A 57,671-nucleotide genomic window follows, 5' to 3' on the forward strand; every position below is an offset into this window, starting at 1 on the left:
GGTAAAATGCTCAAAATGAAAGCCTCACTACATAATAAAAACATTCTACTCGGCGTTTGTGGCGGTATAGCTGCATACAAAAGCGCTGAATTATTACGTCGCCTGCAGGATACAGGCGCTAATGTACGTGTTGTTATGACATCAGGCGCAACCAAATTCATCACCCCTCTGACTTTTCAGGCTCTGTCCGGGCACCCTGTTCACACGGATTTACTGGATACAGAAGCAGAAGCAGCAATGGGGCATATTGAACTGGCCCGATGGGCTGATTTAATACTTATCGCACCAGCAACAGCGAATAGCATTGCCCGTCTTGCTTCAGGCCGTGCAGATGATTTATTAACAGCAATATACCTTGCCAGTAACTCAAAAAAAGCTGTTGCACCGGCAATGAACCACGTCATGTGGACTGCCGAGACAACCCGGGAAAACATACAGAAATTACAGAAAAACGGCACTGAAATCTTCGGCCCCGCCTCAGGCGATCAGGCATGTGGTGAAACAGGACCCGGTCGACTGCTTGAAGCTGACAAATTGATCAGTTCATGCACACAGTTATTCGACACCGGTGAGTTACAGGGCATTAAAATCATGATTACTGCAGGGCCAACATATGAGCCCATAGACCCGGTGCGTTTTATTGGTAATCGCAGCTCAGGCAAGATGGGTTTTGCTATTGCACAGGCAGCTATTGAGCAGGGAGCTATCGTTTCTCTAATCGCAGGCCCCGTAAGCCTTAACACGCCTGAGCACAGTAAACGCACAGATGTAGAAACCGCACTACAAATGCATCAGGCTGTTATGAATAACATTGACGGGCAGGATATATTTATTGCTACAGCGGCAGTTGCAGACTATCGCCCGATTAAACCCCGGTCTCAGAAAATCAAAAAAACAGATGATGAGTTTTCCATTTCACTGACCCCGAATCCAGACATACTAAAAGAAGTTGCGGCTCTCGATAACCCGCCTTTTACTTTAGGTTTTGCCGCAGAGACACAAAACGTTAAAGACTACGCCTTGCTGAAACTGAAAAATAAAAAGCTGCAAATGATTGCAGCTAATCAGGTTTCCCATAGTGAAGATGAGCAAGACACGGGCTTCAATAGTGAATACAATGCTCTACAGATTCTGTGGAACGGTGGCGAAGCCAGGCTTGAGCGTTGTCGTAAAACACAACTAGCCAGACAACTTATTACCTTATTGGCAAAGAGATACCATGAAAAAACTACAACTTAAAATACTAGACTCACGCATAGGTTCAGAAATTCCTTTACCTGAATATGCCACTGACGGTTCTGCGGGCATGGATTTACGCGCCTGCATTGACGGCTCTATAACACTTAAACCCGGCGATACGGAATTAATCCCAACGGGTATCGCAATATATATATCAGATCCTGGTTACGCAGCGACTATTTTGCCTCGTTCAGGTTTAGGACATAAACACGGCATTGTTCTGGGAAACCTTGTAGGTCTAATCGATTCAGATTATCAAGGTCAATTATTTATTTCATGCTGGAATCGCGGCAATAAAGAATTCACTATTGATGCTGGCGATCGAATTGCTCAGCTTGTTATTCTGCCTGTACTTCAGGTTGAACTTGAAACTGTTGAAGAATTTAGTAACAGTGATCGTGGTGATGGCGGCTTTGGTTCATCCGGTCATAAATAACTTTAACTTAGCTACTCGCAGCAATAAAAGCAGATACAAAAGCAATCAAAATTAAAATCATATTGCATTTAATAACAAATATTTTCAGGAATGATTAATGACAAATATCAACCCAGCTATTTTTAAAATGTATGATATCCGTGGCATTGTCGCTACAGATTTAACACCCGACACTGTACGCCTTGTTGGTCAGGCATTTGCCACCGAGTGCTTAAAACAAAATGTAAATGAAGTTTGCATCGGAAGAGACGGTCGGTTACACAGTAAAGAGTTATCTATCGCTTTAACTGAAGGTTTAAATGCGGGTGGCTGTGATGTTATCGATGTAGGTATGGTGCCAACACCTGTTCTATATTTTTCTACCCATCACTTAAACACAGGTACCGGCATAATGGTTACCGGGAGTCACAACCCACCAGAGTACAATGGACTAAAAATGTCGATGGCGGGAAAAACGTTATACGGAGATGACATCACTGGACTTTATGATTTAATTCAATCGGGCAACTTTAATAAAGGTAGTGGAAGTTATCGTGAAGAAGCATTGCTCGACAAATATTTAGATCGAATCGTCACCGACATCAAACTGGCAAGACCAATGAAAATAGCGGTTGATTGCGGTAACGGCGTGGCTGGGGTAATTGCAACAGAATTATTTACAAAACTGGGCTGCGAAGTAACAGAGCTTTTTTGTGATGTTGATGGCACCTTCCCTAACCATCATCCCGACCCGAGTAAACTTGAGAACCTGAAGGATGTTTGCGCCGCGATAAAAGAACATGACCTGGAATTAGGCCTGGCATTCGATGGCGATGGCGACCGTGTTGGTGTTATTGATGACAACCAAAATGTCATCTGGCCTGATCGCCAAATGATTTTATATTCTGAAGATGTATTATCACGCGTACCAGGCGCGCTCATTATTTATGACATTAAATCCAGTTACAATCTGGGCAAAGAAATCACTAAAATGGGTGGTGAAGAATTAATGTGGAAAACAGGCCATTCTTTAATCAAAGCAAAAATGAAAGAAACCGGTGCAGCACTTGCTGGTGAAATGTCTGGTCACATTTTCTTTAAAGAGCGCTGGTATGGATTTGATGATGGTTTATATAGCGCTGCGCGAATGCTAGAAATTTTAAGCCATAAATCGGGCACTTCATCCGAGATATTTAATGCCCTACCAGATAGCTGCAATACACCAGAAATTCAAATCATGTTTAAAGAAGGTGAACATCACAACTTTATGGAAAAGTTTAAATCAACTGCCAGTTTTGAAAATGCTGACATCTCAACTATTGATGGCATGCGAGTAACATGGGCAAAAGGCTGGGGTTTAATTCGCCCATCAAACACAACACCATGCCTTGTATTACGATTTGAAGCTGAAGATGAAAACTCACTAACTGAAGTTCAAAATAATTTTCGAGAACAGATTTTAGCTACAGACAGTTCAATTAGTATAAATTTTTAATTATAAAATAACGTTGCTGCAGCCGAATCTATTTTTTTGGATGCAGTAACACTACTCAAACACAGTTATTAAGAAAACAATCATGGATAACACAAAAGCCAGTTCCGTAGTAAAAGTTCTCTCCGAAGCTTTACCTTACTTACAGAAACTAAACGGAAAAACCATCGTAATAAAATACGGCGGTAATGCAATGACCGACAAAGACCTGAAACTCGGTTTTGCGCGTGATATCGTTTTATTAAAACAGGTCGGCGTTAATCCGGTTGTTGTGCATGGCGGTGGCCCTCAAATAGCTGAGTTACTTGAGAGAGTAGGCAAAGAGTCAAAGTTTATTCAGGGCATGCGTGTTACCGACACAGAAACTATGGACATAGTTGAAATGGTTTTAGGCGGCCTCGTCAACAAAAGCATTGTAACCATGATTAACCAACAGGGCGGTCGTGCAGTTGGCCTTACCGGCAAAGACGGCAGCCTGATTCGCGCACATAAAATGCATTTACCCCCTGATGCCGACAAACCATCCGAACTCATCGACCTTGGTCATGTAGGTGAAGTAGATACTATTGATCCCTCAGTTGTTTCAATGCTGGATGATGATAATTTTATTCCGGTTATTGCACCAATTGGTGTGGGCGTAAATGGTGAGTCTTATAATATCAACGCTGATCTGGTTGCGGGTAAACTTGCAACGGTTCTTGGTGCTGAAAAATTATTGCTGTTAACTAATACTGTTGGCATTTTAGATAAGCAGGATAACTTACTCACAGGTTTGAGCACTAAAGAAGTTGACGGTTATATTTCTGACGGCACAATTCATGGTGGTATGCTGCCTAAAGTTAACTGCGCTCTGGATGCGGTTAAATCAGGCGTTAAAACTTCTCATATTATTGATGGACGGGTTGAGCATGCGGTGTTGCTTGAGTTATTGACGGATGAGGGTGTGGGTACTTTGTTGAAGGGGTAGTTTTAGCTCCCCTATAATTTATTATTCATCGCAAGTTTCTTAACTATATAGGAGCTTGAATTTTATGATTACAATCTGCCGGCATTCTGACTCGCTCTAATCTTCTGGGAATTAGAGCGAGCAAATACTCTGACAAACCGGAATCAATAAGCTCAAATAAGTACTAATTATTTATTAGCATGATCCTTATCAATCAAAGCCAGTGACAACTCTTCAATCGCTCGTTCAAAACCCGGCTTCTCCATCAGCACTCGATTACAACAAGCTTCAGCTTCAACAAAATCACCTTTTTCACGATAGATACGACACATACCAATTAAAGCAAACGCATCAAAACCTAAATCCAGACTCCGCTCATATAACTCACGCGCTTTATCTGATTCTTCCTTACTCATCCAGGCATCACCTAAACGACTTAAAATATTTTGATTATAAGGTTCTTTATCTAAAATCTGACCCCATAAATCAATTGCCTCATCTATATGACCAGCTCCACGCTGACAGTTGCCCAGACCATATAAAGCATAAGAGTTATCAGGCTCAAGTTCGGTAGCTTTACGATAATATTTCTCTGCATTCTGGTAATCACTTCTACGCTGATAAATATTTCCTACCATGGTTAACACGGCTACATAATTTTCATCTAACGATAACAATGTTTCAAAATAACCAAGCGCTTTATCATCTTCACGATTTTTGTAATATAAATTTCCTAAACCCATTAATGCATAACGGTCACGGGGCTGAATTTTAATAGACTCTAAATACAGTTTTTCAGACTTTTCTGGCATATCCATGCTTTTATAAGCATCCGCAAGGCGAACCATTACATGTACATCACCACGATTTATTTCAAGATATCGTGCCCAGAATTCCACTGCTTTATCTGACTGACGTAAACCACGGAAACAGTCGCCAATTCCACGTAATGCAAATACATTACTCTCATCAGACTTTAACAGCCTGGTGTAGAAACCTATGGCTTTATTAAAATCGTTGGACATCCTAAACAGATCACCAAGACCAACCAGCACATAACTGTTAGCGGGCTCGATATCGAGCGCTTGCATAAAAACTGTTTCAGCATCACGAAAGCGACGCTGTCTCATTAGTTTTTTGCCCGTTTTTGATAAATTTAAAACTTCACTATTTGGCTGTTGCACAATTATCTCTTAATGATCACATTTAATATTTTACATTTAACTACTGAGTATATACGAAGAAACGGGGTTTATTTTAGATCTTAACCCTCGATCAGTTTACATACTCGCTATTGTCTCTAATAATATGCACCTGATTGTCCTTAACCCGGACAATCAGATACTAACAGGACATTTATAACTCTTTGATACCCGTGATTAACTCACCGACAGCTTTCTGGCCATCACCATATAACATGCGAGTATTGTCTGCATAGAACAGGTGATTTTCGATGCCTGAGAAACCAGAGCCTTTTCCTCGTTTAATCACAATACAGTTTTTTGCTATATCAGCATCCAGTATAGGCATGCCATATATCGGGCTATCAGGATTAGAACGCGCAACTGGATTAACAACGTCATTCGCACCAATAACTAACGCCACATCTGCTGTTGGGAACTCCGGATTAACTTCATCCAGATCCAGTATTTTATCGTAATCTATACCTGCTTCTGCCAGCAGTACATTCATATGCCCCGGCATACGCCCCGCTACCGGATGTATTGCAAACATCACTTTCACACCACGAGCTTCAAGCAGCTTGGTTAATTCAGATACTTTATGCTGCGCCTGAGCAACTGCCATACCGTAACCCGGCACAATAATCACTTTTTCTGCAAATGCCATCATAATGGCTGCATCTGTACCCTGAATCTCTTTCATGCTGCCTTCGATATCTTCTTCAGCGGCATCACCACCATCAGACCCGAAACTGGCAAACAGAATATTACTGATTGGACGGTTCATGGCTTTTGACATTAACTGTGTCAGCAGTGTACCCGCAGAACCAACCACGGTACCGGCAATAATCATTGCAGCATTTTCCAGCACATAACCTTCAAAAGCGACAGCCAGACCCGTCAACGCATTAAACAGCGAAATGACAACAGGCATATCAGCACCACCGATAGGCGTAGTAAACATCACACCAAAAACCAGCGCCATGACAAAGAACAATAAAACCAGCTGAATGCTCACATCATCACTGAAACCAATAATCGCACCAGCCACCAGCGTGAGCGCAAACAGTATGAGGTTAATCATCATGTGCATAGGCAAACGAATGGTTTTCTTCATAATGCCCTGCAGTTTTGCAAAGGCAATGGCTGAGCCAGAGAATGAAATAGCACCGATTAACGCACCAATAACCGCTAGCACCTGAGCAGTTGCACTTAAATGATGCCCCATACCCGGCATATCAGAATTTCCTGCCATTTTCACCAGCTCAACCGCTGCAATCGCTGCTGCTGCACCACCGCCCATGCCGTTATAGATCGCAATCATCTGCGGCATGTCAGTCATCTGTACACGTTTAGCTGTGGTATATGCAACACCAGAACCAACGGCAATCGCAACAACAATTAGCACCACATTGCTCGTATGGTCAAATACACCCGGCTCAAAGAAAGCAACCAGAGAAGCTGCCACCATAGCGATACCTGCCCAGACAATACCGCCTGTAGCCGTTACCGGTGAGCTCATTTTTTTCAGGCCCATGATAAACAAAATGGCCGTAACGAAATAAACTACCTGAATAAATATATCCATTACGCTTCGCCCTTCTTATCTTTTGGATTAAACATTTCCAGCATACGCACCGTGGCCACATAACCACCTACTGCATTACCTGAAGCAAGCGCGACTGCAATAAAACCTATTACCTGTTCCAGTGTTGATTCCGCCCCACCCATTACAACGATGGCACCCACTAGTACAATACCGTGGATAAAGTTAGAACCGGACATCATAGGTGTATGTAATATAACCGGCACACGACTAATGACCTCATAACCTGTAAAGGCAGATAACATAAATATATAAAGCGCTGTAAAACCACCAATTTCAATCATGATGCTACCCCTTCTTTATAACGTTCTGCTTTAATTTCACCATCATGAGTCAGAGCAGTGTTTTTAATCACCTCATCTTCCCAGTCCAGCTCTAACTCACCTTCTTTGATAAAAGGAGAAAGCAGATTAAAACAATTTTTAGCGTACATTTCACTGGCATGTATAGGCACCTGAGATGCCACATTTAATGGCCCAAGAATGGTTACACGACCTTCAAAATCAACAGTTTCACCAGGTTTGGTTAACTCACAGTTGCCACCACCTTCAGAGGCCAGATCCACAACAACTGAACCCACTTTCATATTGGCAACCACTGCAGCGCTAATAATTTTAGGTGATGGTCGACCAGGAATAGCCGCTGTAGTCACTATCACATCAGACATAGCAATATGTTTATCTAATACATCCTGCTGCTGTTTTTTCTCATCATCTGTCAGCTCACGGGCATAACCACCCTCACCATCTGCACTCACACCGGTATCAACAAACTTGGCACCCAGAGATTCACACTGCTCTTTTGTGGCAGCGCGTACATCATAAGCCTCAACCACCGCTCCCAGACGTTTTGCTGTTGCAATAGCCTGAAGCCCGGCAACACCTGCACCAATAATTAACACTTTAGCCGGGCGAATAGTGCCTGCTGCGGTTGTTAACATAGGGAAGAAAACCGAGGCTTTATCAGCCCCCATAATCACGCCTTTATAACCCGCGATACCGGCCTGAGATGACAGGGCATCCATAGACTGTGCACGTGTAATACGAGGCACCAGCTCCATAGCCAGACTAGTCACCTTCTTATCACACATGGCTTTTGTCAGATCCTGATTTTTATGCGGTGCCATAAAACTGGTAATCACACAGCCATCTTTCATCATCTTAAGCTCATCCAGTGTAGGGGGCTGAACTTTAAAAATCACATCCGCATCCTTGTACAGTTCTTCCGCTGACTCAATAAGAGTCACACCTTCAAACTGCTCATCGGAAAAATGTGCAGACGCTGCAGCACCTTTCTGCATGCAAACCTCAACACCGATCTCTAATAATTTTTTAGCTACTACTGGATCACATGCGATGCGACGCTCACCCGGTACTATTTCGTTTGGTATTGCCAGACGTATTGGCATTCTTTAACTCCTGCTTTTGCAGTATAAATTCAGATTTTCAAACAGCTTTTTTATTCCTGTATTATAGTTAAGTCTGACAAAAGACAACTGAACTAATAGACAGTTTAGAAAAAAGCTAATCAAAACACTTGTAAGGTCGAAAATTAGCAAGCTATTATACAACCAGAAACGCAAGGCTTGAATGCTAAAAAACTAAAAATGAGCCAAAATATGCACAAATGTAACTATTTTATAAGTGGTAATGAATGTCACGCTATTTAAATCACACTAATTTCGCCCATGGCTCCCAGGAACGTCTAGGTGTTCTACTGGTAAATCTGGGTTCACCAGACGCCCCCACTGAAAAAGCAGTGCGAAAATATCTCGCTGAATTTCTCTGGGATCCAAGAGTAATTGAAACACCTCGACCACTCTGGTGGTTAATTCTCAATGGCATTATTCTACGATTCAGGCCACGTCATAGTGCTGCTATGTATAAAAAAATCTGGACAGATGAGGGATCCCCGCTGATCAGCATTTCTAAATTACAGGCCCAAAAAGTCGAGCAGAAGTTACAAAGTAAAATTAGAGGTGCTGTTATCGTTGATGCAGCTATGCGTTACGGTAAACCGTCAATAGCCGAAGGCTTGCGTGGGTTGCGTTCTGCAGGAGCCAAACGTTTCATCATTTTACCAATGTACCCGCAATATTCCGCTACAACCACCGCATCCGTTTTTGATGCAGTTACCACCGAGCTTCAAAAATGGCGCTGGTTACCCGATATGCGCTTTATAAACAGCTACCATGATCAACCAGCATACATAGACGCACTTGCGAAAACCATTATCAACCACTGGAGCACCCGGGACAGAAAACCGGATATGCTGGTGTTCTCTTTTCACGGCATCCCAAAAAGTTATGTCGACAACGGAGACCCTTATTTTTGCCATTGCCAGAAAACAGCTCGACTGGTTGCAGAAAAATTACTGCTTAAAGAGTCAAAATGGAAAGTTACCTTTCAGTCTCGCGTTGGCAGAGAAGAATGGTTACAGCCATATACAGATAACACCATGAAACAAATGGCACATCAGGGCATCAAATCAGTTGATGTAGTATGTCCCGGATTTTCAGCTGATTGTCTGGAAACACTGGAAGAAATAAACATGGAAAATCGCGAACTGTTTTTAGATCGCGGTGGTGTTCAATTTGATTACATTCCCTGCCTGAACGCCAATGATTTCCATATTAATGCACTGAGCGAATTAGTCATTCAGCACAGCTTTGGCTGGCCTGAAACAATGCCCGGCTGGGATGCTGGGCTACAGGCCGTTGAAGCAAACAAAACCAGGGAGCGCGCCACTAAAATGGGCTCAGGCCGATAACATCAAAACCACTTATTGCCGTCAGCCGCTGTTTACTCGGCGACAGAGTGCGTTACGATGCGACCATCAAAGAGTACCCCCTGTTGCTTAATTTCATTAAACAACACTTTAAGGTAATTTCCGTTTGCCCGGAAGTTGAGATTGGCTTAACTGTACCCCGGGCACCAGTTCAGCTTTGCGGCAGCACCGACAATATACATATTCTTGGCCGTGATGACCCGTCAATTGATATCACTGTTAACATGCAAAGTTACTGTCAACAACGCCCTCCTCAACTAGACTCTATTCATGGTTATATTTTTAAAAGCAAATCACCCAGTTGCGGAATAGAAAATATACCGGTTCATAACAATGGTGAGATTATCAGCATGACAAAAGGCGTTTTTGTAACAGCCATATTACAGCATTTCCCAAAGTTGCCGATAACAGATGAGTTAGACTTGATAAACCACGAACACTGCGAAATTTTTCTGCAGCTTGTGAAAAAACATCAACAAAACCAGACATGCTAAAAAAACTCTTAATAACGCTTTTATTCTATATCTTAAGTTGCCTGCCTGTAGCCAGTAATGCAAACGCAAGGGAAGAAGGACTGCAGGCATTTAAGCTTGGACAATATGAGCTCGCTTTAAGCTACTGGACACCTCTGGCAGAGTCTGGTGATCGTGAAATTCAGTATAACCTTGGTGTAATGTATAACGATGGCCGTGGCGTTGAAAAAAACATCAAGCTCGCGATTAAGTGGTTAACTAAGGCAGCGACACAAAATGATGCGGATGCACAATTTCGGCTGGGTAAATTATATACTGATGGCGCAAATATTGAGAAAGATCTTGTGCAGGCTGAACGCTGGTTAAGGCTTGCCGCACTCAAGGGCCATGGAAATGCCTGTTATTATATTGCACAGTTTTATGCACATGGAGAGGGCCTGCCAAGAGATAATGACCTTGCATTACGTTGGTACTATCGTGGCGCAGAAAATGACAATACCTCGGCCATGTTTAATCTCGGATACATACACGAAGTAGGACAGGGCGTACCTAAGAATTTACCCGAAGCATTTCGCTGGTATGAAAAAGCAGCTAAAAATGGTGCTGCAGATGCACAGGCAAATTTAGGTCGGCTTTATTTTAAAGGGCAGGGCACCAGTCAGGACAAAGTCATGGCTTTCGTCTGGTTTAAACTGGCTGCAAACCAGAACAGAAAAAATGCTGAAATAAATGCACGGTTCACTTTCAGGCAGCTAAAAGAAAACGATCAAAAACAGGCTATTTCTTTAACTGAAGAATACACAAAAAAGTTTATTAAATAATCAAACAACGGCCCTCCTTATCATGGGAAAAAAACCATATCTACAGTTTTTGATCAAAAAATAGTACAATCAAATCGTGACACAGGACTGGCCAATGGCCGCCCACCAAATGACAGGCCAATATATGATTCAATTCAAAGCAAACTACAGCCGCACTGTGCTGCTGCAACTTATTTTCATTCTTATAACCCTTTGCGCAATAATTCTATTCAATAGTGACTACTTAATAGATTTATATTTAAAAAATCAGGCCACAAAAACAGGCTACATTATAAATAGCATTATTGTCGGCCTGTTTGCACTAGGTCTGTTTCGCATTGTTATTATTTTACTACGTTATAGTATTGAAGAATCGGCACTGGCGAAATTCATTAAAAACGTTGAGTTAAATGAAAACAGCCCAATATCAAATATTCGTCCGAAATCACTTATTAGTCGACGTTACTCTTCCGTTATTGAAATTAGTAAACAAAATGTTTCAGTTAATCATAGTGCGCTTGCAGCCACATTACTTGCATCCGAAAGCACTCGCTTAAGCCTGCCTAAATTCATCAGTAACATACTTATACTAACCGGTGTATTTGGTACGATTGTTTCATTATCAATAGCATTGCTCGGCGCATCAAACATCATCGATTCTGCTGATGGAATGGGCAGTATGAGCATGGTCATTCATGGCATGTCTACCGCACTATCCACCACCACTACCGCTATAATCTGTTACCTTATTTTTGGTTACATGTATCTTAAACTTACCGATGTACAAACTCAGTTACTTAGTGGCATAGAACAAACCACTAACTTATATATTTTACCCAGATTCACCTATCAAACAGATTCAATGTTACATGAAGTTGGTAATCTGGTTAAAGCGCTTCATTCTGCAGCTGATAGCATGGCAAAAACCCAGCTTGATTATGCCGAGTTAGGCAATAGTCTTAATGCAATTACCAGCAATTACGCCCAATCTCATTCAAAACTAAGTTCTGATATCAATGAAATAAAACACCTGTTAAAACAGGGTTTCCGTTTACCGGAATAATGTAAAGGTATTGCTATTATGAACGACGGCTTTATTGACCTACGTAGCCCAGAACTTGGCAGTGAGAATTTCTGGCCTTCATTTACTGACATTATGACTGTGGTAGTCATGATTTTCCTGCTCACCACTACCGTATTAATGGTTCGCAACTGGGAGCTTATTGATCAGTTACGTAATAGCATTATTGCTGAACAACATGCATCAGAAGTTATTCTTTCTACCAATCAGGAAAATGCAACCCTGGAAGAACAACTGGCTCACGCCGAAAATGAAACCTCAATGTTACGCATGCAGTTAATGGACGCATCAGAACAGAATACTCGACTGGCCAGCACTGTAAACGATCGTGACCAGCAAATTGTTTTAATACTTTCTGAAAAACAACAATTGCAAACTGATTTAGCTGATAAAGAACAAAAAATTACATTGCTTGATAACAACATAATACAACGTGACGATGAACTCGCCAGCATCAAAACCAACCTGATAAAATCACGCAATGAACTTAAATCATCTCAGGATTTAATCGTAATATTGCAACAGGAAAAAGTAGCACAAACACAACAGCTATCCTCTCTTGAAGATAACTACGGTTCTTTAAAAATCAAATATGAAAAACTAATTCGCCCTGCAAGAAGTGCTAAGGGAAAATATGTTGTAAGCGTTAGTTACCAGATAAATAAAGGCAAAACCAGAATACGATTTAAGGAAGTCAGCCAGAAAAACCATAAAACCCTAACTATAAAACAGCTCCATAAAGAACTCGCCATTTTAAAGAAAAAGCATCCTAAAAGTTTGTATATAAAAATTGTAATACCCAAAAATAGCGGCCTGACTTACAGTGACGCCTGGACCTTCATGAAAGGCCTGCTTGAAAAATATGATTATTATTATCAGTAATTAATTTGTATATATGTCTGTAAGAAATAGCTTTAGCTGACTCCTACGAGCAAAACTAACCGTCATAAAAAAAGCCAGATATGAAATCTGGCTTTTTTTATTTCAGAATTATGGAACTGAAATCAAATAATCATTAAGCTACTTTTTCAGCTTTTGAATGATATTCTTCAACTTTTCTAACTTCAGCAGCTGAACCCAATACAACCGGCACACGCTGATGAAGACCGGTTGAATCAACTTCCATTATACGACCGTGTCCTGTTGATGCCATGCCGCCTGCCTGCTCAATAATGAAACCCATTGGATTTGCTTCATACATTAAACGTAATTTACCAGCTTTCGATGGATCACGATTATCATATGGGTACATGAAAATGCCACCACGAATCAAAATACGATAAACCTCAGCAACCATTGATGCAACCCAACGCATGTTGTAACGCTTGCCTAGTGGTCCATCTTCACCTAATTGACAGTCCTCAATGTACTGCTTCATTGGCTCTTCCCAGAAACGGCGATTTGCCATGTTAATAGCATACTCAGTTGTTTCTTCAGGAATAGATACGCCTTCAGTTGTTAATACAAACTCACCAATTGTGCTATCTAGTGTAAACATATGCACACCCTGACCTGTAGTCAGAACAAAAACGGTTGACGGGCCATAAACAACAAATCCAGCTGCTTTTTGCTCAATACCTTTTTGCAGGTAATCATCTAACTTGGGTGTTTCTTTACAACCTAATGGCGCTTTTAGAACTGAGAAAATAGTACCAACAGAAATGTTTACATCAATATTTGATGAACCGTCTAAAGGATCAAACATCAATAAATACTCACCTCGTTCTTTAGATGGAACATCGATTGGATCATCAATTTCTTCAGAACCCATGCCCGCAACCAGGCCGCTCACACTCAGGTGATCAGCCATAATGTCATTTGTAATGATATCCAGCTCTTTCTGAGTTTCACCCTGTACATTTTCTGAGCCAGCAACACCTAGCACACCTGACAACTCACCACGGCTAACCGTAGCTGCAATTTCTTTACATGTGATGCTAACTTCGTGGATCAGCTCAATAAGATCATAAGGCAGATCAACACCCGCGCGCTTTTCATGTAACAAAAACTGTTTTAATTTCATACCAGTGGTCATAGTTCGACTCCATAGATGTCTTGTAAATCAGACCAGAAAGCGCTCTTATGGTGTACACCCGGGGGGAGCAATAGACTGGCCAAGTAAAATTTGGTGGCGTATATTAACATATTCTAATTTTATGTATATGTAATTTTATCTTATACCTCTGATAACACTTCGATACAGAACCAGTGAAACGCATGAATATACGCTCAGAACCCCATTATAGCTGCATTTAATCAATATACTTTCACCTTTAATACCGTTTGGCTGAAAAGTTCACAGCCTTATATTCAAACATCAACACGTACTGATATGATTATTATTGACTGATAATTCATGAAATACTAATATACGAGCCACTGATCTGGGCATCAGCATATGTAACAAACTAAATGATAAAAGTAAGCGGGAGCAGCATGGCAAGGATAATACAAAGCGAGAATGGACAGTTAACACGACAGTATTTCTTAAAAGAAAATCATGTCAGTATCGGTCGCTCAACAACCAACCTGATACAACTAGATGACACTGTTATTAGCTCAAACCATGCAGAAATTTTTATCGAACGTGATCATCACGGTAACGATATATATTTTCTGATGGATCTTAATAGTAAAAATGGAAGTTTTATTAACAAGGACAAAGTTAGCTGTAAACAACTAAAACACAAAGATCGTATTCGGTTTGGTCATCAAACGTTTACGTTTATTGATGATAAAGAGTATTTAAAACAGAACAATAATGAAAAAATTTCTCAATAGTATACCTATGCCCGCACTGGCAATTGCTGCACTTTTTCTTGCTTTAGCCCCCTTTATGCAGGAGCCACATTTACTGGAAAAATCAAAAATGTTGCTTGATGGTAACTTAACTAAACCAATCGATATTTTTGATTTTTTTATGCATGGTACACCTTTAGCCCTGTTAGTTTTGAAGTTGTTTTTTATGTTTAGTGATAAAGAATCTAATTCCATCAATAAGGCTGATTAGCCTGTTTTTTAACCTCGTCAGTTCGTGTACTTTCAGACAGCGCTTCATCTAAATTTGATTATTTTGATACCGGCTTTTAGAGTTACTGCAAGTTAGTTTATATACAAACTAAACCCTAAAATTAAAACATATCCTGTTAAAACATATCCTGTGGATCAACATCAATCGACCACCTGACTTTATTCACTGTTTTTAATTTATTAATTCCTGGCACCCATTGACGCAAAACAGAATGTAAACTCTTTCTTTCTTTTGACAATATAATAAGTTGCCAACGATATCGCCCGGCACGTCTTTCCATCGGTGCAGGCAAAGGTCCAAACGTCTCAATTTCTTCATAATTTAAGGCCTGCCTACACTCATTTAAAAACTCAATACCATGCTCTTTCTGCATTGACTCACATCGCACAAGAACCATATAACTAAAGGGAGGAAAACTGGCCTGTTTGCGCTCTATTAATGCTGTTTTTGCGAAACCGGTATAACCACTATCTAAAAGAGTATGTAAAAGAGGGTGTTCAGGATGATGTGTTTGAATAATTACCTCACCTGGTTTATCTCCTCTTCCTGCACGTCCGGAGACCTGGATTATTAATTGCGCCATGTGCTCAGTACCACGAAAATCGGCACTAAATAATCCCTGGTCCGCATTTAGTATTCCTACCAGTGTTACATTCGGAAAGTCATGCCCTTTTGCTAACATCTGCGTACCAATAAGTATTCTTGCCTCACCTGTTCTTGCCTGATTTAATTTTTTATCTAACTCACCTTTACGTCGTGTTGTATCCCTGTCTATACGACTAATCACAACGGATGGAAATTTTTCTGTCAATGCAACTTCTATGCGCTCTGTACCAGCACCGGGAATATACAAACTTTCATGATCACATTCCGGACATTTTGTTGGTGCCGGTTTTTCATAACCACAATGATGACAACGAAGACGCTGGTTATGATGATGTAATGTCATATTAGCATCACATCTTTGACAGGCCGTAGTCCAGCCACACTCATGACACATTAATAATGGTGCATAACCGCGACGATTTAAAAAAAGTAATATCTGACCATCATTATTCAAATGCTCTTCTATTTTATTAAATAATTTATCCGAAATTCCGTCATCCATTGGTCGCCGGCAAACATCCAGCAAACTTACTTTTGGAGGGCGTGCACTTAACACTCCTCTTTTAGTTAATTTCAATAATGAATATTGCTCACGAGAAACATTTTCCAGACTTTCAAATGACGGAGTCGCAGACCCCAGAAGCACAGGAATATTTTTATTCTTAGCCCGCACCAACGCCAGGTCTCTAGCATGATAGCGAAAACCTTCCTGTTGCTTAAATGATGCGTCATGCTCCTCATCTAATATAATTAAACCTAAATCAGGCATCGGTGTAAATAAAGCAGACCGTGTGCCAATCACAACCCGTGCAACGCCCTTACTTGCCTGCACCCATGCACTGTGTCTTTGCGTATCATTTAAACCGGAATGTAAACTTGCAATAATCGTATTAAGGCGTTTTGTAAAACGTTGAGTTAACTGAGGAGTCAGACTAATTTCAGGTACCAGCACTAATACCTGAAGATTTTGCGCCAGAGCATGTTCAATAATTTCTAAATACACCTCTGTTTTTCCACTACCCGTAATACCCTGCAATAAAAATGTCTGATAAGAATTAAGTACACCTATAACTTCCCTGGCGGCATTCTCCTGCTCTGAATTTAATTCAGGTTTTTCAGGTAACCTGTCATTACTTACATTGGATAGCGGTGCAATCGCTGTTTGAACTTTTTCAATTATTTCTACTAGTGATTTGTCGACCAGAGACTGTAACGGTGATCTCCAGTTATCCCAGTCTTCATTTAACTGACTGGAAATCACTTCAGATTTTGCTGAATTTTTAAAATATGCCAATAAAGCAGCCTGTTTAGGCGCTCGTTTCAACTCATTTACATCTACTTTGTTACCTGATTCCGTTAACACCCAGTGATTTTCAGACTTTAGTTCTGCAGCCGCACCCTCCCTGAGGCGTTTAGGCAGTGCACTAAAAAGCACATCCCCCAAAGGGTGATGGTAATAACTGGCAGCCCATTTGAGTAACTTAATTATTTCCGCTGGCAATAATGGCTGGTCATCAACTATATCTAACACAGGTTTGAGTTTTGAAACCGGAAACATTGACTCACTCTCCAGCGAAACCACCATGCCTATTAACTGCTTCCGGCCGAACTGAACCCGTACTCGAGCCCCTGCCACCGGAGGATGACTAAATGTAACTGGAACCAGATAATCAAACAGGCTGTACAGAGGAACAGGAACGGCAATACGAGCAATAATGGAATGAGACATGTGTATATTGTGCCAGTGAAGCCTTATTAATTGGAGACTTGAAAATTAATTTCGAGTCAGTTTTTTTTATTTTTTCCACAGAAGCTGTGGATAACTCTGTGGAGAACTTATGTTTTAAGACAAAAACTCCTCATTCCAGCGCGCCCTCTATTAAATTGATCATTTTTTAATCACTCATAAAACCCATATAATACAGTAGGTTAGAGAACCAATACAGCTCAAACACTATAGATATAGTAGTTTTAACTTTATAACTTAAACTGTCATTGGCAATGTGTATAAGTATTTCCTTGAATGGATATTTTACTCTCAAATTTAATACATTTGAGCAGTAATACATCACGCTTACACTCTTTAATTAAAGTAACACTTTAACGTATCGAATATAACTCATTGAATTATATAGAATTAAACTTTTATCCACTAAACCTGTGGATAAGACTGTTGATAACAGTTGAATACAGGCTTAAATTCTCCTGTTTTATACCCTGTTTGACAGTTTGCTCACATTTTAACCAGCATATTAAACATATAAAAATCAATATGTTATAAAAAAAAGATCCTGCCTGGTTAAAAAACAACCAGATAGATACTGGGATAAATCCCTTATGTGTATAACACACATAAGGCCTGGTTTATTCATTTAATGACGTACTTGCTTTTACTGTCCCTGAATTTGCCTTTTTAAATAAACAGGCACATTGAAATTTCCTTGAAAAACAAATCAATTATCCTGTATCTGTAAACCCATTGCCTGATTATCTATAACAATCTGCTTCAACCTTGCCGCAATTACCATTACTTTATCCATCCAGAAAAGAGCCTTACTTTCTTCTAAATTTTGCCCCAGTGTTTCGCTAAATAGAGCCAGCCAGGTTTCCAGATCCTGCTGTTTTATCCCCAATGGAAAATGCTTACCTATCATATCTATTTTAGGGGGATCATCCAGCCTGCCCCCCATACTCACCCACCAAAAACCGGTAATACGTTTTTCATGCTCTGCAAAGTCATCAATATGCTGGAAAAAATGGCCTAATTCAGGACTCAGTATCACTTTTTCATAAAATGCATGCACTACCTTTTCAATTTCTTCATATGAGGGTGTATTTGACATATAAACTTCTGTAAATTATCTAAAATAAACGCTACAGCCTAACACCGAACAAGAGTAAGTCACATGAACTTGTGGAAACACCTGTCTGATCAAATTAGCCAGCATACACAACAAAAATTTGAAATCAGCTCTCAAACAGCTACGGGAGGAGGCTGTATCAATGAAACTTACCGCATCAGTGATGGCAACACTCATTACTTTGTAAAACTCAATAGTGCTAAGTATGGCGATATGTTTGAAACCGAAGCTTTATCATTACTAGAGCTGTCTAATCGGAGCACCATTCGCATTCCACAACCAGTGTGTTTTGGGCAAACCGATTCACAGGCCTATCTTGTTCTTGAATTTTTATCTCTCACAGGTCGCCCTGATGCCACTCTATGCGGCCAACAGATAGCCGCTATGCATCGCACTAGTGCCAGTCAATATGGCTGGGATAGAGACAACACCATTGGCTCAACGCCACAACAGAACAGGCCGAACAGTAACTGGGTTAAGTTCTGGCGAGAACAACGTTTGCTACCCCAGTTAAAGCTGGCTGCAGCTAATGGTTACGGCAAGGCATTGTCACCTGTCACTGATCGATTATTAAGCGATTTTGACTGCTTATTCGAAAATTACACCCCTCTACCTTCCATGTTACATGGTGACCTATGGGGAGGTAATGCGGCGGCTCTGGAAGATGGTACGCCGGTAATTTTTGACCCTGCTTTCTACTATGGTGACCGTGAAACCGATATTGCCATGACCCATCTATTTGGTGGTTTTGACAGACGTTTCTATGATGCTTACAACGAAGCCTGGCCACTGGATGATGGTTTTGCCGTGCGTAAAACTTTTTATAATCTGTATCACATCATTAATCACCTTAATCTGTTTGGTACCGGTTACCTTGGACAGGCGGTATCAATGACAGAACGTGTATTAGCTGAAATATAAAAACGCTGTACTTCTATAACAAAATAAATGCTTTTCAGGCTCAGTAAACTGGTATCCCTTTCTATCTACATGTAAAATTCGCCCTCTGATTTTTTACCGGCCAGCAAATTGAAAAATACTATCCAGACCCTACTAACTCAGGCACTAAGCAGTCTGAAAACCAGTGGTGTGATTCCATCTGAAACATCACCTGAAATCCAGCTTACTCGCACCAAAGACCGTGCGCACGGAGACTTTGCCTGTAACCTGGCAATGACGCTGGCTAAACCTGCTGCTAAAAACCCTCGTGAACTGGCTCAGTTATTAATTGACTCAATGCCGGCACATGACGATCTTGATAAAGTTGAAATAGCAGGGCCCGGTTTTATAAATTTCTTTGTGAAACAAAGCAATACGCTAAGCATTATCGACACTATCAATACGCAGGCAGAAACTTTTGGCCTGAGTAACATTGGTGCTGGACGTAAAGTTCAGATTGAATTTGTCTCGGCTAACCCAACAGGGCCTCTTCATGTAGGTCATGGTCGTGGCGCCGCTTATGGCGCAACCGTTGCGACGCTTCTTTCAGCTGTCGGTTTTAATGTACACAGTGAATATTACGTTAATGATGCCGGACGTCAGATGGACATACTGGGAACCAGTGTGTGGCTCCGCTACCTTGAACAGTGCGGAGTAGACATTACATTCCCGAGTAATGCTTACAAAGGCGAATATGTAAAAGATATTGCAGAGCAGCTTTTTGCTCAACATGACAAAAATTTAATGCACCCGGCGACAGCAGTATACGAAGACATTCCAGCTGATGAACCCGATGGCGGCGACAAAGAAATTCATATTGACGCTCTTATTAGTCGCGCAAAAACATTACTGGGTGATGAATCGTACCGTCAGGTATTTGATCTGGGATTAAATCTTATTCTTGATGACATACGAGATGATCTTAAAGGCTTTGGCGTTGAATTTGATGAATGGTTTTCCGAACGCAGTCTGGCAGGGAAAGGTTTAATTAAACAGGCCGTTGAACGCTTACAGGCCGCTAATTATGTTTATGAAAAAAATGGAGCTCTGTGGTTTAAATCAACTAAATTTGGCGATGAAAAAGACAGAGTAGTCGTACGCGACAATGGACAAAGTACTTACTTCGCTTCTGACATTGCTTATCATATGGATAAACTGGACCGAGGCTTTGATCGAGTGATTGATATCTGGGGTGCAGATCACCACGGTTATATTCCACGTGTAAAAGCAGCATTACAGGCCCTGGGAAATGATGTAGAAAAACTGGATGTATTATTAGTTCAGTTTGCCATACTTTATCGTGGTGGAGAGAGAGTTCCTATGTCAACTCGCTCCGGCTCTTTTGTTACCCTACGCGAATTACGAGCTGAAGTTGGTAACGATGCCGCTCGTTTCTTTTATGTACTGCGCAAATGCGAACAGCATATGGATTTTGATCTGGATCTTGCAAAATCACAAAGTAGTGACAATCCGGTATATTACATACAATATGCTCACGCACGTATCTGTAGCGTTTTCCGTCAGGTGAAAGAAAAACAGTTAACTCATGATACTAAAGCAGGAAGCGAGAGCCTGAATCTTTTAACTGAAGAGCATGAAACTTCACTCGTCACTTCATTGGCAAAATATCCTGAAATTGTAGAAAAAGCAGCATTAAATGAAGAGCCTCATTTGCTTGCACATTATTTACGTGCACTGGCTAACGAACTGCACTCATCTTATAACGTGCAAAATTATAAGTTCATTGTTGAGGACACTAATGTCCGCAATGCGCGCTTATCTTTGATTAATGCAACACGTCACGTTTTGCATAATGGCCTTAAATTATTAGGTGTTAGTGCACCGGAAAATATGTAATGCCTGCATCTCGTGATTTAAAAGGACGTCATATGTCAGATAAAAAATCTGTGCCCGGTTATATATGGATGCTGGCCGGTTTAGTTATTGGTTTATTCGCTTCATTTCTAATGTATCTTGATAAGCAACCTGCTGAAGAAGTTAGTTTTACAGAAGCCGTAAAACAGGAGTTAAATAAAGCTCGCGAACAACAGAAACTGGAAGTAAAAACACAACAGAAAGATTTAAGCACAAACAATAAAGGTGAAACTGAGAATAAAAAACCACGCTTTGAATTTTATACTATTTTATCAGAGCTAGAAGTATTTGTTCCTGAGCCCGAAGTTGACAACATAAAAAACAACTCATCTAATAAACAACAACAAAATATTGAAACATCCGCAGGAAAAAAATATTTACTTCAGGCGGGATCATTCAAAAGCAAACAGGATGCGGAGCGACTTAAAGCGAGCCTTGCGTTACTCGGTGTTATGTCCTCAATTCAAAGCGTCAACATTAACAGTGACAAATGGCACAGAGTACGTATCGGTCCATTTAGCAACCCCAATCTATTACGTGAAACACTGAGCACTTTAAAACAAAATAATATACATGCGATGACGATGGAGCTAAAATAGGATACTCAAAACCTGCTCAGACTGGTTAAGAATATAATAAAAACAGGAATGCTGGATCACTTTTCAGCTATGTTGTAGATTTTACGGAGTTGTAGATGTTGAAGTTGTTTGATAATGCGTGGATGAAGAAATATAAAGAAGAATGGAATAAAGATCCTTATTTAGCGAAAACCCTTAAAGAAGTATGCTTTACCTCTATAATTGGTTATGGTTTTCCTGATGAAGACAAACCCAGAGCATGTATCGTTGTAGAGGATGGTTACGTCATTGAAGCCGGACATTACATCGATCAACAGTTAAACTGGGATTTGCGAGCAAAAGAGGGCCACTGGAAAGAATGGATTAATCGAGAAGTAGGTTCTACGGGGCTAGGGCTTGCTTACACCACTGGCAAACTAAAATTTGTTGAGGGTGATTATAAATCAATGATTAAAAACCCGACCATGGCATCGCCTTTTATTAAAAGCTTTTCTGCAATGGGTCGCATTTAAATAAAAACAGAAATAACTCTAATAATATTAGAGTTACATAATTAACAGGTTACCCTCTGTGCATAAGAGTCTGGAAAAAAATCTACCTTTTTTAATTGAAGAATTTTCCAGTAGCGGCACCTCCATCGATAACCGCTGGAAATCAATACTGCAACGCTTTTTTTCTGACTGCACGCTTTCACATTCAAAACACGCTATAGAAAAATGTCAAATTAATGATCAGCACAATATTCTTGAAGTCCCTTCAATACTGCTTAAACATGGTTACACGCTAAACACCATAGACTCAGCAACATTATTTAACACCAGCGATATTGAACTTGCGAACTCACTTCTGAAGTTAACTAAACAGTTTATAACCATAGAAGAAGCCGTAGAAAAAGGCGCCACCGAAGAAAGGTTACGCATTGCACGGGATCTCCATGATGATGTAGCTGCTCGTATGCTTACGCTTATTCATACAGTTAAAGACGAGCAAACTATTGCGCTGTCACGCAGTATTCTCAAATCACTCAGAAATTCTATCTATACCCTTGACAATAAATCAACAGCGTCGATACTAGATGCTATAACTGATGTACGCTCCGAAATACAGGATCGCTTAAATTCGATCGGTATGCAGTTAATATGGCACCAGAGTGACAACCTACAAGGTTTAAGCTTCACACCCAGGCAGCATATAAATTTAAACAGGATGCTACATGAAGTAACGACTAATGTTATTAGACATGCTGATGCGGAGTTTATGGAAATCATTATCAATCTCCAGCAATTGCAACTCACTGTCGAAGCAAGTGACAACGGACATGGGTTTGATGTAAAAAACTGCATACCCGGTAAAGGTTTAAATAATATAAAAACAAGAGCCCAGGAACTGAACGGAAGCGCCAGCTGGTTTAACCTGAATGACCGGGAAACCGGTGAAAACAAAGGCAGTTGTGTACGAATTAATTTTGTAATCTCTGATACAACTGGACAATAATATGCAAAATGTACTCATTTTAGAAGATCATCCTGAAACACGTGAATGGCTAACCAGCATAATTCAACAGGCATTCGTTGAAGTTGAGTTATTTGAGGCCTCTAGTCTGGCACAGGCTAGAAAAATCATTAACGATAACCAGCTTGATCTCGCTTTAATTGATTTAAATTTACCCGATGGAAACGGGGTAGAAATTATCAGTGAAATCAGCCAGAAATCACCCGACACGTATTGTGTAGTGGCGACAATATTTGATGATGACAATTATTTATTCCCCGCTCTGGAAGCAGGCGCACAGGGTTACCTGTTAAAAGAACAAACTACAGATGAATTCATACAGAACCTTCAGGGCATAATTAAAGGCGAGCCACCTATCTCACCAGCCATTGCTCGAAAAATGATTAATCATTTTCATAGCGATATACAACCATCAGACAAACCTGATCTGTCAAATAGAGAAAAAGAAATTCTAGGTGCAATTGCTAAAGGCTTAAGCCGAAATGAAGCCGCTGAAATTCTTGGAATAACATCGAATACTGTAGCTAGCCATCTTAAAAGCATTTATGGCAAACTAAATGTTTCCAACCGTGCTCAAGCTACACTGGAAGCGCTACGACTTGGCCTGGTAAAGCCATAATGAACACATTGCCACAGAGACACTACATCTCTGTGGCAATTCATTAATTTAGTAATTCAGGTAGAAAAAACTCACTTACCAGTAATTCCTGATTTTTTAATATAAAAATGGAACGCCTTCCCCAGATAGCCTCTTTACTACTACACCCTGTCCAGGCATGAAACTTATGAGTCACTTTAAGTGACGTAATCTCCATTGGTTTACGCTGCATATTTTTATCTGAAAATAAAACAGCACCCAACGACCTGTTCCCCAATAAAACAATTCCACGCAACGAACCTCGCAGGCTGGATACTGGAATAATTGTTCTTGCATAAACAACAGGCTGACCATCACATAATAATAACACCTGGCGAATTATGGCCTGGCTTCTTACTTTTAACTTTAGAGCCTTTATTTCATCCGGTGTAGGCGTAGCTCTTTTAACCGATAATACTTTTACTGAAAATGTTCCACTACAGTGTTTTAACAATCTAGCCGTTAGAGACCCCGAATCAAACAACCATGATTTAATTTCAGCATTAAGCTCTGTTGAAAAACAGCTTTTTTGATTGCACCAGCGTAATCGTGTGTGATGGCCTGACATTGAATTTCTATTTATCTATTTATTAAAGTAAAAAATTAACTATCAGCTCGATAATAACATCAAATGACTATCAGCACCCTTATTTAGAGAATGATAAGACAGGAATCAATTTACAGAGCATTTCTATAACCATTTTGCCAGCATTTCTTTAAGTGCCTGTTGATTAACCGGTTTTGAAATATAATCATCCATCCCTGCGGAGAGACACTTATCCTTATCACCTTCCATTGCATTTGCTGTCATGGCAATAACCGGTAAATGCTTAATTCCGCTTTCCTCTTCAAACAACCTCAAAGCCTGAGTTGCTTCATACCCATCCATTACAGGCATCTGACAATCCATTAAAACCACATCAAAATCATGTTTTAACTTCAATCGAGTTATTGCTTCTTCACCATTATTCATCACTTCAAAGTTCAGACCCACTTTCTCTAACATTTTTTTCGCGACAATCTGATTCACTGGATTGTCTTCTACCAGTAGAACTTTACCCTCAAGTTCCTCAGCAACATGTGCTACTGACTCCTGAGCTTTTTCCAGCTCTATATTGAGTGAGGGTATTTCAAATGTTATCTCAATCCAGAAGCAGGAGCCTTTTCCTTCCTCACTCTCAACGCCTAAACGACCTCGCATCATTGTAACCAGCTGCCTTACAATCGCTAAGCCCAAACCTGTACCACCGTATTTACGTGTGGTTGACCCATCGGCCTGTGTAAATGAATTAAATAACTTACGTTGAGACTCTTCTGCTATTCCAATACCGGTATCGTTAACCTCAAGTCGAATTCGAACTGTTTTTTCTGTTTTCTCAAGTACTTTTGCTTTTACTGTCACCTTTCCCTTTTCAGTAAATTTAATTGCATTCGTCATCAGATTTGCAAGTATTTGCCTGATACGAACCGAATCACCCTTAATAACTTCTGGAATTTGAGAATCAAAATCAGTTTCCAGTACAACATCTCGTTCATCTGCTTTCTGCTTAAGTAAGAAGGTTAAATCTCTGCTTAAGCTCTGCAGGTTAAAAGGTATCATCTCAAGTTTGAGCTTACCCGCTTCAATTTTTGAAAAATCAAGAATATCATTTAGAAGAGACAACAACGCCTCACCTGAACTATACGCTATGCCAACATATTCCTTCTGACTAGAATTTAGTTCTGAACCTTGAAGTAACTGCAAAGTACCTAATATACCATTCATTGGTGTACGTATTTCATGGCTCATATTTGCGAGAAATTCGCTTTTAGTTTTACTCGCTGCTTCAGCTATTTCCTTAGCTTTATGTAATTCTTTTTCAGCACGTTTTCTCTGTTCAATTTCTGTTGATAACTCTTCGTTTAAATCTTCTGATTCATTACGCGCCTGACTCATAAATCGAATCAGAGATTCATTGTGAAACCTTAATTCCAGAGACTTTAAAATACCTTTATTAATTCTCGAACCAATACTTCCTAAAACAATCATATAAAAAATTGTCGTCAGAGCTAGTATTGTGAATTCATCACCCATCAATGTTAGCCGTATAGTAATTGGAAAAATAACCAGAAAAAGGTAAAGAAAATATAATTTTAATATAGGTGCCATAACCGAAACACCACCTGAAGCTATCCCTGCAAGCACAAACCCAAGAACCAGTTGCTGAGATGGATCTACCGGGTACAGTAAATATCCAGCCATACCCCAGCCAAAAGCCGTTGACAAAATTGCAATTAAATACCAACGTCCAAAAACATCATGTGCAAGTTTACTTGAATCACCATTTTTCCGCATATACCCCATAATGACTCTGATAAACGTTATCAAAGTCATATAAGAGATCCAGGAGACCAATAAGCTATGGAATTCATTACGCCATAAAACCAGCGTTAATAATATTGCAACAACCAGACTGACAATATTACTCAGTACAGCATTATCTTCTACGAGACGAATTTGTTCACGCCAGATTTTATCGTGATTTTTGCTGTTATCGAGCAACTCTTTTTCGTCGATCATCCCCAGCATCTGGTACACCTGTAATTGATATAATAATTATCATGCATCTACTGAAAATAGACGAGTAAAGGGACAATTGCTAGCTAGGCGGGTGATTTTCATACACAAAACTATTGGCTAGATCATGACATCCCATAAGCAAACAGTCTTTCAATTTAATCCGCATAAAAAACACTCCTTGTTATTAAACGTACTCCTCAGGGAGAATCACCGTTTTTTGGTGCTCTGCTCCTTATTCCGTCACCGATGACATGAGTCAAAACAGGATAACAACAACTAACACCTACCCCACATTCACATATTGCTGAGCTATACCCACCCACCTATCAATAAGAGGTTTAATGCTTTCGGGTGAGCTATCTATCAAATTTGTAGCCACTCTCTTTACATCATCTAACATATACTCATCTCGTACAATATCAGCTATTTTAAACTGAACCAGACCTGTCTGGCGCGTACCTAATACTTCACCTGGCCCTCTCAGCTGTAAATCTTTTCTCGCAATTTCAAATCCACTATTCGTTTTACGCATTATAGCCAGCCTTTCTTTCGCATGTTCACTAAGCGGACTTTTAAACATCAATACACAATGACTGGCCTCCTCACCTCTACCTACTCTTCCTCTTAACTGATGCAACTGTGATAAACCTAATCGTTCTGCATTTTCAATTATCATTAAACTTGCATTAGGCACATCAACACCAACTTCAATAACCGTTGTTGCTACTAATAGCTTTATATCGCCCTGTTGAAAACTTTGCATTAAACTGGCTTTTTCATCGGACTTTAATCGCCCATGAATTAAACCGACTTTTATATCAGGAAAAACTTCCTGTAATTTTTCAGCCGTATCCTGAGCTGCCTGACATTGTAGTGATTCCGATTCTTCAACCAGAGTGCATACCCAGTATGCCTGCTTACCTTCCGCACACGCCTTGTATATTCTATCTAGTATTTCTTCGCGTCGCTCCTGCTGTATTACAACTGTTGTGATGGGTTTTCTTCCAGGTGGTAACTCATCAATAACAGAATAATCAAGATCGGCATAAGCCGTCATGGCCAGGCTTCGAGGAATAGGTGTTGCAGTCATTATTAACTGATGTGCAAGTTCGTTATTACTGGAATTTTCTTCGTTATGTGCTTTTTTAGCCAAAGCCATACGTTGCTGAACACCAAAACGATGCTGCTCATCTGTCACAGCTAATGCCAGATTTTTATATTTAACATCACTTTGAAATAATGCATGTGTACCGACAATAACCTGAGCACCACCATCAGATATCTGACGTAGCACTCGATCTCTTTTTTTACCTTTTATCTGACCAGATAGCCATGCTACTTCGATACCTAATGGTTTAAACCAGGCCGTAAAATTTTTATAATGTTGCTCAGCCAGAATTTCTGTTGGAGCCATAATTGCTGCCTGTGATCCAGACTCTATTGCTTTTAAACACGCAAGTGCTGCAACAACTGTCTTTCCCGAACCTACATCACCCTGAACAAGACGCATCATTGGCACTCCAGACTCAAGATCCTGTAGAATATCCTGGTTTACTTTTTGTTGCGCCATAGTTAGATCAAAAGGCAATGATTTTAAAAACTGATATAGAAAATGATTATCACTACTAAGATGAGCGGCTGAGTGCCTTCTATTTTTTTCACGCATCATTTTCAAACTTAAATGCTGCGCTAATAACTCTTCAAAAATTAACCTTAACTGCGATTCATGACTAACTTCAAACAACTGATTAACATTAGCACCTGAAGGCGGCCTGTGAACATATCGCAAAGCACTAACAAGTGAATAATTTTCATTTACTCCTGACACAGGAAAATTAAGATAGTCAGGTAGAAGTGAATCATTATTTAACAGCTCAAGACACTGTCCGGTTAATCGTCTCAATAATATTTGACTAACGCCATCTGCAGTATGATAAACAGGTGTCAATGAATCATCGACAGGCGGGGCTGTATTTTCATTTATCTGAAAATATTCTGGATGAACAATTTCAAGAGATGAAGAACCATAACGAACATCACCAAAACAACGAAGCTTTATTCCTTCTTTTAAAGTTTCCTGCTGCTGTTTATTAAAATAAAAAAAACGTAACAACAAACTTCCAGTACCGTCTGTTACATGTAACAGTAACATCCGCCTGCTTTTACCTTTACGTGTAAAGGCAATCTTTGTGTAATCAACAGTCACTTCAATTAATGCTGATTGCCCATGACGTAAGACACCGACAGGTACGACTCTAGTCCGGTCTTCATATCTATATGGCAGATGAAATAAAATATCCTGAATATTATTTAATCCAAGTTTACTTAATCGTTCCTGTACTTTTGGGCCAACGCCCTTAAGCTGTGTTAAGTCACTTGAGTGAGAGAGTTTTTTTTCCAATTCTGAGCAATGCCTGTTGTCGAACTTATATTTTTAGTTTTAACTTATAATTGATGTGCCACGAATCATGTAGCTCATCAATTCTGCTCTATGACATCTTAGTTTATTTTTTTCGCCTTTTTATAATTCCAAAATAGCATCCATTTCCACAGCAACAGCTTTCGGTAACTCATTAACACCTATCGCTGCACGTGCTGGATATGGTTCGGTAAAGTATTGAGCCATGACCTGATTAACAGTTGGAAAATTACTTAGATCTGTCAGAAAAATATTTAGTTTCACAACATTATCAAAGGTGCCGCCTGCAGTCGTTATGATCGCCTGTAAGTTTTTAAATACTAAATGTATCTGCTCCTCAACCGAACCATCAAGCACTTCCATGGTCTCTGGAATAAGAGGAATCTGACCTGATATATAAACCGTATTATTAACTTTTACAGCCTGCGAATAAGTACCAATAGCCTGGGGCGCTTTATCAGTAGAAATAATTTCTTTTTTCATATTTATCTATTCTCAATAATTACTGTACACGCACAATACGCATAACTGAACTCACACGTCTAAGACGACGTAAAATTTTAGCCAGATGATTCCGGTTATTCACTGAAATAAGGAATGAGATATTAGTTGATATCCCATCTTTATCCTCTACTTCAACATGTTCTATATTTGCAGATTCATCAGATATAATAGTTGCCAATCTTGCCAGAACACCTCGTTCATTTTGCACATGTAAATTCAACTGACAGGAATATTCTCCACTTGGGTCAATTGCCCACGTCACATCAATCATGTTTTCACTTTGCAAACGTTCATTAACAATGTTTTTGCAACTAACCTGATGGATAACAAGACCACGCCCTTTACTTAACTTACCAACAATCTGATCTCCAGGTATCGGGCGACAGCATTTAGCGTAAGAGACCACCATCCCCTCTGTACCTTGAATAGCCAAAGGCGATCGACCGGATGCCTCATCTTGTTTTTGATTTGTTTCGTCAACTTCTTCTGTAAATAAACGACGCGCAACCAGACCCGCGGGACGGTTACCCATACCTATATCTTCAAGTAACTGATTCAATGATGAGAAGCCATATTCATCCAGTAAAAACTGATAACTATCCGCTGTCATTTCTTCAAGCGTTATGTTCTTTTCCAGCAACATTCGTGACAATAAACGACGACCCTGAGCTACTGCATCTTCTGATCGAATATTTTTTAAATAATTGAGTATGTTACTTCTGGCTTTTGCGGTCACTACAAAATCTAACCAACCAGGATTTGGGTGCGCACCATCCGATGTTATAACTTCAATTGTCTGACCACTGTACAAAGGTGTATCTAATGGCGCAAAACGATGATCGACTTTGCTTGCCACACAAGTATGGCCCACGTCTGTATGAACAGAGTAGGCAAAATCTATAGGTGTAGAATTTTTAGGTAGTTTTACAATGTCGCCATTTGGCGTATAAACATAAAGCTCGTCTGGAAACAGATCAACTTTAACATTTTCTAAAAACTCAACAGAGTCACCCGCAGCCTGCTGCATTTCGAGTATGCCTGTTAACCATTCCCGGGTACGCCCACCCACATCAATTTCATTACCCGAATCCTCTTTATACAGCCAGTGTGCAGCAATACCTGTTTCTGCAAAATTATCCATTTCACTTGTTCTAATCTGTATTTCTATCGGTATAGCATGAGGACCAAATAAAACAGTATGTAATGACTGGTAACCATTTTCTTTAGGAATAGCTATATAATCTTTAAATTTGCCGGGTATCGGTTTAAATAAATTATGTACAGCACCTAACACTCGATAACAATCATCAACCGTATCAACAACTACTCGCATACCATATACATCGAATATATTTCGATACGAAAGATTTTTCTCTCGCATTTTTTTATACAGACTAAACGGGTGTTTTCTTCGCGAATTAACTTCTGCTTCAATACTCAGTTCATCTAAACGTAAAGTCAGGCCGTTATGAATTTTATGAATAATTTCTTTTCTATTACCAGCTTCCTGAAGCATTGCGTGCTCAAGCACCTTATAACGCATAGGATGCATTGCACGAAAGCCCAGATCTTCAAGCTCAAGCCTCAGCGTATTTATGCCCAGGCGTCTCGCCAGTGGCACATAAATATCCAGCGTCTCCTGTGCAATACGGCGGCGTTTTTCCGGACGCATCACACCCAACGTTCGCATATTGTGCAAACGATCGGCAAGCTTGATTAAAATAACGCGAATATCTCGAGCCATAGCCATTAATACTTTCTGTATATTAATAGCCTGTTGTTCTTTTTTATTTTTGAATTTAAATTCGGTAAGTTTGCTAACGCCGTCAACAAGCTCTGCGACATCATCACCAAATTTATCAGCGACTTCATCTTTTGTGGCGGGTGTATCTTCAATTACATCATGCAGTATGGCTGCACAGATGCTTTTTGAGTCCATATGCATTTCAGCCAGAATACGTGCAACTGAAATGGGGTGATAAATATAGGGTTCACCAGTTTGGCGAAACTGACCCTCGTGTGCTTGCGCACCAAACAAATATGCCTGGTATACGTCCCTCACCTGATCGGTATTCATATAGTCTTCAACTATACGACACAGATCAGATATCAAAAAACGAGACGGATCTCCATATAAATCCTTTACATCAATCTCAGTTTGATCAGGACTTATTGCCATATTAAATTTCCCTGAAAAACCGGGTTACATTTCCTTGCTAATTTCTTCTGCGGAAATTGCAGCTGGCATCATATTAAGCTCTTCCGTTTTTTCATCTAAAATCTCCGGACCAACCAGACCCTCAGAAATTTCACGTAATGCAAGTACAGTTGGTTTGTCATTGTCTATTTCAACTAACGCATCAGCACCCATTGCAATTTGGCGTGCGCGTTTTGAAGCAACCAATACAAGATGAAAACGATTATCTACATTTGGTAAACAATCTTCTACTGTTAAACGTGCCATTCTTCTAATCCTCTATTTCAATAATTCGATTAATAAATTTTCCAGTTTACGTTCCTGCTGAAGCTGACGTAACCGGTTTGCTTTAAATATACTGCCGAGTTCCTGTAATGCATAATCAAAATCATCATTAACGATAATGTAATCAAACTCGGCATAATGTGACATTTCATTCACCGCATCTCTCATGCGACGATTAATTATTTCTTCATCATCCTGCCCACGATTCTGCAGGCGCTCTTTCAATGCTTCAGAAGATGGCGGCAAAATAAAAATCGACAATGAATCCTGAAACTGTTTGCGCACCTGTCGTGCACCCTGCCAGTCTATTTCCAGAATTACATCATGACCCTGAAGCAGTTGCTGCTCTACATGTTTCTGTGATGTGCCATAGTAATTATCAAAAACTTTGGCGTGCTCAAGAAAAGCACTGCTATCGACCATACTCAGAAATTCCTGCTGATTTACAAAGTGATAATCAACACCCTCTTTTTCACCTTCTCGCATGTCCCGCGTGGTATGAGATGTAGAAACGACTATATCTGTATCATCAGCAGTTAAGCCTTTAACCATACTGGTTTTACCCGCACCAGAAGGTGCTGAGATTATGTAAAGTGTGCCTTTGCTCAAGAGCTTCCTCGGAAATAACTTTTTCTTAACCCATCGCGAGTTAAAGCCACACACCTACTGATATACAAATGTAAGCGCGTAACTTTAACCCGCGATAGTACGACTAATCTTATTAAACGTAAGAATAACCTATTTAGGCCAATTTATCACTGACAAATATGGGTAATCTACGCGCTCCCCAGTTACCAGCAGTTGCTTCAAACACACCCGGCAAGGGGGTCTTACAGGACTCGCAGCAACCATTGGCATCCAGCTCCCACCGACCTAACTCATACCAGTCACGCTCAATTAGCAGATGCCCACATTGATGACAATAACTACTACTGCCGGACGTATCATGCACATTTCCCGTATAGACATAACGTAAGCCAGTTTTCATCGCTATATTACGAGCTCGAGTTAAAGTTGCAGCGGGCGTTTGTTCAATATCCCGCATCTTCCAGTCAGGGTGAAACGCGCTAAAATGCAGAGGCACATCCGGACCGATGTTTTCCATCAGCCATTCACACATTTCATGTAATTCGGCATCTGAATCATTCTGACCAGGTATTAGTAAAGTCGTAATCTCGAACCAGACATCCGTTTCATGCCTGAGGTATTGCAGAGTTTCCAGAACAGGCTGTAAATGCCCTCCTGTCAACTTGTGATAGAACTTTTCCGTAAACGCTTTCAAATCAATATTAGCTGCATCCATAAAGTCAAAAAACTCAATTCTGGGTTTTTCACAGATATATCCGGCCGAGACAGCCACAGATTTCAGCCCCTCTTCATGACATGCCTGCGCAACATCAATGGCATACTCATGAAATATAACCGGATCATTATACGTAAACGCCACACTTCTACAGTTATTAGACTTTGCTTGCTCAGCAATCGTGACCGGGCCCGCTTTTGAAGCAAGTTGCGCCATTTCGCGTGACTTACTCATATCCCAGTTCTGACAATATTTACAGGTCAGGTTACAGCCTGCCGTGCCAAAAGATAATACGGGTGTACCTGGCAGAAAATGATTCAGAGGCTTCTTTTCTATCGGGTCAATACAAAAACCACTGGAGAGACCATAAGAGGTAAGCACTATCTGGTTATGCTGATTCGCACGAACAAAGCACAAACCTCTCTGCCCTTCTTTTAATTTACAGAAACGGGGACACAAATCACACTGCACACGACCATCATTAAGCTTGTGCCAGTAACGTGTAGAAACAATATATTTTTCGGAATCATGCATCACAATACCCTTCTATATGTTATAACTATAACAGGATAATTAGATAGTTATCGCCATGACAAACACTAGCTCACGCACACGACCCGCAGCAGTAGCTGGCATGTTTTATGCCGGTGACCCACAACAGCTATCATCCGACATACAGCAATTTCTAGATCAGGCAGACAACCCTACCAATATTATACCAAAGGCAATTATTGCACCTCATGCGGGGTATCAATATTCCGGGTCGGTTGCAGCAAGTGCTTACAAATTACTCACTTCTATTAGCAATAAAATCAAACAGGTTATTTTACTTGGCCCTGCTCATCGAGTTGCATTTAGCGGCATTGCTACACCTGATGCAGATTATTTTGAAACACCACTTGGACTCATAAAAGTTAATTCCACATTCTGTAAAAAAGCAGAACAGTTAGATTTTGTACAACATAATAAACTCGCCCACAAAGAAGAGCATTCTCTTGAAGTGCACTTGCCTTTTTTACAAACCGTATTAAATGATTTTGAGTTAACACCTTTAGTAGTCGGCGACTGCAACCGTAATGACGTAGCTAAATTGCTTGAGTTATTCTGGGGAGATAACGAAACTTTATTCATTATCAGCACAGATCTTAGTCACTTTAACGCTTACGATATAGCTAAAGAACAGGACCTGTTAACTTCAAACAATATTGAAAAATTACAGGCCGAAAATATACATTATGATGATGCCTGTGGACGCAACCCGCTAAATGGACTGCTGACCCTGGCAAAACAGCATCATTTAAAAGTTAACTGTCTCGATTTGAGAAACTCGGGCGACACATCTGGAAACAAAGATCGCGTCGTAGGTTATGGGTCATATGTCGTTTATTAATTTAACCAGTGAAGATCAAAACTGTTTATTAAAGACAGCAAAAGATTCCATTATTTATGGCTTAGAACAACAGCGTTTTTTACCTGTTGATTTGAATCAGTTCAGTGCTCTATTACAGACTCATGGCGCGAGTTTTGTAACACTGCATTTAAATAAAAACTTACGTGGCTGCATCGGTACTCTGGAAGCTTATCAGCCATTGATTACTGATATTTCTGAACATGCGTACGCTGCTGCTTTTCAGGACCCCCGATTCCCCAGTGTAAGCGCAGATGAAATACCAGAACTGGAAATTTCTATTTCAATATTAACCGCAGCAGAACCTGTTCGTTTTGTATCTGAAGCCGATTTATTAAAGCAATTACAACCGGGGATAGATGGGATAATTTTGCAAGCAGGGCCACACAAAGCTACTTTTTTACCCTCAGTGTGGGAGCAGTTACCCTCAACTGAGGAATTTTTAAATCATTTAAAAATAAAAGCCGGTTTAAATATGAGTGACTGGCCTGAAAATTTAAGCATTTCAAGATACCGCACGATTAACTTAAAATAAATCAGACGGTTTTAATAAGATCTATCCACTGAATATCTGGCCAGGTCCTGCAGGGCTTTTTTGTAATCAGATTCAGGCAGGTGATCCAGTTGCTGTATTGCTAAATCCGCTTCATTTTTAGCTGTTTTTTCTGTGTACTCTATCGCACCCGTTTCTTTTATAGCCTGCATAACAGGTTCAAGATAATCCAGCCCACCATCTTCAATGGCTTTTCTTACTACATCAGACTGTTCTTTTGTGCCATTTCGCATGGCAAAAATCAATGGTAGAGTTGGCTTGCCTTCCGCCAGATCATCCCCTACATTTTTACCCATTTCTTCACTGGAAGAGCTGTAATCCAGCACATCATCAATTAACTGAAATGCCGTACCTAAATGCATACCATATGAAGCCATCGCATTTTCTTCTGCTTCAGTACGGCCACATAATACAGCACCCAGACGCGTCGCTGCCTCAAACAATTTAGCCGTCTTTGCATGAATAACATCCAGATAACGCTGCTCTGTGGTATCCGCATCATGGCAGTTCATTAACTGCATGACTTCTCCTTCAGCAATGACATTAGTGGTTTCAGCCAGTATTTTCATGACCTTCATATCATCCACATCCACCATCATTTCAAACGCACGGGAATAGAGAAAATCACCTACCAGCACACTGGCCGCATTTCCAAATAACGCATTAGCGGTTTCTTTGCCGCGGCGCAGCTCAGACTCATCAACCACATCATCGTGTAACAGAGTAGCGGTATGAATAAACTCGATAATTGCCGCAAGATTATGATGATGCGAACCTTCATAACCATAAGCGCGGGATGCCATCAGGCTTAAAATGGGGCGCAAACGCTTACCACCTGAATTAACTATATAATGGCTTAGTTGATTTACCAGAACGACTTCTGATGAAAGACGTTTTTGAATCACCTCATCTACCGCCTGCATGTCATCTGCCACCAGGGCTTTTATATGGTCTACTTGCATGTTTCTACTGGTACTTGTTGTATATAATAATGGGGCGAATTATGGTGTATCACACCTCAAGTCTCAAGCAACAACTGGCCGCAACCACGTTTATGGCCATTATTTTCATCTTTTTTCAATAAAATACCTGTTTTAAGTGTATTTTAGCTTGTTGTTTGGTCTCCAAATCGCTACAATTCGCACCCTTTCTGAAAACAGAAAACTTAACACACAAATTTTAGGAGTTATCCGGTATGTACGCTGTAGTTAAAACCGGTGGTAAACAATATAAGGTTACTGAAGGTGAATATCTGAAAGTTGAAAAACTGGAAGGCGCTGAGGGTGACTCTATCGAAATCGATCAGGTACTTATGATCGCTGATGGCGATAAACTGAAGATTGGTAGCCCACTATTAAAGGGCGGCAAGGTAACTTGCGAGATTTTATCTCACGGTCGTCACAAGAAAGTTCATATTATGAAGTTTCGTCGTCGTAAACATCATCAAAAATGCACAGGTCATCGTCAGTACTTTACTGAGATTAAAGTAACTAGCATCGCTGGTTAAACCTGTAACAAGAGGATTCTAAAATGGCACATAAGAAAGCCGCCGGTAGTACGCGTAACGGACGCGAGTCGGAAAGTAAACGCTTAGGCGTTAAAATGTATGGTGGTCAGGCAGTTATCGCTGGTAACATCCTGGTTCGTCAACGTGGTACAGAGTTTCATCCTGGAAGCAATGTAGGCATGGGTCGTGATCACACTCTTTTTGCAAAAGCAGAAGGTAAAGTGGAGTTTTCGGTAAAAGGCCCTAAAAACCGTCGCACAGTGAGCGTGGTTGCTGCGTAAAGACTTAAGTCTTAGCAAAACTCTAAAAACCCTGCTCTTGATTACTCATAGCAGGGTTTTTTTATGCACAAACATCTTTGACGCAGAGACACAGAGGCGCAGAGTTGGTAAATTACATAAACCTCTACGGTGTACTCTTACACTCTCAGAGCTCTATGCCATAAAACTAGCCATCGAGGGCTAAATAATCATGCGTTTTGTAGATGAAACCAAAATAAAAGTCATTGCCGGTGACGGCGGAAATGGCGTAGTTAGCTTCAGGCGTGAAAAATATATCCCTCGCGGCGGCCCTGATGGTGGTGATGGCGGTGATGGTGGCAGCGTATTCCTTATTGGTAGTCACGATTTAAATACACTTTCAGATTTTCGTACTGTTAGAACCTATACTGCGCGCCCCGGCACAAAAGGCTCCGGACGCAACATGACCGGTAAAAAAGGCGATGATCTATTTGTTCAGGTTCCTAATGGCACACTGGTTTATGATGAAAACACAGGTGAACTGATTGGTGATATCACTGAACATGATCAGGCTTTACTCGTCGCTCAGGGCGGCTTCCACGGTTTAGGTAATACTCGCTATAAAAGCTCTGTTAATCGCGTTCCGAGGCAATGTTCAGAAGGCTCAGAGGGTGAACGCCGTGAATTACGCCTTGAACTAAAAGTACTTGCCGATGTTGGTTTGCTCGGTTTACCTAATGCGGGTAAATCGACTTTAATTCGTGCCGTATCACACGCAACCCCTAAAGTTGCTAACTATCCATTTACCACTCTACACCCCAACCTTGGCGTAGTTGATGTGGGCACATCTCAAAGTTTTGTTATTGCAGACATTCCCGGCCTGATAGAAGGCGCAGCTGAAGGTGCCGGCCTGGGCATTCAATTTCTAAAACACCTGAGCCGTACTCGCATACTATTACACATAGTTGATATCGCACCCTATGATCAGATAGATCCAGTTGAAAGCATAAAGATCATTCTAAATGAGCTGGAAAAATACAGTTCTGACATGCTGAATGAGCCTCGCTGGTTAATACTCAATAAAACAGACCTGTTACCTGATGAAGAAGCGAATGAAATCTGTGACGACATTATTAAACGCCTGGACTGGAAGGGCCCAAGCTATCGTGTTTCTGCTGTTTCCAAAACCGGTACACAAGCTTTAGTATTCGACATTATGACTTACATTGAAGAAGAAAAAGACAGAATAAAAACAGCGGAAGCAAGGCCGGAAGCTGAAAACAAAGATGAAGCCGAATAATACGCGCGTATCAAAATATAATTTCTTATACAATATAAGCCCATGAAAACACGCCAACAACTCGCAAACTCAAAACGCTGGGTTATCAAAATCGGCAGCTCACTGGTCACTGATGATGGCCGCGGATTAGATGCTGCAGCAATTAAGAGCTGGACAGAGCAGATTACTCAACTTCGCCAGCAGGGCAAAGAAATATTACTTGTATCATCCGGTGCAGTAGCGGAAGGCATGGTACGCCTGAACTGGGACAATCGCCCCAAAGCACTACATAATTTACAGGCGGCGGCTGCAGTGGGCCAAATGGGGCTGGTACAGACATATGAATCCTGTTTTCAGCAACATGGTATCCTCAGCGCTCAAATACTACTTACTCACGATGACCTGTCTGACCGCCGCCGCTATCTTAATGCCCGCAGCACATTGCGCTCATTGTTAGATCTTGGCGTAATACCAATAATTAATGAAAACGATACCGTTGCCACTGATGAGATTCGATTTGGCGATAACGATACACTCGCTGCACTGGTCGCTAATCTGGTTGAAGCAGATGCGTTAATCATACTTACTGACCAGCAAGGCCTGTACAGCGAAGACCCAAGAAAAAACCCTGACGCTAAATTCGTCTCTACCGGTCAGGCCAACGACGCCAGTTTGCACAAGATGGCCAGCAGTAGTGGTGGCTCTCTGGGACAGGGCGGCATGAGCACAAAACTAAGTGCTGCACAACGTGCAGCCAGATCAGGTACAAGCACTTTAATCACCAGTGGACGTAACGCTGACGCATTGCTGGCCGTTGCCAGAGGCGAAGAAAACGGCACTTTACTGCTACCCGACGCAGAACCCATGGCAGCCCGTAAACAATGGTTAGCTGGGCATTTAAAGGTCAGTGGACAACTAACGCTGGACGAAGGCGCAAGCAAAGTTTTACTCTCCTCCGGAAAAAGCCTGTTAGCGGTGGGCGTAACCTCGGTAAATGGCAACTTCATTCGTGGTGAAATGGTGTCCTGCATTAGCCATGATGGCAGAGAAATTGCCCACGGGCTGGCCAATTATAACGCCATTGAAGCAGCTAAGATTTGCGGCAAAAGCTCGGACGAAATAGAAGGCATACTGGGTTATGTTGATGAAGCTGAATTAATTCATCGCGATAATCTGGTTCTAATTTAAAGCAATCGACCCGACAAATGACTTCATACGGCTCTTGATGGCATCACAACAGGGGACAGGGCGCAAAAAGCAGCGACCTTTCCCCGATGGAGATACATTCTGACGGGCCAACTCTCCATTTCGCAGGCACAAAAAAGCCGGCTCAAGGCCGGCTCTTTCTAAACATTAAGTTATTAAAACTTATGCCATTGCACGAATTCTTGAATTCATACGGCTCTTTTGACGAGCAGCTTTATTTGCATGAACCAGACCTTTACCGCACATTTTGTCGATAACAGGAACCGCTTCTTTAAATGCTGTTTCTGCAGCTGCTTTATCACCAGCCTCAATCGCATATACAACTCTCTTTACGAAAGTACGATACATAGAACCCATGCCTACATTGCGAGCACGGCGTTTGATTGCCTGACGGGCACGTTTTTTAGATTGTGATGTATTAGCCAATTTATTCTTTCCTATATATCATGATATTGTCTGAGAATATTTCCGTAGAGCTTTTCCAGAGAATATCCTAATGGGGCGCAGATTTTTCCAGTTTAAGGGGCTTTTGTCAAGCACGAATACATTAAATGCTTATATTAGCGACTAAAGCATACTAAATAAGTTAGAAATCAGTGTAATATGCACCACTTACTACTAAAAATGAGAATATGGAAGACAAACAAGACTTCAAGGTCAAACTAGGCGACCCGATTCAATTACAGTTCATTCCTCAGGATGGACGTGAAAGACTAACCGCCAAGATAATTGGCTATAGCCCAAACAAGAGCATTATTATTAACGCACCCAGCGTTAACGGCAAACTCCCGCTTTTAAAAGAAAACCAGCCCTTTGTCGTCCGTATGCTTCAGGGAAATGATGTTTATGGTTTTGAGTCTTCTGTTATTAAATATTACAGCATCCCTTACCCTCACGTGCATTTGCGCCACCCTAAAGACATTGAGCGTATTACGGTGCGAGGCTCCAGACGAGTGGAAACTGAAGTTGTGGTCTCAGTTACCACTATCTCTACACCGAATAAAAGTCTTTCTATCTCTATGTTAAACACCAGCGCTACTGGCGCTCTGTTGCAAACAAAAAAAGAACTGGGCAAGCTGGATGACGAGCTCAGTATTTCTATAGAGCTTGAGATTGCCAATATTAAAAAATATATACGCATCAAGGCAATTATTAGAAATATCTCTACACCTGAAGACAGAAACGATAAAGAAGACATGCTTAATAAATATGGCGTGCAATTTCTGGAATTAAATGATGATCAGAAACTGATAATTAACGCATATGTCTATGAGCAGATTGTCTTACATATGGAAGACCACTAGGGAGGCGCTGATCAAGCCTGACCTTTTCTGATAATGACACACAACGAAATTAATCATGTTATTTAAATCAACCGCGATAGTTGCAGTAATGACGTTTCTATCGCGCATACTCGGCCTTGCTCGCGATATCATTTTTGCTACATTTTTTGGTGCCGATGGTGGGACTGATGCTTTTTTTGTTGCTTTCAAAATCCCTAACTTTATGCGCCGTTTGTTTGCAGAAGGCGCCTTTTCACAGGCTTTTGTACCTGTTTTCTCTGAATATAAAGAAACACGAAGTTTTGCGGACCTTAAAGACCTGATTAATCATGTTGCAGGCTCCCTGGGCGGATTTTTATTAATATTAAGCATCATTGGCTCACTTGCCGCCCCTTTACTGGTATACATTTTCGCGCCGGGTTTTGCAGATGAATCAAGATTTCAACTCACAGCCGATATGCTGGCCATTACTTTTCCCTATATATTCTTTATTGCCCTTACCGCATTTGCCGGGGGCATATTAAATAGCTACAACAAGTTTGCCGTACCTGCATTTACCCCCGTTTTGTTAAATTTATCTCTTATATCTGCCGCTCTCTGGGGAGCAGAGTACTTTACTCAGCCAATAATGGCGCTAGCCTGGGGCGTTGCTTTTGCCGGCTTCCTGCAGCTACTATTTCAAACTCCGTTTCTGGCAAAACTAAAACTCTTACCCAAACCTCAATTTAAACGTGCGCATGAAGGCGTTAAAAAAATACAGACATTAATGCTACCCGCCATCATCGGTTCATCCGTAGCACAGATAAACCTGTTACTTGATACCATTATCGCCTCCTTCCTGATCGCCGGCAGCGTATCCTGGTTATATTACTCGGACCGTCTGGTTGAATTTCCACTGGGCGTCTTTGGTATAGCGCTGGCAACGGTTATTTTACCCAGCCTGTCCAAACAACACGCTAACCAGTCAAACGAACAATTTAACCAGACTCTGGACTGGGCACTCAAGCTGGTCACATTAATCGCACTACCCGCTGCATTAGGCTTATTACTACTCGCCAGCCCCTTATTAGCAACCCTGTTTGGTTATGGTGAATTCACTTTACATGATACTGAAATGTCATCGCTAAGCCTGATGGCCTACGCACTGGGTCTACCTGCCTTTATTTATATTAAAGTACTTGCCCCGGGTTTTTATGCTCGACAGGACACCAAAACGCCTATGCGGATCGGTATACAGGCAATGATTGCCAATATGTTTCTTAACCTGTTATTTGTTATACCCATGGTAATGACTGAATTTGAAGGCCCTCATACCGGTTTGGCACTTGCAACCTCCGGCTCAGCCTACATGAATGCGTTTATGCTTTATCGAGGACTCAAACGTCAGGGCATCTATAAACACAAAAATGGCTGGGGAAAACTACTCATTCAGGCGCTGATAGCAAACACTTTAATGGCTGCTTTTTTAATACAGCTTACCCCCTCTATTGATAACTGGCTGGCCTGGCCTTTAATAGAGCGTATTCCATACTTACTGGGCTTTGTTACCATTGCCGCAACTATTTATATTACATCCCTCTTTATTTGCGGATTCAGACTAAAACACCTGCAGCATTAATTAACAGCCTCCAGCCCACATGAGCCGCTTTATCAGGTATAATTCCTTCCTTTTTAAAAGTGGACATTTGATTACCAATGCAACTTATTAGAGGCCTGCACAATCTGAGTGAAGAGCATCGCGGCTGCGCCCTTACAATTGGTAATTTTGATGGTGTACATCTTGGACATCTTGAGATTTTAAAAAATCTCAATAAAGCAGCCAGAGAAAGGCATTTACTTTCTTGCATAATGAGCTTTGAGCCTTTGCCTATGGAATATTTTGACCGGCAAACTGCACCTGCAAGACTACACAGGATAAGAGAAAAATGGTGTGCTTTACAAAATGCAGATGTTGATTATTTTTTATGCGCAAGATTCAATCATCAACTTGCTGAGTTATCAGCAGATGATTTTATAAACAAAATTCTACTGGAAAAACTGAATGTAAAATATTTACTGGTAGGTGATGATTTCCGCTTTGGGAAAAAACGTTGCGGTGATTTTGAAACTCTGCAACAGGCAGGAAAAAAACACGGGTTCGAGGTACATAATACAGACAGTGTATGTTATCAGGACGAACGCATTAGCAGCACACGTATTCGACAGGCTCTTATGCAAAACCAGCTAACTCATGCTGAAAAAATGCTTGGGCAGCCTTATCAGATTTGCGGACGTATCGCACATGGAGATAAACGGGGACGGACTATCGGGTTTCCAACTGCAAACATAAAACTACATCGACATGCTACAGCTGTTCACGGTGTCTATGCAGTACATATGACCGGCGAGAATAACCTGTCGGCAAATGGTGTTGCTAACATTGGTAAACGCCCAACAGTTGACGGGCAACATTTGCAACTGGAAGTACATCTTTTCGATTTCGATAAAGAGATTTATGGACAAAAAGTTTGCGTTGAATTTAAACAAAAAATTCGCGATGAAAAACGTTTCAATTCATTTGATGAATTAAAACAACAGATCATTAAAGACAGTAAACAGGCTAAAGATTTTTTTGCCTCAAAAACAGATAAATAAACCAGAACTTATTTGAGAATATATACAAGTGACCGAACAAACAACAGATTATAAAAACACACTGAACCTGCCAGCCACTGATTTTCCTATGCGCGGAAATCTGGCTAAACGTGAGCCTGAGATGCTCAAAAAATGGCAGGAAAAAAATCTTTATCAAAAAATTCGTAACGCCAGTGAAGGCCGCCCTAAATTCATTCTGCATGATGGCCCTCCATATGCAAATGGCAACATTCACATCGGCCACGCTGTAAATAAAATATTAAAAGATATTATTATCAAGAGTCGTACCCTTGATGGTTTTGATGCACCTTACATTCCAGGCTGGGATTGTCATGGTTTACCCATTGAGTTAAATGTAGAAAAGAAAGTAGGTAAACCCGGACAGAAAGTAGATGCAAAAACTTTCCGTGATAAATGCCGGACATATGCACAAACACAGGTGAATGGTCAGAGAGATGATTTTATTCGTCTGGGCGTATTGGGCGACTGGGAAAACCCGTATCTAACAATGGATTTTAATTTTGAAGCAAACATTGTTAGAACACTTGGAAAGATAATTGACAAAGGGCACCTGCACAAAGGCAGTAAACCTGTTCATTGGTGTCTTGATTGCGGGTCAGCACTTGCCGAAGCTGAAGTGGAATATGAAGATAAAACATCATCAGCAATAGATGTTGTTTTTAAAGCTATCGATGCTGATGTTTTTTTCAAAGCATGTGATGCAGAAAAAAATGACTTGCCCGTTGCCACTGTTATCTGGACAACGACGCCCTGGACACTACCAGCCAACATGGCCGTATCACTTCACCCGGATCTTGAATATGTTCTGGTAAAAGCAGAAACACATATTGGCAGTATTAACTTATTATTAGCAGAAGCGCTTCATGAAAGCGCACTTGAACGTTATGAAGCTGAAAAATTCACTATCATTGGTCGTTGTAACGGCAGTGCTCTAGAAAACCAGTTATTACAACATCCATTTTATAGTCGGCAGGTACCGGTAATTCTCGGTGACCACGTCACAACTGAAGCGGGTACTGGTGCCGTGCATACAGCACCTGGACATGGCCAGGATGACTATATCGTCGGCACAAAATATGGTCTTGAAGTTTATAACCCGGTTGGTAGTAATGGTGTGTTTTTACCTGATACCGAATTATTTGCTGGCCAACATGTTAATAAAGCTAACGATGCCATCATTGATAAATTAAAAGAAAATAATGTGCTGTTAAAGTTTCGCAAACTGAAACACAGTTATCCTCACTGCTGGAGGCATAAATCACCGATCATTTTCCGTGCTACACCACAGTGGTTTATCAGCATGAAACAAAATGGTCTTCGTGATCAGGCAATGACCGCAATTAATGAAACACAGTGGATGCCTGACTGGGGTAAGGCACGTATAGAGGGCATGGTTGAAAGTCGCCCTGACTGGTGCATATCTCGTCAACGTACCTGGGGTGTTCCTATAACTCTTTTTGTTCATAAAGAAACCGGCGAACTGCATCCAAATACTCAGGAATTAATACAAACAATTGCTAACGATATTGAAAAAGAAGGTATAGATGCCTGGTTCTCAAAATCAGCTGAAGATATTCTTGGTGATGACGCGGTTAATTATGACAAGGTCACTGATACGTTAGATGTCTGGTTCGACTCAGGTGTTAGCCATGCTGGCGTGTTAGAACAAAGAGAAGGGCTTAATGTTCCAGCTGATTTATATCTGGAAGGTTCTGATCAACATCGAGGCTGGTTTCAATCTTCGTTACTAACATCTGTTGCCGTTAGAAATACAGCGCCATACAAAGCAGTTCTTACCCATGGTTTTACTGTTGATGCTGACGGTAAAAAAATGTCCAAATCTCTGGGCAATGTTATTCAACCGCAAAAGATATTTAATTCACTCGGTGCAGATATTTTACGTCTTTGGGTTTCTTCAACTGACTACAGCGCCGAAATATCTGTATCTGATGAAATCTTAAAACGTACAGCAGATTCTTATCGCCGTATTCGAAATACTTCCCGTTTTCTTCTAGCTAATTTAAACGGTTTTCACCCTGAAACCGATATGTTAAAAGAGAATGAAATGCTGGCTCTGGATAAATGGGCCGTTGCACAAACGTTGCATATTCAAAATGAAATTATTGATGCATATAAGCACTATAACTTTCATATTATTTATCAGAAATTACATAACTTCTGCTCTGAAGACATGGGCAGCTTTTATCTGGACGTTATTAAAGATCGTCAATACACCACACACAAAGACTGCGTTGCTCGTCGCTCTGCACAAACGGCTATCTATCACATCATCGAAGCAATGACTCGTTGGATGGCACCAATTTTAAGCTTCACTGCTGAAGAAATCTGGAATGAAATTCCCGGCGAGCATGGTGACTCCGTTTTACTTGAAACTTGGTATGACGCACTATTTGACTTAAGCCCTTCGGATACAATGAACTTTGATTTCTGGTCTTCCATTCGCGAGACAAGAACACAGGTTAGTAAACAACTTGAGCAGATTCGTGTTGATGGAGAAATAGGCTCTTCACTCGATGCTGAAGTTAGCCTTTACTGTAGTGACAAATTACTTAATACACTTCAATCTCTTGATGATGAATTACGTTTTGTATTAATCACTTCTTATGCCTCAGTACACGATGCAAGTGAAGCACCTGAATCATGTGAACTAATCAAACTAGAAAGCGGTGAAACAATCAGCATTAATGTTAAAAAATCAAATCACGTAAAATGTGCACGTTGCTGGCACCTGCGTGAAGATGTAGGCACTCATTCAGATCATCCTGAATTATGTGGTCGCTGTGTTGATAATGTAGATGGTAACGGTGAAACACGACACTATGCCTGATAGTAATTTAATTAATACCCGACAATGGATCTGGATTAGCATTTTAGTTATTGTATTTGATCAGCTTACCAAGTTACTCGCTGATCACTTTTTACAATACCATCAACCCATTGAAGTAATGCCCATGTTTAATTTAACCCTTATGTACAATAAGGGCGCGGCATTTAGTTTTCTTGCTAACGCAGGTGGCTGGCAACGCTGGTTTTTTCTAATTCTAACCAGTGCTGTTAGTATTTTTATTTACCTCTGGATAAAGAAATTAAAATCACACCAGATACTCCAGTACTCGGCTCTCGCCCTTATACTTGGTGGTGCTATTGGTAACCTGATAGATCGTGCCATATATGGCCATGTAATCGATTTTCTTGATGTTTACTTCCAGCATCATCACTGGCCCGCATTTAATATCGCTGATTCAGCAATTACCGTCGGTGCAATTTTATTAATTTACGACACACTGAAGAACCCACATGAAGACAGTTGAAAACAATAGCACCATTTTACTTCTATTTAAAATGGAACTTGAAGATGGCACTGAAATTGAGTCTAATTTTAACGATGACGCCATTGAATTTGAAATAGGTAATGGCAGCCTGACTCCCGGAATGGAAGATGCACTTATCGGTAAAGCCGCAGGTGAAACAGTTTCTGTTGAATTATCACCAGAACTTGCTTTTGGCATGCCCGATGAAAATAATATTCACAGCATCCCGGTTACAGATTTCCCTGATGATATGCCTCCTGAAGAAAATCAGGTAATTGCTTTTGACGGACCAGATGATAGCGAAATTATGGGCACCATAATCAGCATATCAGATGAGGAGGTTCAGGTAGATTTTAGCCACCCACTTGCAGGCCGTATAATAAAATTTACTGCCAACATCAATGCTATTTTATAACCCTCTTGGTTTAATTTTTTATGAGAATACAACTTGCTAACCCACGCGGCTTCTGCGCAGGCGTAGACCGTGCTATTGAAATTGTAGAAAGAGCGCTTGATATCTTTGGCGCACCTATTTATGTTCGTCATGAAGTTGTACACAATACATATGTTGTCAATTGCCTTAAAAAAAATGGTGCTATTTTTGTTGAAGAGCTAAGTGAAATCCCTGATGACGCCACTGTTATTTTCAGTGCACATGGTGTTTCTCAAGCTGTACAGAACGAAGCTAAAAGCCGACAACTAAAAGTTTTTGATGCTACCTGCCCCTTAGTAACAAAAGTGCATATGGAAGTTTCTCGTTACGCCCAGAAAAACATTAACGTAATTCTTATCGGACATACAGGGCACCCTGAAGTTGATGGAACAATGGGACAGTTCGATAGCGATCTTGCACAGATATTTTTAGTTGAAAACACGAGTGATGTTGAAAATTTAGACATTAACAATCGCGTTGAACTAGCCTATGTAACACAAACAACCCTATCTGTAGATGACACGAAAGATATTATTTCTAAACTTAAAAATAAGTTTCCGAATATCCAGGGTCCAAAAAAAGATGATATTTGTTACGCCACTCAAAACCGTCAGGATGCGATAAAAAGCCTGACACATTCATGCGAACTCATCCTTGTCGTCGGTTCTCCAAACAGCTCAAATTCTAATCGTTTAAAAGAGCTTGCGATTAAAAATAATATCCCGGGCTATCTAGTGGACAATGCTGAAGAATTAAAAAAAGAATGGTTTAAAAACATAGAAACGGTGGGTCTAAGTGCCGGCGCATCTGCACCTGAATTACTGGTAGATGACGTAATTAAAAAAATTAAAGAATGGTTTGGGGCTGAGCTATCCAGCGATAGCGGCCCCAAAGAAAATATTATTTTTCAGTTGCCCAAGGATTTGCGTTAAATTTTATTCCCAGCACGCCTCAGGCGTTTTAGCGCCCGCCTGATTATATGTCATAGTAATACAAGCAGTATCATCAGTTTGTTCAGCTTGAGCAGTAGCCGTTATTAAAAATGCATTAGTGTCTCCGCTATTTATTGTTAACACATAAAACTCTTTTGGTGATAACTGAGTACCAGCAGCTCCATATAATAATGCGGTGCTAGATGCATAGGTATTATTTTGCGAATAATATCGCTCCTGTCTGTCCCCCATATCCAGCAATGCTGCTTTTCCATCTGTTCGTTTGGTTTCCAAAACAAACTCCTGATAACTCGGTATGACAACGCTTGCTAAAATACCAACAATTGCCACAACAATCAGCACTTCTATTAATGTAAAACCATTATGTTTAAGCATTCTTTATCTCTCTTTATACTCTATATTAATCGGTTTACTCTTCTTCATACCAGTAAACCCTGACATGTGAGCCAACACCTTCTGCTTTATCACATTCCGTACCCACACAGACAGCCGCGCCATCAGCTGGTATAACAAGTGTTGGGGCCGCTGGTATACCTGCACGAACCAGGGTTTTCTTTCTATCTTCACTGGTAAGGTTATCAATATCGTTATCAACTATCGTGTCATAGTTTTCAACTGGTGTACCGTTACCAAGATTGATGTGGTACAGAAAACCTGATCCTTCACGTGGGCCACAAGAGTCAGTGATAAGTAATGGATCTGTTGGTACAAACGTAGCAAAAAATGCCTCACCCTGAAAGATCAACGGTTTGGTTAAGCCTTTTTCACCTACACTGGCATCAAAATTAATATACCAGCCATCTTTACTTTGCATGCCCGCTAATGCAGCTGCACGCTCAGCATTAGTTCCCTCACCAATCGCATTATCCGTAGTATCAAATAAATCCTGCGTTGTACTATTTACCAGTTTAGTCTCATACGTTGAAGGCGCTCCAAAAACAGGTAAGTCACGAAGCATAAACGCACGATCCTGAACATCTTTATTGATAGGATGAACCCGGCTACCCGATGTAATTAAAACCGAAAGATATGAATTATCATTAATATCTTTTAATAACGCTATATCAGGTGGATAGAAAAAACGACGATGAGAAATTGCGTCATCATCAGCCAGATCTGCAACTCTACCTGCAGTAATAATATTATCAATATTAGTCTCTGTTTCACCTAATGTATTATTAATATCGACACGCCACATTTGACCACCCATATCACCAACATACAGATGATCCACATAACCATCACCTTTAGCATCGGCTGCCGCAACATCAGAAGGGATACTATAAATCATATTTGCATCCTGTAAATCAGCAGCGGCATCGGGCCCCATACGCCATAACAATTCACCTGAAATTGCATTAACGATGAAAATACCTCGTCCCTCATCATCGGCAACTCTAGTTGTCGCATTGTCCTGATCAACATCAAAACCGGCACCAAAAATGAGTACCGGCACATCTGCACCATTCAAACGAATTGTTTTCACTTGCGGGGTCGACCAGGACTGTGCTAATTCACTGTAATCACCCAGGCCTCCATTAACGGTATTATCCTGTCCACCATAAATAGTCCACAGATATACCGGTGTAGTCGGATTGGTAACATCTAAAGCATAATAATTCTGCCCACCTCGACGCATACCGACATAAATAATAACTCTATCACCGGTTTCTATTACACCATCTTTATCAACATCATTAACATAAGCGGTCACATTACCATCCAGACCATACTGTTTCGATGAACTGGTATTTGTATAAATAGTATTCAGACCAGGTAATAACTCTTTTGGAATAAAGGCAAACAACTCACGTGCATTACTAGAAGTAGCCGTACGTGTATCAAATGCATGAAGATAACCATCATTGGTCGCCACAAATGCAGCAACTGCTGGATCAGTTGTATCACCATCAAAATACTCAACTAATGCCGGCTGTGAATGCAAAGGATCGCCCATTTCACGCCTTGCATCAGTCGTGCTGCCATCACTATCATCATCATTAATATCAATGCCCCGAGCCCACATAATTAAATTCGTTTTATCTGTACCGGTTACACCCATAATGGCATCGGTAAGATTAGCATTATTTTCTTCCACTCGGTTAACACTTGCAGTTAGTGCAGAACCTGAAACCAGATTACTGTAAATTTTACGACTATCTGATAATGTGCCTCCCGCAAACAAGCGGCTAGCCGCACCACCCAGCTCGGTATTACTTCCATCTGGTGCATCCGCATCGGCAGTCCAGAAACTTTGTGCATTCTCATCAAAAAAACCGGTTGTAGCATCAATTGCAGCATTATTATTCTGATCAACTATTTCTGGAACACCTGTTGCATCAAACTGTAATTTAAAGCGTTTAAAGTTGCCATCCCAGTGCGGCCTGTTAGAAGGTTTAAATAATGTGAAATATAAATCATTACGGTTTGTTGTTCTGTTAAACGCATTAACAGAAACAGCCGGTGAAGCAAATGTTGTATCAATTTCTTTAATTTCTTCAACAATATCGATAAACACCTGCAATAGATCACTTGCGTTATTTGCCGTTCTATAACCTCCGGGACCTGCACCTTCTTCACCAGCACTTCTTAAAAGCGTCTGATCAAATCCTGACGAGGTATCAAAGCCAACTGTATAAGTTGAAATCTTTACATCTTCTGCAGTTGAACCAGTTAAACTCGCAGCATTAACACTACCGGGATTATCATTCAGTCGAACATCAACACCCTTTTCTGTCAGGTGTTTTGTTAAATCATCCAGGCATCGACCACTGCCGCTACCAACACAGGCATCAGCTACACCATCCGTACTCTCAAAATCGGGTAAAGCAACAATTTCATCGTCTGCCTCATTATCAACGGTTGGCGCACCATCTGATAATAAAATAATGAACTGACGCTCACACTCTGCTGACTCAAAACTAACCGGGCTTTTATAATAACTCGTCCCCCCATCAGTTAACGTAGTTGAGCCCTCAATCGCATCTCCAGAGGCAGAATATGGTCCGCCACCGGGGCCGCCGTAGTAAGGCGTATTACCCTGAAAATACCGAACCGCTTCATACATTGATTCACTTAATGGTGTTCCACCATTTGCATCCCAGCTTTTCATAGTAGCGAATAAATCATTACGAGGTAATTTAATATCAACTATCGGGTGCATTACTGTACCGCCACGGTTCCAACCATTGCCATCCGTATTTGGCGCATTAAACTTCATCAGGCCTACATCAACATTACTTACACCACCATCCATAATAGAAATAATAGTGTTTCGCATAATATCTATTTTTTTAACATCCACATTATTACTAGCATCGGAAACAAACGCGAGATAGTGAGCATAATTTCCTGAATAGAAAATAGTATTATCACTCATCTCACCAGCCCATGCTGCTGTGAGACTATTCGTTGAGTATTGCACTCCACTATTTATGGTATCAATCCATTTTGCAGCTGAAACTGCGTCTACACCATGCTCACCATCATCAGCCAGGCACTCTATAATATTTTCACTGGCTTGATTATTTTTATCAAGATTATCCCATATATTTTTAGGCGATCCTTCCCACTGCGTAAAACGGCTCTGTAAAAAACCACCGGCACCTTGAATATTACCAAATGCATCTAGTAAAAAAGTACCGTCAGCATTACGCAAACCAAATAACGAATAATTTAACGCGTCACATCTGTTTTGAGAAATATCAAAATCGTTAGCTGTATACGTATTACTGCAATCTACATTTGTAAGCGAGTCTCCATCGGGTAAATAGTAAATATCATCTACATTAAATGCACTACAACCAGATAAAGCACTGTAATCTGTTTCGGGATCATACAAAATCTGTGTTTCTATCTCATCATCCATACTGCCCGATGTATCAAGTACAAAAAGAATATTAGGCTGAATCGAATTGGCACCCAAATTCGAGTTTTGATAAATTTCAATATCTTCTGCAACAGCGGGAATAGCAACAAAGATGGTTAGCATCATTGCATTACTAACTATTCTGACCTGTTTAATTAAATTTTTCATAACTGTACCTTATCAATCCTGTCGAACAACCTGTATTAATACTCTAATTTTCAGTGAACTAAGTTTATTCTTTTAAAAACCATTTCAATCCAGCTAATTCACCACTCTTTCTCACAAACACAAGGGTGTCAGGTTTTTTTCTTGAACTTACAAAATTACTCAGTGGCACTTCTTTATTATTCAAATACGCTTTAATATCAGGCGTGATTTTATAATGTTCAGTTTTACACGTTTCACATCTTTTATAATTCACAAAACCTGTCAGATTGTTTGTTAAGCTAAACTTTGTGGCTACACCTATTTCACTAGTTACAAATGCGCTATCTGCATTAACAGGCGCAATTGCCAGTATTAACAAGTTGAATACCAAAAATATTTGTAGTTTCATAAGTTCACTCTTCCTTTATCTATTACCAACGTTTTTAAAAAACATCACATTCATTACTCTTAATCTGGACAACCTGCTGCAAATGTTCTGTAGCCAGCAAGTTGACGACTAACACCAACCGTATCACCCGCTGAATTTAATTCTCTGCCATCTACCGAAATCTCATGAACCAGAACCGAACCGGCACCCCCGGTTAAACTATTACCTTCAGATGACTTACGACAACCAACAAAGACAACACCTAAGTCTCCACCTTTTAAACCACTTGCCGAAACATACCCAGATGGATAACTGCCTGTAAGCTCTGTTTCACTTGCACTCAACCAGTCAATATTAGGATCAACCATTGCACGCACGAACATCAGCGCTGCAGACTGAAACGCATTACTGTGATTTTTGAAATTATTCGCTATTTTTAATTCCGTACGTGTACTACTCATACTGGTTACACCAATTAGCGTCATTACCAATAGCATGACCATACCCACGATCAATGCGGCACCATTTTGTTTTACTTGTCCTGTTTTCATCACAGCTTAATCACCTGTATTTATATTTCTTAATCGAACAGAAGTACTCACAACAACACGCTTATACTTATCACCATTAACTCGATTTACACCTGCCACTGTATAAGTTGACAAAGGGTCTACTTCTTCAATCGTGTCTTCTGAACGTAACACCAGCCATATTCTTGCTGCAATCACCTTATTCCAGTGTCCACCTGCCGTTACATCATTCGGGTTCATATAGATATCAGCCGATTCATCACCCTGCTCACCACCTACTGCTGGTGTATCTAAACCAAACTGTATCTGAAACTCTTCTACACCTCTCAATAACACACTGTCTGTTACTACCGGGCCTGGCTCCAGTGTTACCAAACGCAATGATGGCATACCATCACCTACGACATCTGTGTAATCAGCAATATAATACGCTCTGCTTCTCCATATAAAATAACGAAGGTTAGGGTCAATATTGCCATCACTTCTTAAAAAATCCTGATCTGCCGGAGGATTACTCCCCCGAAACATGAAAGAGTATTTTGTAACAGATTTCAAATAGAGCATATTACCCGTAAGATCGGCTTCAGTCGTACCCAGAGGCAATGCACTGGCATAACGAACTTCTAACGAATCACCCTGAGTCCATTTATCCATGCAGCTGGTTAAATAGTCCGTTCCGTCATCAACTGCAAATACAGGTCGGTCCAGATCAACAACCCAAGGGGTGGCTCCACCGCTACACTGACCCGCAATCACTTCAAAATTTTCTTCGTCTCTAACCTGAACTTTGTTTTCATGATTTTGATGACCATAACCGCCTGCGTGACGTAAATCATATGCAATGGTTTCTATTGCAAAGCGCGCATCACCCATCATTTGCACTTCGTTTTCAACCACTTTCTGCATTTGCGAGCTACTTAAATAAATTGTGAAAACGCCACCCAGCAAAAATAAACCGATGACCATACTGACCATCAGCTCAATCAGGGTAAAACCATTGTTTTGTTTATTACGCATCATTCTTTTGTCTCTCAAACACATGTTATGGCCAAATTTCAGCTACTGTCGAATAGCTATAATTTATATTCTTGGTTGACCAGTCAATATTAATAGTCACTTCCCTGACATCCCCTGCTGGGTCTTCAGGTATCGTATTAACTAACACTTCAATAGTAGGCGCAGGCAATATTGCATTCAGATCATCCTGCCAGATAAACAGGTCATCAGCTGCCATCTGTGCAGGAAGACATGTGCTTCCACTGGTGCAGCCATAACTCGCTGCCGCCCCGGCATAATCCGCAAGCCCCACGGGATTAGCGCGCATCCTTTCAATCAACTCTTCCCCTTTAAGCACTACCGACATATTTTGTGTTGCAACGTAACCGGTCTTCATTGCCTGTGCATGCATTCCGGCAACGCCTAACAGACCAATAGATAAAATAAACAGGGCCAATAACGATTCCAGAAAGGTAAAACCCTGTTGCTTTTGCTGTGCTTTAAATAACTTTTTCATATTCGAAACTCAATAATAAAACGCTATAAACAGGCGCCAATAATCGCCGCATCTTTTGTAGTACGCAAACTACCCGAGGCAGATAAGATAACGCCTCTACCCAGAACCTCTGCACCCACAGTCAAACCACGGTCATCACATATGACAAACATACCCTGCATGCTGACTCCCTGTGCTGATGCAGGAATACCACGGGAATTAAAGCGTATGAAGTCTGATGCATTAATCGTTGGACTATTACTTCTAACTGTCATCCCGACGGTAGTATTCACACCATTCCAGGCCTTTAATAAAACATCATCATCGCTAGCGTCGTATACACAATCAGTTGCTGAAGCTGTATTAACATCAACAAACGAGATCCAGCCATCTTCCCAGCTATCACTTCCACTACAACTGGGTGTCGGGCTTTCTGCATTAGAGCTGGAACAGACACATGCTGGCTCAGCCAACTGAATGGCTCCACTTCGTGCCACTTGAACTGCAGACACAAATTCATTGTTCACGGTTGTGATCTGACCTGCTTTCATAAAATCCTGAAAGCCTGGTAAACCAACAGCGATAAGAAAGCCCATAACAACAATAGTGGCCATCAGTTCTATAAGAGTAAATCCGGATATATTTTTCATGGTTATATTTAAGACAATGTTTATTAGAAAGTCATGCAATCAAAGATAAGCCGAAGCTAGTGCCTGACAAGTGGTAAGGAATGCTTGTTTTAAAATCGGTTTGATTGATTTAATGTCCGGTCTAATAACCGGAATCATCATAAGGAGTCACAAATTTCCTGTGTAATTTTCCGGCAACTTCCTATACCCAGAATGACACCATTCCTATAATGACCTGCATTAATATAAAGTCCTTCTATATTATTATGTACGCCTGTAAACGGATCACCATCCGGGCAACCTGGCCTCAAACCAGCCCAGTGATATTCCACTTCTGATTTGCCTAACTCAGGAAAAATCTCCACAGCACTCTTTATCAGTTCACACTTTACTTTTTCATCTATAGATTTTTCAAAACCGGTGTGCTCAATCGTACTACCGCATAATATACGACCGTCTTTTCTGGGAATTATGTACCTGTTATCAGCTAAAACAATCCCCTTAAGCATTCCGGGTTCGGATTTGAAAATAATCATCTGACCTTTTACCGGGTTAATATCTGGTGCACTCTGATTTTTTAAAATTTCGCCACTCCATGCGCCACCTGCAATCAGAACACGTTTCGCATTGTAAGTTTTGCCGTTAGCCACAACGCCTGTAATTTGACCATTTTGCACGTTAAGCTGATCTACACAGGTATTTTCCATGTAAGAAACACCTAAGAACTCAAGGCTCCCTTTTGCGGCTCTCACTAATCTCGGGTTACGCATCTGCGCAATATCGGGAAGCCATATACCCTGTTCGAAATTATTAGCCAGACCAGGAATGTGCTCATCAATAGCAGCCGCAGAACTAACGAGCGATAAATTCATCGACCACTTATCGGCCCATGCCAACGCTTCACTCTGCTCTTCGCTCTTCAATACCATCATGCCACAACGAACAAATTCGGGGTCAACACCACTTTCTCTGTGTAACTCCTCAGCCACTTGCTGATAAGACTGGTGGCCGATGCTGGCAAGCCGGTTAACTTCATCAGAATAACGCCAGGGATGTAATGGCGAAAGAATCCCTCCACCGGCCCAGGAAGACTCACGACCTAACTCACCTTTTTCCAGCACCAGAACATCAAGGCCTGCTTTTTTTAATTCTCTGGCACTGAGCATGCCAATCAGCCCACCGCCAACAATAATACAATCAGTCATAAATCTGGTAACACCCGTTGAGACGGCATCTTAAACTCGCATATTTCATTAATAAAACTAAAAAATACGGCCGAATAGTTCATCGACCAGTCATTCTGTAGCAACTAAATGCCTATTATAAATTCCCCGCCCCAATAAACAAAGGCCCACATCAAATGATGCGGGCCTTTAACTCAAAACAAACTACAAATTACTTACCGCAGGTATTAACAACTCCTTCCGGCGCCTGATCCATATATTTCTCACAATAACAGGGGCTTCGATTTTTAGCCCAGTGACGTTCACACCTTGAGACCCAGAGAGCAGACTGTTTTGCATCCCACTCTGCCTCACGTTTATTATCTTCAACCGACTTCTGCCTGGCCAGTTTTTCATCATCAGCCGCTTTTAATTCCGCAGCCATTTTTTTCTTTTCATGCTCAACTCTGGCAGAAATTTTTGTTTCTGCATTAGATTTTCGAGCTTCATTTTTACAGGGATAAGCGATTGCAGGCACTGCCGATTTAAAATCAATAGGCGGTCTGGCATAACACATTTTTACCGGTTTTGGCTTGGGTCTGGGTTTCGGTTTTGCCACAACAACTGGAGCAGGTTTTGGCTCTACCTTTTTAACTACTGGTGCTGGTGGCGGCACAGGTTTATTAATTTTAGCCATTAATGGCGCATAACCCGACATAGTGAATGTTAATTTAACCGGGCGTCCATATGGTTCTATAATAAACTCAATCACATTTGCGCTTTTTAAAATATTGTGACTTTCCTTATCCAGATTAATGACGAAGTCACCGCCTCCTCCTGCATTAATGCAAACATCATTCGCCACAATAGCATTCTGTTTTAGTTTTTTACCCGGATTTTGCTGATTCTGTAAACACCAGTTGAATATTGGTAAACGGCGACCATCTGTTTTTATCTCCGCAATTGCCAGACCATCTAATAATCGTGTGTTTTCAAGCTCACCACTGGGATCATTTTTCCCCATACGCAGCAATAATCGGTACTTATCAATATTTAAATGATAATAGTTGGTATCAGACCCATCACGAACCGAGCCGGATTTAATTGCTGTATTGTTGTTCTCATACCATGCCGCATCCGCGCCAAATGTATAGTTTTTTGATTTTTTAAATGGATTCACTCCAGCAAAACTACTGAAGTTAGAAACAACTAACAGAATACCAAGAATACTGCCTACAACTCGTTTATTCGTTACACCGACCACGCTTAAGACCCCTTT

General features: G+C 40.8%; 56 protein-coding genes. 30 read left to right on the plus strand and 26 right to left on the minus strand.

Translation table 11 applies throughout. The features are described from left to right. The first annotated feature begins 15 nt into the window (after positions 1–15). From coaBC to argB, 4 genes are all read left to right on the plus strand, one after another. Entirely contained in the window at positions 16–1,239 is a 1,224-nt protein-coding gene (gene coaBC / locus DIZ80_09655; GenBank protein ID RDH82541.1) for a bifunctional phosphopantothenoylcysteine decarboxylase/phosphopantothenate--cysteine ligase CoaBC, read from the plus strand. Continuing rightward, positions 1,220–1,675 carry a dUTP diphosphatase gene (locus tag DIZ80_09660; GenBank protein RDH82542.1) on the plus strand — a complete coding sequence of 152 codons (456 nt, stop codon included), beginning with the start codon at positions 1,220–1,222 and terminating at the stop codon, positions 1,673–1,675. The genes coaBC and DIZ80_09660 overlap by 20 nt, the downstream gene beginning before the upstream one ends. A 97-nt stretch (positions 1,676–1,772) precedes the next feature. Then, entirely contained in the window at positions 1,773–3,149 is a 1,377-nt protein-coding gene (locus DIZ80_09665) for a phosphomannomutase/phosphoglucomutase (protein RDH82543.1), read from the plus strand. Between the two features lie 82 nt (positions 3,150–3,231). Continuing rightward, on the plus strand, positions 3,232–4,113 hold the full coding sequence (argB, locus tag DIZ80_09670; GenBank protein ID RDH82544.1) for an acetylglutamate kinase: 882 nt from the start codon (positions 3,232–3,234) through the stop codon (positions 4,111–4,113). A gap of 167 nt (positions 4,114–4,280) precedes the next feature. On the opposite strand, the gene DIZ80_09675 is transcribed toward argB, so the two are convergent. The 4 genes from DIZ80_09675 to DIZ80_09690 form a co-directional block, all read right to left on the minus strand. Beyond that, positions 4,281–5,276 (minus strand): hypothetical protein, encoded by a 996-nt coding sequence (locus DIZ80_09675; protein RDH82545.1) that lies wholly within the window; start codon positions 5,274–5,276, stop codon positions 4,281–4,283. 172 nt (positions 5,277–5,448) lie between these two features. Then, complete coding sequence (locus DIZ80_09680; GenBank protein RDH82546.1) at positions 5,449–6,861, minus strand: NAD(P) transhydrogenase subunit beta; 1,413 nt, start codon at positions 6,859–6,861, stop codon at positions 5,449–5,451. Next, positions 6,861–7,160 carry an NAD(P)(+) transhydrogenase gene (locus DIZ80_09685; GenBank protein RDH83144.1) on the minus strand — a complete coding sequence of 100 codons (300 nt, stop codon included), beginning with the start codon at positions 7,158–7,160 and terminating at the stop codon, positions 6,861–6,863. Before DIZ80_09685 ends, DIZ80_09680 begins: the two co-directional genes overlap by 1 nt. Continuing rightward, positions 7,160–8,287: a Re/Si-specific NAD(P)(+) transhydrogenase subunit alpha gene (locus DIZ80_09690; GenBank protein RDH82547.1), complete on the minus strand. Its 1,128-nt coding sequence runs from the start codon at positions 8,285–8,287 to the stop codon at positions 7,160–7,162. Before DIZ80_09690 ends, DIZ80_09685 begins: the two co-directional genes overlap by 1 nt. A 245-nt stretch (positions 8,288–8,532) precedes the next feature. On the opposite strand from DIZ80_09690, the gene DIZ80_09695 reads away from it, so the two are divergent. The 5 genes from DIZ80_09695 to DIZ80_09715 all read left to right on the plus strand — a co-directional run bounded on the left by DIZ80_09695 (position 8,533) and on the right by DIZ80_09715 (position 12,902). After that, on the plus strand, positions 8,533–9,648 hold the full coding sequence (locus DIZ80_09695) for a ferrochelatase (protein ID RDH82548.1): 1,116 nt from the start codon (positions 8,533–8,535) through the stop codon (positions 9,646–9,648). Continuing rightward, positions 9,645–10,160: a hypothetical protein gene (locus DIZ80_09700; GenBank protein ID RDH82549.1), complete on the plus strand. Its 516-nt coding sequence runs from the start codon at positions 9,645–9,647 to the stop codon at positions 10,158–10,160. Before DIZ80_09695 ends, DIZ80_09700 begins: the two co-directional genes overlap by 4 nt. Further along, entirely contained in the window at positions 10,154–10,960 is an 807-nt protein-coding gene (locus tag DIZ80_09705; GenBank protein RDH82550.1) for a sel1 repeat family protein, read from the plus strand. Before DIZ80_09700 ends, DIZ80_09705 begins: the two co-directional genes overlap by 7 nt. 94 nt (positions 10,961–11,054) lie before the next feature. Next, complete coding sequence (locus tag DIZ80_09710) at positions 11,055–12,002, plus strand: hypothetical protein (protein ID RDH82551.1); 948 nt, start codon at positions 11,055–11,057, stop codon at positions 12,000–12,002. An 18-nt stretch (positions 12,003–12,020) separates the two neighbouring features. Continuing rightward, positions 12,021–12,902 (plus strand): hypothetical protein, encoded by an 882-nt coding sequence (locus DIZ80_09715; protein RDH82552.1) that lies wholly within the window; start codon positions 12,021–12,023, stop codon positions 12,900–12,902. Between the two features lie 133 nt (positions 12,903–13,035). Here the strand turns inward: DIZ80_09715 and DIZ80_09720 are convergent, their stop codons facing one another. Then, positions 13,036–14,055, minus strand: coding sequence for a class 1 fructose-bisphosphatase (locus DIZ80_09720; GenBank protein ID RDH82553.1), 1,020 nt, complete (start codon positions 14,053–14,055; stop codon positions 13,036–13,038). Positions 14,056–14,432: 377 nt separating this feature from the next. Between DIZ80_09720 and DIZ80_09725 the strand changes: the two genes are divergently transcribed. Both DIZ80_09725 and DIZ80_09730 read left to right on the plus strand, forming a co-directional pair. Next, entirely contained in the window at positions 14,433–14,801 is a 369-nt protein-coding gene (locus DIZ80_09725; GenBank protein RDH82554.1) for a hypothetical protein, read from the plus strand. Then, positions 14,782–15,030, plus strand: a complete 249-nt coding sequence (locus DIZ80_09730; protein ID RDH82555.1) for an RND transporter — start codon at positions 14,782–14,784, stop codon at positions 15,028–15,030. The genes DIZ80_09725 and DIZ80_09730 overlap by 20 nt, the downstream gene beginning before the upstream one ends. A 136-nt stretch (positions 15,031–15,166) precedes the next feature. On the opposite strand, the gene DIZ80_09735 is transcribed toward DIZ80_09730, so the two are convergent. Further along, positions 15,167–17,386, minus strand: coding sequence for a primosomal protein N' (locus DIZ80_09735; protein RDH82556.1), 2,220 nt, complete (start codon positions 17,384–17,386; stop codon positions 15,167–15,169). A 724-nt stretch (positions 17,387–18,110) separates the two neighbouring features. Beyond that, positions 18,111–18,500 (minus strand): globin, encoded by a 390-nt coding sequence (locus DIZ80_09740; GenBank protein ID RDH82557.1) that lies wholly within the window; start codon positions 18,498–18,500, stop codon positions 18,111–18,113. A gap of 63 nt (positions 18,501–18,563) precedes the next feature. Between DIZ80_09740 and DIZ80_09745 the strand changes: the two genes are divergently transcribed. The 6 genes from DIZ80_09745 (at position 18,564) to DIZ80_09770 (ending at position 24,041) form a co-directional block, all read left to right on the plus strand. Further along, positions 18,564–19,439, plus strand: coding sequence for a hypothetical protein (locus DIZ80_09745; GenBank protein RDH82558.1), 876 nt, complete (start codon positions 18,564–18,566; stop codon positions 19,437–19,439). 108 nt (positions 19,440–19,547) lie between these two features. Beyond that, positions 19,548–21,314: an arginine--tRNA ligase gene (locus DIZ80_09750; GenBank protein ID RDH82559.1), complete on the plus strand. Its 1,767-nt coding sequence runs from the start codon at positions 19,548–19,550 to the stop codon at positions 21,312–21,314. Continuing rightward, positions 21,314–21,931 carry an SPOR domain-containing protein gene (locus tag DIZ80_09755; GenBank protein ID RDH82560.1) on the plus strand — a complete coding sequence of 206 codons (618 nt, stop codon included), beginning with the start codon at positions 21,314–21,316 and terminating at the stop codon, positions 21,929–21,931. The genes DIZ80_09750 and DIZ80_09755 overlap by 1 nt, the downstream gene beginning before the upstream one ends. 95 nt (positions 21,932–22,026) lie before the next feature. Beyond that, positions 22,027–22,422, plus strand: a complete 396-nt coding sequence (locus tag DIZ80_09760) for an SCP-2 sterol transfer family protein (GenBank protein ID RDH82561.1) — start codon at positions 22,027–22,029, stop codon at positions 22,420–22,422. Positions 22,423–22,480: 58 nt separating this feature from the next. Further along, a complete protein-coding gene (locus tag DIZ80_09765; protein RDH82562.1) occupies positions 22,481–23,404 on the plus strand; it encodes a hypothetical protein in 924 nt (307 codons plus the stop codon). A 1-nt stretch (position 23,405) separates the two neighbouring features. After that, positions 23,406–24,041: a DNA-binding response regulator gene (locus DIZ80_09770; protein ID RDH82563.1), complete on the plus strand. Its 636-nt coding sequence runs from the start codon at positions 23,406–23,408 to the stop codon at positions 24,039–24,041. Positions 24,042–24,084: 43 nt separating this feature from the next. On the opposite strand, the gene DIZ80_09775 is transcribed toward DIZ80_09770, so the two are convergent. The 8 genes from DIZ80_09775 to amrS form a co-directional block, all read right to left on the minus strand. Next, a complete protein-coding gene (locus DIZ80_09775; GenBank protein ID RDH82564.1) occupies positions 24,085–24,627 on the minus strand; it encodes a chorismate lyase in 543 nt (180 codons plus the stop codon). Between the two features lie 123 nt (positions 24,628–24,750). Beyond that, the gene (locus tag DIZ80_09780) at positions 24,751–26,628 is read right to left on the minus strand and encodes a hypothetical protein (GenBank protein RDH82565.1); all 1,878 of its coding nucleotides are present in this window, start codon (positions 26,626–26,628) and stop codon (positions 24,751–24,753) included. A gap of 274 nt (positions 26,629–26,902) precedes the next feature. Beyond that, on the minus strand, positions 26,903–29,020 hold the full coding sequence (locus DIZ80_09785; GenBank protein ID RDH82566.1) for an ATP-dependent DNA helicase RecG: 2,118 nt from the start codon (positions 29,018–29,020) through the stop codon (positions 26,903–26,905). Between the two features lie 120 nt (positions 29,021–29,140). Continuing rightward, entirely contained in the window at positions 29,141–29,521 is a 381-nt protein-coding gene (locus DIZ80_09790; protein RDH82567.1) for a reactive intermediate/imine deaminase, read from the minus strand. A 19-nt stretch (positions 29,522–29,540) separates the two neighbouring features. Then, a complete protein-coding gene (locus DIZ80_09795; GenBank protein ID RDH82568.1) occupies positions 29,541–31,721 on the minus strand; it encodes a guanosine-3',5'-bis(diphosphate) 3'-diphosphatase in 2,181 nt (726 codons plus the stop codon). 24 nt (positions 31,722–31,745) lie between these two features. Next, positions 31,746–32,006 (minus strand): DNA-directed RNA polymerase subunit omega, encoded by a 261-nt coding sequence (locus DIZ80_09800; protein RDH82569.1) that lies wholly within the window; start codon positions 32,004–32,006, stop codon positions 31,746–31,748. A gap of 12 nt (positions 32,007–32,018) precedes the next feature. Continuing rightward, positions 32,019–32,633 (minus strand): guanylate kinase, encoded by a 615-nt coding sequence (locus DIZ80_09805; GenBank protein RDH82570.1) that lies wholly within the window; start codon positions 32,631–32,633, stop codon positions 32,019–32,021. Positions 32,634–32,766: 133 nt separating this feature from the next. After that, positions 32,767–33,861: an AmmeMemoRadiSam system radical SAM enzyme gene (amrS, locus tag DIZ80_09810; protein ID RDH82571.1), complete on the minus strand. Its 1,095-nt coding sequence runs from the start codon at positions 33,859–33,861 to the stop codon at positions 32,767–32,769. A 55-nt stretch (positions 33,862–33,916) separates the two neighbouring features. Here amrS and amrB point away from each other — a divergent pair, with 55 nt between their 5' ends. Together amrB and DIZ80_09820 are read left to right on the plus strand one after the other, a co-directional pair. Further along, positions 33,917–34,717: an AmmeMemoRadiSam system protein B gene (amrB, locus tag DIZ80_09815; GenBank protein ID RDH82572.1), complete on the plus strand. Its 801-nt coding sequence runs from the start codon at positions 33,917–33,919 to the stop codon at positions 34,715–34,717. Continuing rightward, entirely contained in the window at positions 34,713–35,270 is a 558-nt protein-coding gene (locus tag DIZ80_09820; GenBank protein ID RDH83145.1) for an AMMECR1 domain-containing protein, read from the plus strand. Before amrB ends, DIZ80_09820 begins: the two co-directional genes overlap by 5 nt. An 11-nt stretch (positions 35,271–35,281) precedes the next feature. Here the strand turns inward: DIZ80_09820 and DIZ80_09825 are convergent, their stop codons facing one another. Further along, a complete protein-coding gene (locus DIZ80_09825; protein RDH82573.1) occupies positions 35,282–36,250 on the minus strand; it encodes an octaprenyl diphosphate synthase in 969 nt (322 codons plus the stop codon). Positions 36,251–36,483: 233 nt separating this feature from the next. Here DIZ80_09825 and rplU point away from each other — a divergent pair, with 233 nt between their 5' ends. The 4 genes from rplU to DIZ80_09845 all read left to right on the plus strand — a co-directional run bounded on the left by rplU (position 36,484) and on the right by DIZ80_09845 (position 39,501). Further along, positions 36,484–36,795: a 50S ribosomal protein L21 gene (gene rplU, locus DIZ80_09830; GenBank protein RDH82574.1), complete on the plus strand. Its 312-nt coding sequence runs from the start codon at positions 36,484–36,486 to the stop codon at positions 36,793–36,795. Between the two features lie 23 nt (positions 36,796–36,818). Beyond that, the gene (locus DIZ80_09835) at positions 36,819–37,076 is read left to right on the plus strand and encodes a 50S ribosomal protein L27 (GenBank protein ID RDH82575.1); all 258 of its coding nucleotides are present in this window, start codon (positions 36,819–36,821) and stop codon (positions 37,074–37,076) included. A gap of 190 nt (positions 37,077–37,266) precedes the next feature. Further along, the gene (obgE, locus tag DIZ80_09840) at positions 37,267–38,334 is read left to right on the plus strand and encodes a GTPase ObgE (protein ID RDH82576.1); all 1,068 of its coding nucleotides are present in this window, start codon (positions 37,267–37,269) and stop codon (positions 38,332–38,334) included. A gap of 42 nt (positions 38,335–38,376) precedes the next feature. Then, on the plus strand, positions 38,377–39,501 hold the full coding sequence (locus DIZ80_09845; GenBank protein ID RDH82577.1) for a glutamate 5-kinase: 1,125 nt from the start codon (positions 38,377–38,379) through the stop codon (positions 39,499–39,501). Positions 39,502–39,681: 180 nt separating this feature from the next. Here the strand turns inward: DIZ80_09845 and DIZ80_09850 are convergent, their stop codons facing one another. After that, positions 39,682–39,945: a 30S ribosomal protein S20 gene (locus DIZ80_09850; GenBank protein ID RDH82578.1), complete on the minus strand. Its 264-nt coding sequence runs from the start codon at positions 39,943–39,945 to the stop codon at positions 39,682–39,684. Between the two features lie 206 nt (positions 39,946–40,151). Here DIZ80_09850 and DIZ80_09855 point away from each other — a divergent pair, with 206 nt between their 5' ends. The 7 genes from DIZ80_09855 (at position 40,152) to DIZ80_09885 (ending at position 48,154) form a co-directional block, all read left to right on the plus strand. Further along, a complete protein-coding gene (locus tag DIZ80_09855) occupies positions 40,152–40,823 on the plus strand; it encodes a hypothetical protein (GenBank protein ID RDH82579.1) in 672 nt (223 codons plus the stop codon). 55 nt (positions 40,824–40,878) lie between these two features. Next, positions 40,879–42,420 carry a murein biosynthesis integral membrane protein MurJ gene (gene mviN / locus DIZ80_09860; protein ID RDH82580.1) on the plus strand — a complete coding sequence of 514 codons (1,542 nt, stop codon included), beginning with the start codon at positions 40,879–40,881 and terminating at the stop codon, positions 42,418–42,420. A 77-nt stretch (positions 42,421–42,497) separates the two neighbouring features. Continuing rightward, entirely contained in the window at positions 42,498–43,436 is a 939-nt protein-coding gene (locus DIZ80_09865) for a bifunctional riboflavin kinase/FAD synthetase (protein ID RDH82581.1), read from the plus strand. A gap of 28 nt (positions 43,437–43,464) precedes the next feature. Then, complete coding sequence (locus DIZ80_09870; GenBank protein ID RDH82582.1) at positions 43,465–46,305, plus strand: isoleucine--tRNA ligase; 2,841 nt, start codon at positions 43,465–43,467, stop codon at positions 46,303–46,305. After that, complete coding sequence (locus DIZ80_09875) at positions 46,298–46,789, plus strand: signal peptidase II (GenBank protein ID RDH82583.1); 492 nt, start codon at positions 46,298–46,300, stop codon at positions 46,787–46,789. The genes DIZ80_09870 and DIZ80_09875 overlap by 8 nt, the downstream gene beginning before the upstream one ends. Further along, on the plus strand, positions 46,776–47,204 hold the full coding sequence (locus DIZ80_09880; GenBank protein RDH82584.1) for a peptidylprolyl isomerase: 429 nt from the start codon (positions 46,776–46,778) through the stop codon (positions 47,202–47,204). The genes DIZ80_09875 and DIZ80_09880 overlap by 14 nt, the downstream gene beginning before the upstream one ends. A gap of 20 nt (positions 47,205–47,224) precedes the next feature. Further along, the gene (locus DIZ80_09885; GenBank protein ID RDH82585.1) at positions 47,225–48,154 is read left to right on the plus strand and encodes a 4-hydroxy-3-methylbut-2-enyl diphosphate reductase; all 930 of its coding nucleotides are present in this window, start codon (positions 47,225–47,227) and stop codon (positions 48,152–48,154) included. A gap of 3 nt (positions 48,155–48,157) precedes the next feature. Here DIZ80_09885 and DIZ80_09890 read toward each other — a convergent pair whose 3' ends face one another. The 9 genes from DIZ80_09890 to DIZ80_09930 form a co-directional block, all read right to left on the minus strand. Then, positions 48,158–48,550, minus strand: a complete 393-nt coding sequence (locus DIZ80_09890; protein ID RDH82586.1) for a hypothetical protein — start codon at positions 48,548–48,550, stop codon at positions 48,158–48,160. Between the two features lie 34 nt (positions 48,551–48,584). Further along, positions 48,585–52,211, minus strand: a complete 3,627-nt coding sequence (locus DIZ80_09895) for a hypothetical protein (GenBank protein RDH82587.1) — start codon at positions 52,209–52,211, stop codon at positions 48,585–48,587. Positions 52,212–52,275: 64 nt separating this feature from the next. Further along, positions 52,276–52,599 carry a hypothetical protein gene (locus DIZ80_09900; protein RDH82588.1) on the minus strand — a complete coding sequence of 108 codons (324 nt, stop codon included), beginning with the start codon at positions 52,597–52,599 and terminating at the stop codon, positions 52,276–52,278. 59 nt (positions 52,600–52,658) lie between these two features. After that, positions 52,659–53,129 carry a hypothetical protein gene (locus DIZ80_09905; protein ID RDH82589.1) on the minus strand — a complete coding sequence of 157 codons (471 nt, stop codon included), beginning with the start codon at positions 53,127–53,129 and terminating at the stop codon, positions 52,659–52,661. 6 nt (positions 53,130–53,135) lie between these two features. Continuing rightward, a complete protein-coding gene (locus tag DIZ80_09910) occupies positions 53,136–54,149 on the minus strand; it encodes a hypothetical protein (GenBank protein RDH82590.1) in 1,014 nt (337 codons plus the stop codon). 1 nt (position 54,150) lies between these two features. Beyond that, positions 54,151–54,621 (minus strand): type IV pilus modification protein PilV, encoded by a 471-nt coding sequence (pilV, locus tag DIZ80_09915; protein ID RDH82591.1) that lies wholly within the window; start codon positions 54,619–54,621, stop codon positions 54,151–54,153. Between the two features lie 23 nt (positions 54,622–54,644). After that, a complete protein-coding gene (locus DIZ80_09920) occupies positions 54,645–55,289 on the minus strand; it encodes a hypothetical protein (GenBank protein RDH82592.1) in 645 nt (214 codons plus the stop codon). Between the two features lie 98 nt (positions 55,290–55,387). After that, positions 55,388–56,434 (minus strand): glycine oxidase ThiO, encoded by a 1,047-nt coding sequence (thiO, locus tag DIZ80_09925; GenBank protein ID RDH82593.1) that lies wholly within the window; start codon positions 56,432–56,434, stop codon positions 55,388–55,390. A 190-nt stretch (positions 56,435–56,624) separates the two neighbouring features. Further along, on the minus strand, positions 56,625–57,656 hold the full coding sequence (locus DIZ80_09930; protein RDH82594.1) for a hypothetical protein: 1,032 nt from the start codon (positions 57,654–57,656) through the stop codon (positions 56,625–56,627). Positions 57,657–57,671 lie beyond the last annotated feature (15 nt).

Origin of the sequence: endosymbiont of Galathealinum brachiosum, assembly GCA_003349885.1 — a bacterium.
Taxonomy (GTDB): domain Bacteria; phylum Pseudomonadota; class Gammaproteobacteria; order SZUA-229; family SZUA-229; genus SZUA-229.

Bases quoted from the DNA above. Each gene is read 5' to 3' on its own strand.
- coaBC (RDH82541.1), top strand. From the start codon at position 16: ATGAAAGCCTCACTACATAATAAAAACATTCTACTCGGCGTTTGTGGC.
- DIZ80_09660 (RDH82542.1), top strand. From the start codon at position 1,220: ATGAAAAAACTACAACTTAAAATACTAGACTCACGCATAGGTTCAGAA.
- DIZ80_09665 (RDH82543.1), top strand. From the start codon at position 1,773: ATGACAAATATCAACCCAGCTATTTTTAAAATGTATGATATCCGTGGC.
- argB (RDH82544.1), top strand. From the start codon at position 3,232: ATGGATAACACAAAAGCCAGTTCCGTAGTAAAAGTTCTCTCCGAAGCT.
- DIZ80_09680 (RDH82546.1), bottom strand. From the start codon at position 6,861: ATGGATATATTTATTCAGGTAGTTTATTTCGTTACGGCCATTTTGTTT.
- DIZ80_09690 (RDH82547.1), bottom strand. From the start codon at position 8,287: ATGCCAATACGTCTGGCAATACCAAACGAAATAGTACCGGGTGAGCGT.
- DIZ80_09695 (RDH82548.1), top strand. From the start codon at position 8,533: ATGTCACGCTATTTAAATCACACTAATTTCGCCCATGGCTCCCAGGAA.
- DIZ80_09705 (RDH82550.1), top strand. From the start codon at position 10,154: ATGCTAAAAAAACTCTTAATAACGCTTTTATTCTATATCTTAAGTTGC.
- DIZ80_09710 (RDH82551.1), top strand. From the start codon at position 11,055: ATGGCCGCCCACCAAATGACAGGCCAATATATGATTCAATTCAAAGCA.
- DIZ80_09715 (RDH82552.1), top strand. From the start codon at position 12,021: ATGAACGACGGCTTTATTGACCTACGTAGCCCAGAACTTGGCAGTGAG.
- DIZ80_09720 (RDH82553.1), bottom strand. From the start codon at position 14,055: ATGACCACTGGTATGAAATTAAAACAGTTTTTGTTACATGAAAAGCGC.
- DIZ80_09725 (RDH82554.1), top strand. From the start codon at position 14,433: ATGATAAAAGTAAGCGGGAGCAGCATGGCAAGGATAATACAAAGCGAG.
- DIZ80_09730 (RDH82555.1), top strand. From the start codon at position 14,782: ATGAAAAAATTTCTCAATAGTATACCTATGCCCGCACTGGCAATTGCT.
- DIZ80_09735 (RDH82556.1), bottom strand. From the start codon at position 17,386: ATGTCTCATTCCATTATTGCTCGTATTGCCGTTCCTGTTCCTCTGTAC.
- DIZ80_09740 (RDH82557.1), bottom strand. From the start codon at position 18,500: ATGTCAAATACACCCTCATATGAAGAAATTGAAAAGGTAGTGCATGCA.
- DIZ80_09745 (RDH82558.1), top strand. From the start codon at position 18,564: ATGAACTTGTGGAAACACCTGTCTGATCAAATTAGCCAGCATACACAA.
- DIZ80_09755 (RDH82560.1), top strand. From the start codon at position 21,314: ATGCCTGCATCTCGTGATTTAAAAGGACGTCATATGTCAGATAAAAAA.
- DIZ80_09760 (RDH82561.1), top strand. From the start codon at position 22,027: ATGTTGAAGTTGTTTGATAATGCGTGGATGAAGAAATATAAAGAAGAA.
- DIZ80_09770 (RDH82563.1), top strand. From the start codon at position 23,406: ATGCAAAATGTACTCATTTTAGAAGATCATCCTGAAACACGTGAATGG.
- DIZ80_09775 (RDH82564.1), bottom strand. From the start codon at position 24,627: ATGTCAGGCCATCACACACGATTACGCTGGTGCAATCAAAAAAGCTGT.
- DIZ80_09780 (RDH82565.1), bottom strand. From the start codon at position 26,628: ATGCTGGGGATGATCGACGAAAAAGAGTTGCTCGATAACAGCAAAAAT.
- DIZ80_09790 (RDH82567.1), bottom strand. From the start codon at position 29,521: ATGAAAAAAGAAATTATTTCTACTGATAAAGCGCCCCAGGCTATTGGT.
- DIZ80_09795 (RDH82568.1), bottom strand. From the start codon at position 31,721: ATGGCAATAAGTCCTGATCAAACTGAGATTGATGTAAAGGATTTATAT.
- DIZ80_09800 (RDH82569.1), bottom strand. From the start codon at position 32,006: ATGGCACGTTTAACAGTAGAAGATTGTTTACCAAATGTAGATAATCGT.
- amrS (RDH82571.1), bottom strand. From the start codon at position 33,861: ATGCATGATTCCGAAAAATATATTGTTTCTACACGTTACTGGCACAAG.
- amrB (RDH82572.1), top strand. From the start codon at position 33,917: ATGACAAACACTAGCTCACGCACACGACCCGCAGCAGTAGCTGGCATG.
- DIZ80_09825 (RDH82573.1), bottom strand. From the start codon at position 36,250: ATGCAAGTAGACCATATAAAAGCCCTGGTGGCAGATGACATGCAGGCG.
- rplU (RDH82574.1), top strand. From the start codon at position 36,484: ATGTACGCTGTAGTTAAAACCGGTGGTAAACAATATAAGGTTACTGAA.
- DIZ80_09835 (RDH82575.1), top strand. From the start codon at position 36,819: ATGGCACATAAGAAAGCCGCCGGTAGTACGCGTAACGGACGCGAGTCG.
- obgE (RDH82576.1), top strand. From the start codon at position 37,267: ATGCGTTTTGTAGATGAAACCAAAATAAAAGTCATTGCCGGTGACGGC.
- DIZ80_09845 (RDH82577.1), top strand. From the start codon at position 38,377: ATGAAAACACGCCAACAACTCGCAAACTCAAAACGCTGGGTTATCAAA.
- DIZ80_09855 (RDH82579.1), top strand. From the start codon at position 40,152: ATGGAAGACAAACAAGACTTCAAGGTCAAACTAGGCGACCCGATTCAA.
- mviN (RDH82580.1), top strand. From the start codon at position 40,879: ATGTTATTTAAATCAACCGCGATAGTTGCAGTAATGACGTTTCTATCG.
- DIZ80_09865 (RDH82581.1), top strand. From the start codon at position 42,498: ATGCAACTTATTAGAGGCCTGCACAATCTGAGTGAAGAGCATCGCGGC.
- DIZ80_09875 (RDH82583.1), top strand. From the start codon at position 46,298: ATGCCTGATAGTAATTTAATTAATACCCGACAATGGATCTGGATTAGC.
- DIZ80_09880 (RDH82584.1), top strand. From the start codon at position 46,776: ATGAAGACAGTTGAAAACAATAGCACCATTTTACTTCTATTTAAAATG.
- DIZ80_09885 (RDH82585.1), top strand. From the start codon at position 47,225: ATGAGAATACAACTTGCTAACCCACGCGGCTTCTGCGCAGGCGTAGAC.
- DIZ80_09890 (RDH82586.1), bottom strand. From the start codon at position 48,550: ATGCTTAAACATAATGGTTTTACATTAATAGAAGTGCTGATTGTTGTG.
- DIZ80_09895 (RDH82587.1), bottom strand. From the start codon at position 52,211: ATGAAAAATTTAATTAAACAGGTCAGAATAGTTAGTAATGCAATGATG.
- DIZ80_09900 (RDH82588.1), bottom strand. From the start codon at position 52,599: ATGAAACTACAAATATTTTTGGTATTCAACTTGTTAATACTGGCAATT.
- DIZ80_09905 (RDH82589.1), bottom strand. From the start codon at position 53,129: ATGAAAACAGGACAAGTAAAACAAAATGGTGCCGCATTGATCGTGGGT.
- DIZ80_09910 (RDH82590.1), bottom strand. From the start codon at position 54,149: ATGTGTTTGAGAGACAAAAGAATGATGCGTAATAAACAAAACAATGGT.
- pilV (RDH82591.1), bottom strand. From the start codon at position 54,621: ATGAAAAAGTTATTTAAAGCACAGCAAAAGCAACAGGGTTTTACCTTT.
- thiO (RDH82593.1), bottom strand. From the start codon at position 56,434: ATGACTGATTGTATTATTGTTGGCGGTGGGCTGATTGGCATGCTCAGT.